This window comes from Streptomyces sp. NPDC040405, assembly GCF_055595765.1.
On record NZ_JBVIVI010000002.1, the window covers coordinates 203049 to 258037 of the forward strand.

Genomic DNA, 54989 nt, shown 5'->3' on the forward strand with positions numbered 1-54989 from the left:
CACCGGTGCGAGTCGCTCGTTCCCCCGCCCCCTCCCTGGCGCCTTCCTCGCCAGGGCCTCCCGGTTTCCGGCGATCGTGATTCACTTTTCCTTCCCCCCCCCCCCCCCCACGGCCGTACTGTTGAGCAGATACGTCACGGCACGACGACCGCGGCACCAGAGACTGACCCCGGAAGGCATCCCATGGTGGAGATCAAGACGGCCGAGCAGATCGCGAAGATGCGTGAGGCGGGGCTGGTCGTCGCCGCCATCCATGAGGCGACGCGTGCGGCCGCCGTGCCCGGCGCCTCCACCAAGGACCTGGACGACGTCGCCCGCAAGGTGATCGCTGACCACGGTGCCAAGTCGAACTTCCTGGGCTACGGCGGCTTCCCCGCGACCATCTGCACCTCGGTGAACGACATCGTCGTGCACGGCATCCCGGACCGGGAGACCGTGCTGAAGGACGGCGACCTCCTGTCCATCGACGCGGGCGCGATCATCGACGGCTGGCACGGCGACGCCGCCTTCACCGTCTTCGTCGGCGAGGGCCACGACCCGGAGCTGCACGAGCTGAGCCGGGTCACCGAGGAGTCGATGTGGGCCGGGATCGCCGCGGTCCGCAAGGGCAACCGGCTGATCGACATCTCCAAGGCGATCGAGGGCTACATCCGGCGCCAGCCGCGTCCGGCCTCCGGTAAGTACGGGATCGTCGAGGACTACGGCGGCCACGGCATCGGCAGCCAGATGCACATGGACCCGCATCTGCTGAACTATGTCTCCCGCAAGCGCGGCAAGGGCCCGAAGCTGGTGCCCGGCTTCTGCATCGCGATCGAGCCGATGGTGAGCCTCGGCACCGCGAAGACGCACGTCCTGGCCGACGACTGGACCGTCAAGACGGACGACGGCACCTGGTCCAGCCACTGGGAGCACTCGGTCGCGCTGACCGAGGAGGGCCCGCTGGTGCTGACCGCCGTGGACGGCGGCAAGGCGAAGCTGGCCGAGCTGGGCGTGGAAACCGCCCCCGACCCGCTGGCCTGAACCGGCCCGGCCCGGCCCCTGCGCGTGATCTTCTTTGGCATGAAAACCACGGAATCCGGGCATGCTGACCCGGATTCGTGTTTCGGGATGCCCTGACGTAGACTGACACGTCGGCTCACGCATGCCCTCCCGCATGTGGCGAGCCGATCAAGGTAGCCGATCCCGAAAGCAGGACATGGCCAAGAAGCAAGGCGCCATCGAAATCGAGGGCACCGTGATCGAGTCTCTGCCGAACGCGATGTTCAAGGTGGAGCTTCAGAACGGTCACAAGGTCCTCGCGCACATCAGCGGCAAGATGCGTATGCACTACATCCGCATCCTGCCCGATGACCGGGTGGTCGTGGAGCTCTCTCCGTACGACCTCACGCGCGGACGGATCGTCTACCGCTACAAGTAGATCTCACGACCCGGAGAACCTCACACCATGAAGGTCAAGCCGAGCGTCAAGAAGATCTGCGACAAGTGCAAGGTGATCCGCCGCCACGGCCGGGTCATGGTCATCTGCGACAACCTGCGCCACAAGCAGCGCCAGGGCTGACGCACGCCGGCCGTAGACCTGCACTTCTCGCAGCAATCTTCGCGCGACGCATAGCTGTACGTATCTACGCAGTCACCCGTTCCCGCTCCGTCGGGGACGACACCCCCGGTCGGAGGCCGGGGACCCGGGCCGTTCGGCCGGGAGTGGTGCTGCGGAAGACCTCCGACAACCAACTGGAGCCAGATTCATGGCACGCCTTGCAGGCGTTGATCTCCCGCGCGAAAAGCGCGTCGAGGTCGCCCTCACCTACGTCTTCGGCATCGGTCGCACCCTTGCCCAGCAGACGCTCGCCAACACGGGTGTGAACCCGGACACGCGCGTTCGCGACCTGGCCGAAGAGGACCTGGTCAAGATCCGCGACTACGTGGACAACAACATCAAGACCGAGGGTGACCTCCGTCGTGAGATTCAGGCCGACATCCGCCGCAAGGTGGAGATCGGCTGCTACCAGGGCCTGCGTCACCGCCGCGGCCTGCCGGTCCACGGCCAGCGCACCAGCACCAACGCCCGCACCCGCAAGGGCCCGCGTCGCGCGATCGCCGGTAAGAAGAAGCCGGGCAAGAAGTAGTCCGCACCGGACGCTGCCAAGCGGTCCGAGCTGTAGGACCGACCACCTCCACGGGAGAATTCAGGAATGCCTCCGAAGAGCAGGACGGCCGGCGCCAAGAAGGTGCGCCGCAAGGAAAAGAAGAACGTCGCCCACGGGCACGCTCACATCAAGAGCACGTTCAACAACACCATCGTCTCGATCACGGACCCGACCGGGAACGTGATTTCTTGGGCCTCGGCCGGCCACGTCGGCTTCAAGGGCTCGCGCAAGTCCACTCCGTTCGCCGCGCAGATGGCCGCCGAGTCGGCCGCCCGCCGCGCGCAGGAGCACGGCATGCGCAAGGTCGACGTGTTCGTCAAGGGTCCGGGCTCCGGCCGTGAGACCGCGATCCGCTCGCTCCAGGCCACCGGCCTGGAGGTGGGTTCGATCCAGGACGTCACTCCGACTCCGCACAACGGATGCCGCCCGCCCAAGCGCCGGCGCGTCTGATTCCGCTGCTGAAGTAGGAGACAACTAGAAAATGGCGCGTTACACCGGGGCCGACTGCAAGCGATGCCGTCGGGAAAAGCAGAAGCTCTTCCTCAAGGGGAGCAAGTGCGAGAGCGCAAAGTGCCCGATCGAGATCCGTCCTTACCCCCCGGGTGAGCACGGTCGCGGGCGCACCAAGGACAGCGAGTACCTCTTGCAGCTCCGAGAGAAGCAGAAGGCGACCCGCATTTACGGCGTCCTTGAGAAGCAGTTCCGTGGCTACTACGCGGAGGCGAACAAGAAGACCGGCAAGACCGGTGAGAACCTTCTTCGCATCCTCGAGACGCGGCTGGACAACGTGGTCTACCGGGCGGGCTTCGCCAAGTCCCGGGACCACGCCCGCCAGCTCGTCCGGCATGGCCACTTCACCGTGAACGGCGTCAAGACCGACATCCCGTCGGCCCGCGTCGCCGTGAACGACATCATCGAGGTTCGTCAGAAGTCCCGGACCATGACCCCCTTCCAGGTGGCCGTGGCCGAGGCCGGCGAGCGCACGGTGCCGGCGTGGCTGGAGGCCATTCCGTCCCAGCTGCGCATCCTCGTGCACTCCCTGCCCGAGCGCCCGGTGATCGACACCCAGGTGCAGGAGCAGCTGATCGTCGAGCTCTACTCGAAGTAGTAGCCGCGGACGATACGGGCGGTACGGAGCCGTTTGGCACGTACCGCCCGTACCATTGAAGGGTTCGGCGTCAAATAGCGGGCGCCGGAGACTGGAGGAAACCCCATGCTGATCGCTCAGCGTCCCTCGTTGACCGAAGAGGTCGTCGACGAATTCCGCTCCCGGTTCGTGATCGAGCCGCTGGAGCCGGGCTTCGGCTACACCCTCGGAAACTCCCTGCGTCGTACGCTCCTCTCCTCGATTCCCGGTGCGGCGGTCACGTCCATCCGGATCGACGGGGTCCTGCACGAGTTCACCACCGTGCCGGGCGTCAAGGAGGACGTCACCGACCTGATCCTCAACATCAAGCAGCTGGTCGTCTCCTCGGAGCACGACGAGCCGGTCGTGATGTACCTGCGCAAGCAGGGCCCGGGTCTGGTCACCGCCGCCGACATCGCCCCGCCGGCCGGTGTCGAGGTGCACAACCCGGACCTGGTCCTGGCCACGCTGAACGGCAAGGGCAAGCTGGAGATGGAGCTGACCGTCGAGCGCGGTCGCGGCTACGTCTCCGCCGTCCAGAACAAGCAGGTCGGCCAGGAGATCGGCCGGATCCCGGTCGACTCGATCTACTCGCCGGTCCTCAAGGTCACCTACAAGGTCGAGGCGACCCGTGTCGAGCAGCGCACCGACTTCGACAAGCTGATCGTCGACGTCGAGACCAAGCAGGCCATGCGCCCGCGCGACGCCATGGCGTCGGCCGGTAAGACCCTGGTCGAGCTGTTCGGCCTGGCCCGCGAGCTGAACGTCGACGCCGAGGGCATCGACATGGGCCCGTCCCCGACGGATGCCGCCCTGGCCGCCGATCTGGCCCTGCCGATCGAGGAGCTGGAGCTCACCGTCCGCTCGTACAACTGCCTCAAGCGCGAGGGCATCCACTCCGTGGGTGAGCTCGTGGCGCGGTCCGAGGCGGACCTGCTCGACATCCGCAACTTCGGCGCCAAGTCGATCGACGAGGTCAAGGCGAAGCTGGCCGGTATGGGCCTCGCGCTCAAGGACAGCCCGCCCGGATTCGACCCGACCGCCGCCGCGGACGCCTTCGGCGCGGACGACGATGCGGACGCCGGTTTCGTGGAGACCGAGCAGTACTGATACCTCCGGCGGGCACACGCTCGTCGGTAACTGACACCGGTACCTGATACGGCCGGTGCAGACATCTAGGAGATACACCATGCCGAAGCCCACCAAGGGCGCCCGTCTGGGCGGCAGCGCTGCGCACGAGCGGCTCCTGCTGGCGAACCTCGCCACCGCGCTGTTCGAGCACGGCCGGATCACCACCACCGAGGCGAAGGCCCGCCGCCTGCGCCCGGTCGCGGAGAAGCTGGTCACCAAGGCGAAGAAGGGCGACCTTCACAACCGCCGTCTGGTGCTCCAGTCCATCCGTGACAAGAGCGTCGTGCACACTCTCTTCACCGAGATCGCGCCGCGCTACGAGAACCGGCCGGGTGGCTACACCCGCATCACCAAGATCGGTAACCGCCGTGGCGACAACGCCCCGATGGCGGTCATCGAGCTGGTCGAGGCCCTGACCGTGCAGCAGGAGGCGGTCGGCGAGGCCGAGGCCGCCACCAAGCGCACCGCGAAGGACGCCGCCGGCGACCAGGCCGTCGCGGACCTCAAGAAGGACGAGGCCGCCGAGGCCCCGGCCGAGGCCGCCGAAGAGTCCAAGGACGCCTGAGGCGTTCGAAGGCTTGGCTGAACGGGCGGGCCCGCACCCAGAATCTGGGTGCGGGCCCGTTCCGTGTTGCGAGGGTTGAGCGGAGTTGAGAGGAACGGTTGCGTGAGTGACGAGGCGGCGCCCGGTTACGTACGGATCCGGCTGGATCTGAGCTACGACGGCAAGGACTTCTCGGGCTGGGCCAAGCAGCGCGAGCGGCGCACCGTCCAGGGCGAGCTGGAGAGCGCCCTGCGCACGGTGACCCGGTCGTCGGACACGTACGAGCTGACCGTGGCGGGCCGCACCGACGCCGGGGTGCACGCCCGCGGTCAGGTCGCGCACGTCGATCTGCCGGAGCCGGTGTGGGACGAGCACCGGGACAAGCTGCTGCGGCGCCTCGCGGGCCGGTTGCCGCACGATGTCCGGGTCCGGCGGATCGCCGAGGCGCCGCCCGGCTTCAACGCGCGCTTCTCGGCGATCTGGCGGCGGTACGCCTACCGGGTGGTGGACCAGCCGGGCGGGGTCGATCCGCTGCTGCGCGGCCATGTGCTGTGGCACGACTGGCCGCTGGACGTGGACGCCATGAACGCGGCCTCGGCGCTGCTGCTCGGCGAGCACGACTTCGCCGCGTACTGCAAGCGCCGGGAGGGCGCCACCACCATCCGCACCCTCCAGCGGCTGAGCTGGGAGCGCGGCGCGGACGGGGTGATCACGGCGACCGTGCGGGCCGACGCCTTCTGCCACAACATGGTCCGCTCGCTGGTCGGCGCGCTGCTGTTCACCGGCGACGGCCACCGCCCGGTGGACTGGCCGGGGAAGGTGCTGGCGGCGGGGGTGCGGGATTCGGCGGTCCACGTCGTACGCCCCCATGGGCTGACCCTCGAAGAGGTCGGCTACCCGGCCGACGAACTGCTCGCGGCCCGGAACAAGGAAGCCCGCAACAAGCGTTCGCTTCCGGCCGCGGGATGCTGCTGACCTGCGGCGGGTGTGTGATCGTGGCCATCGGGTACACGATTTCGCGCATCTGTGTCTGGAGCCGGAGCACAGGAGATCGATAACATTTGAGCCGCAGAGACCGGGTGGCCGACCGGGAAGGGACGTAGACCGCGTGAGTACCAGTGAGGCCGCCGTGCGTGAACGGCTGACGAGGGCTCTGCAGGAGCGTGACGCCGAGATCGCCGACCGCTGGGTCGCGCTCCAGCTGGAGCAGGCGCTGCTCGGCACCGACATCAGCGAGGCCGAACTCCGCGAGGAGGCCGACTCGTTGATCGACGCGCTGGTCGCGGGGCTGGAGAGCGACACCCCGGTGGACCGGGTCGTGACCTCCCACCCGGGGCTGCACCAGGCGGTCGTCGGACTGTCGCTGCGCCGCGCCCGGTCCGGGGCGACCCCGACCGCCACCTCGCTGGCCGTGCTGGCGCTCAAGGAGGCGCTGCTGAAGGCCGTACAGCGGGAGACCCGGGACGCCGAGGAGCTGTTCGCCACGGCGGTCGTCATCAACCGGCTGCTCGACGTGGCCGGGGCGCTCTCCTTCGAGACGTATGTGGAGGGCCGCGAGGAGATCATCCGGCGGCAGTCCCAGCAGCTGATGGAGCTGTCCACGCCGGTGGTGCGGCTGTGGAAGCAGGTGCTGGCGGTGCCGCTGATCGGCACACTGGACACCGCGCGGACCCAGATCGTCATGGAGAACCTGCTCCAGGCGATACAGGACCATGAGGCGCTGGTCGCGATCATCGACATCACGGGCGTCTCGACGGTGGACACCGCCGTCGCCCAGCACCTCATGCAGACCGTCAACGCGGTGCGGCTGATGGGCGCGGACTGTGTGATCAGCGGCATCCGGCCGTCCATCGCGCAGACCATCGCCCAGCTCGGCATCGACCTGTCCACCATCCTCACGCGGGCGACGCTGGCCGACGCGCTGGCCGCCGCGATCAAGCTGATCGACGGTCCCGGCCCGGGCGGCGCCGCGGGGGAGAGCCGGTGAACGGACACCGCCCGGTGGGCGTGCCGATCCTGCGGCTGGGCGACGTCCTGGTCACCGGACTGCTCAACGAGCTGGACGACCGGGCCGCCATCGCCTTCACCGAGGAGCTGACGACCCGTATCTCCGCCGAGGGGGCGCGGGGAGTGCTGATCGACATCTCCCGGCTGGAGATCATCGACTCCTTCGTGGCGCGCACCCTGATGGAGCTGACCACGGTGTCCCGGCTGCTGGGCGCCCGGGTGATCGTGGCGGGCATGCGGCCCCCGGTGGCGATCACCCTGGTCGAGCTGGGTATCGAACTGGTCGGTGTGGAGACCGCACTCAACCCGGAACAGGGCCTGGCCGCACTGGGGTGGCGCCAGGCCCAGGAACCCCTGGGAGGGTCCTGACGTGGCGCTGCCCGGTGAGTCCACCGTCGCTTCCCGGCCGTCCCCGGCGCCCTGCGCGGGCGACGGCGAGGCGGGCGCGCCCGTGACCCATCAGGCCATCCATCAGGCCACTCATCAGGTCCGTACCGAGGAGGACCTGCTGGCGGTGCGGCACGCGGTGCGCGCGGCCACCGTCGAGGTCGGATTCGGGATCGTCGACCAGACCCGGGTGGTCACGGCGGCGAGCGAACTGGCCCGTAACGCCTATGTCCACGGCGGGGGCGGCACCCTGACCATCGAGCAGGTGCGCGGCCCCGCCGGGCGCGGGCTGCGGCTGGTCGTCAGGGACGACGGGCCCGGCATCGCGGACCTGGACACGGCGCTCACCGACGGCTTCACCACCGGCTCGGGGCTCGGCCACGGGCTGGGCGGCGCCCGCCGGCTGATGGACGAGTTCACGGTGCACACCGGCGTCGGGCAGGGCACGACCGTGGTCGCCACCCGGTGGACGGTCCGGTGACCCGTACGACGCCGACCCCCACCGCCCAGGTACGGATCGACCACCACAGCGCGGTCCACCTGGCGGCCGAGACGGCACGGAGGGCGGCGCGGGCGTGCGGGCTGCCCGGCGCGCTGCCCGAGCAGGCGGCCGTCATCGCCTCGGAGCTGGCCACCAACCTCGATAAGCACGCCAGCGACGGCACCCTCTACATCCAGCCCGTACCGCTGGGCGAGGGCGTGGAGATCCTGGCCGCCGACCGCGGCCCCGGCATGGCCGAGCTGGAGCGCTGCCTCGCGGACGGCTACACCACCGCCGGAACCCTCGGTGTGGGGCTCGGCGCGGTGAGCAGGCTCGCCACCCACTTCCTCATCCGCACGGGTACGGATGCCCGCGCCGAGGTCGGGACCTGGGCCTGCGCCCGGCTCACCCCGCCCGGCGACCGCGGCGCCGCGCTCCAGGGCGTGGGTTCGGTGTGCCTGACCGTCGACGGGGAGGAGGACTGCGGCGACGCCTGCGCCGTCGCCGACACCGGCGAGAGCCGCACCGCCGCCGTCCTCGACGGGCTGGGGCACGGGACCCAGGCCGCGGAGGCGGCCGGTCTCGCGCTGCGCACCTTCCACGCCGACCCGGGGCGGCCGCTGGGCGAGCTGGTGAGCGGCATGCACCGCGCCCTGCGGCACACCCGCGGGGCGGCGGCCGGGCTGCTGCGCCTGCACGCGGACCACGCCGAGTACTGCGGCATCGGCAACGTCCGCGTGCTGACCCTGACTCACCAGGGCGTCGGGTCCCGGCTCACCGGGCAGCCCGGCGTCGTCGGCTGGTCCATGCCCGCCCCGCACGTCCACCGCCTCCCGCTGCCGCAGGGCGCCACCGCGGTGCTCCACAGCGACGGCATCGACGCCGGATGGGCGCGCGATCCGTCACCGTTCCTGCTCCGGCTCCCGCCACCCCTGCTGTCCGCCGCACTCGCTCATGGCCATCGGCGTATCCGCGACGATGCCACGGTTCTCACGGCCAGGCCCCCACAGAGGCACCCATGACCACGCGGACCATCGGCTGCGACACGGCGGACGGGCTCCGCCGGGCCGTGCGCCACATCGCCCGTGACCACGCCCTGGATCCGGCGCTGCGCGGACGGCTCGTGCTGTCCGTCGCGGCCGTCGCGGAACCGGCCCTGCGCGCGGCCGGACACACCTCGCTGAGCTGGACGTTCCAGAGCGATGACGACGGCAGGTCCGGGCTGCTCACCCTGGCGCTCGGTGTGGACGGTGCCACGGCCCTGCCGTCCGCCGAGGCAGCGGCCGGACTCCCGCTGCCCGCGGACGCGGTGACCGGCCGGGAGGTGGTGTGGCGGCTCCCGGCCGCACCGGCACCGGACGGTCCGGCAGCGGACATACCGGGGACGGCGGGGGGCGACGACGCGGCGCTGGTGGAGGAGGAGTTGCGCGCGGTGGTGGCCCGCACCGACGCGCTCACCGCCGATCACCGCCGTCTGAAGGACGAACTCGCCGAGACCAACAGCGGTGTGCTCGCCCTCTACGTCCAGCTGGACGAGCGCGACGAGCAGCTGCGCAAGGCGCACGGCCAGACGCTGCGCGAGCTGGAGGACGCGCTGCGTCCGGCGCCCCTGGAGGTCGACGGCCTCGAACTCGCCGTCCACTACGAGCCCGCGGGCACCGACGCGCCCACCGGCGGTGACCTGTACGACTGGTTCGTGCTGCCCGACGGCACGGTCCACATCACGGTCGTGGACGCCCTCGGGCACGGGGTGACCAGTACCCGCAGCGCGCTGAACGTCACGCACGCGGTGCGCACCCTGGCGCTGGAGGGCCACCCTCTGCAGTCGATCGTCGCCCGCACCGACGAGATCCTGCTGCCGTTCGACCGCAGTGTGATGGCCACGGTCCTGCTGGCCCGGATCGACCCGGTCACGGGCGAGCTGTGGGTGGCCAACGGCAGCCATCCGCCCGCGCTGCTGCTGCGCGGCGACGGAACGCCGCGCTATCTGGAGGCGCGGGGGCGGGGGATCGGCTTTCCGCTGCCCGGAAGCGACCGGCTGCTGGCCGAGAAGATGGCGCCGGGGGATCTCCTGCTCCTCTACACCGACGGGCTCACCGAGAGCCGGCGGGACCCCGTGGAGGGCGAGAAGCGGTTGATCGAGGCCGCGTACGAGCATCTGCATGCCCCGATCGAGGAGATCCCCGGCGCCATCGCGGACGATATGCACACCGTGATCCTTCACCCGGACGACACGCTCGCGCTGGCCGTCCGGGTCCGGTCCTGAGGGTCCGTACGGACCGTACGGACCTGGCGGGTCCGACGGTCCCTAGGAGGACCGCAGGACCGCGGGCCGGTGGTGCCGGTGCTGCCGCTGCCGCCTTCGCCGCAGCGCCCGGTCGTGCGGCTGTGCCCGGACCAGCTCTTCGAACAGCGGGTAGGCGCCGAGCAGCGCCTCCCGCAGCCGGTCCGTATCGGCCTGGCCCGCGCGGGCCCGCTCCGCCTCCGTGTGCAGCTTCCGGAAGCCGTCGACCGCCTGCGCGTGCCGGACGGACAGGGCCTCCATCAACTGCTCCGGGGACTCGGCCGGATAGCCGCGCTCGGCCGCCAGCGCGCCGAACAGCCGGTCCGCCTCCCGCACCGCGATCGCGGGCGACTCGACGAACCGCTCCTGCAGACCCGACCAGCGGGCCGCGTACTGCTCCCGGGACTCCGGGGTCAGCGCCCGTATCGACAGTTCGCCGTAGCGTCGCAGCCGCTCGCTGAGCTCCCACTGCGCCGCCTTGGCATCGCCGTCGTGCCGTGCGAGGGCCCGGTCGTACTCGGGGCCGAACCGGCTGATGAGGCCGTCGCGGCTGCTCTGCCGGACCGGCCGCGCGAACACCAGCGCCACGATGGCCACCAGCGCCGCTACCAGGATGATGAGCGTGACTGACATCGGACTGCCTTCCGCAGAGATTTCCTCGCTCGAGGCTTGACATCACTCAGTGTTACCGCCATGGCCAGAGCCAAACGCGGCGAATTGGCTGGCCTACACACTCAATTTTCGTGTGGTGCACAGGTAATGGCCAGGTCCCCGGCCTTGCTGAGATAGGGGCGCACACCGTGGGTGATCGGGTGGAGGTCGGTCTTGTGGCGGTCGAGGATGTCCCCGATGGCCCGGCCGATGCGGATCGCGGTGGTGGAGTCCGGCGTCTTGCGGAGGGTCAGATCCCAGCCCGCGGTGGTCTGCTGGCCGCCGCGCGCCGCGTGGATCCGCTCGTACGGCACGGTGAAGCGGAACCGGGTCGCGTCCACCGCGGTGACGCCCGCGGTGAACGGGAGGGCGGCGCCGCGCGGGGTGGCGAGCAGGCTCGGGGCGGCGTCGGCGGCGAAGCGGGCGCCGTGCAGGGTGCCCTCGACGGTGAGCCCGTCGGCCTCGGCGCGGATCACCCGGGCCTCGGCGTGGGCCGGGCGGCGCCAGGCGCGCAGCGCGAGATAGCCGTCGACGGTGGGGTACGGGATCCACCAGGAGAACGGGGAGCCGGGCAGCGGCTCCAGACCGACCAGCCCGCGCCCCTCGGCGAACCGGGAGATCACCCGGCGGCGCACCCCGTCCGAGGGGCGCACCACGTGCAGGTCCCAGCGGCCCTCGGCGAGGTCGATCGCGCCGCGGTCCAGCGTCGCGGTCCAGGGCGCGCCCGGGGCGACCGGCGGCCGCAGCGGCACCCGGACCGGGGCGCCCCTGCCGCGGCGGTGGGTGAGGGTCAGCGCCAGGCCGGTGCCGTGTACGTCCGCGGGCTCGACCAGCACGGCCAGGTTGCCGTCGGCGTCGACCCGGCACGAGGCGACCGGGTGCAGCGGCTTGCGGATCAGCTGCTTGACGGCGCTCTTGAAGGTCTTCCGGGGCCCTGCCGGACGACCGGCGAGGGAGCCGAGGGCGCGCGCCGCGACGGCGGGCCGGGTCCCGTTCCGGGGCGACTGGCCGCGGCGGGCGAAGAGTTCGGCGAAGAGTTCCTCGTACGCGGCGGCCATCCGCGGCGGTGCGTACCGCCGCGCCGCGACCTGCGCCGCCTCGCCCATGGAGCGGCGCAGCGGGGCGTCCTCGATCAGGGTGAGCAGCCCCTTGGCGATGGCGTCGGTGTCGCCGACGGGGACGAGCAGCCCGTCCCGGCCGTTGGTGATGATCTCGCCGGGCCCGTGCGGGCAGTCGGTGGCGACGACGGGCACGCCGCAGTGCATCGCCTCGACGATCGTCATGCCGAACGACTCCTCGCGGGAGGTGACGGCGGCGATCGCGCCCTTGGCCCATTCGGTCTCGATGGGGGAGTGGGCGCCCATCATCGTGATCTGTCCGGCGAGTCCGAGTTCGTCGATCTGGCGGCGGAGCGCGGGTGCCTGGGGGCCGCGGCCGTAGATCCGCAAGTGCCAGTCGGGGTGTTTGGCGGCGACCGTGGCCCACGCGCCGACCAGCAGGTCGTAGCGCTTGACCGGGATGAGCCGGCCGGCGGCCACGACCAGCTTGGCGTCGCCGTCGGAGGGCTCGATGCCGGTGGCGGGCACGCAGTTGGGCAGCCCGGTCAGCAGGGTGGAGACGCCGGGCAGCCGGTCGCGGTGGGTCTGCGCGTCGGCCTCGGAGACGGAGGTGTTGGCGTCGAGCCGGGCGAGGGCGGCGTCGCAGGGGTTACGGATCTCGGCGCGGTGGGTTTCGTACAGCCGGTGCTCCTGGCCGATCCGCAGATAGCGGCCCTCCTGCCCGAGGGCGGCGAGGCAGATCACCAGCCCGGGGCGGGTCGCGATGACGACATCGGCGTCGGTGGCGGCCAGATAGGCGGCGAGGCGCTGGTCGGTGAGCGCGTTGAAGTTGACGGTGCCTTTGGACTCCGCGTCCGGGACATGGGCGCTGGGCTGCCGCAGCAGCGGGTTGCCGAGGTCGCCGGACTCGCCCGGGATGCCGGGGCGTTGGTCGATCAGCGGTCTGAGGCGCACGGCTCTGGGGAGGGGCAGGCCCGGGGTGTCGATGGTGCGTATCAGGGAGACGATCTCCACCCGGTGGCGGGCGGCCAGCGCCCCGGCCAGATTGAAGGTCGACCGGATGGTGCCGCCGATCCCATAGGCGTTGTGCAGCAGGAATGCGATCTTCATGGTGATGTACGCGCGGCGTCCTCGACCGCCGCGACGTGCCCTCCCCTCCGGGGGTGTGCCGCCGGTGTGATGCCGATATGGAGTGAACTGAGGAACGATCGGTCGGTAAGACAGCCTGGAGGCGGAAAAGTTGCTTATGCATGTGGTGATATGGGATGCACCACATTCAGTGTGAGGTGTGCAACCTTCGGCCGCATGGCGAGTCCGCGCCCGCAGAGGTTGTCCGCGACCCCTTGGGTTCCTTCCGTCCCCGTTGTTGGATGGCCGGAAGGAACGCGGGGGCGTCAACCAAGGGCGGGCAGAGACGTGATGACATCCGGGGCACGGAGTGTGCTCGCCGCGGCGGCGGTCCTGGCGGCACTGGGGCTGGTGACCGGATGCGGTGGCCCGGACCGGAAGCCGGACCAGAAGGTCGCCCAGCGCGAGGGTGCGGCGGCGGAGCCGCTGTCCGCGTCCGCGCTGGAACGGGCCGCGCTGGTCAGGGCCGACCTCAAGGGCGCGGGCCTCAAGGAGTACGAGATCGGCAAGATGACGGCGCGGGAGTTCAACGGGGGCAAGGACGCCAGGGCGCTGAAGCCCGGATGCCAGCCGCTGGCCGCGCTGATGGGCACCGGCTTCGACCCGGCGCCCCGGGATTCGGTCTACCGGAGCTACGCCGCGGCCTCGGGGAAGGACGCGGGCGTCTCCGGCGTGCTCCGGCTCTCCTCGTACGGTTCCGGCGACGCCGAGCGGACGGTGGCGGACCTGCGGAAGGCGGTATCCGACTGCCGGGGCGGGTTCGCGGCCACCGACGGTTCGGGCAAGCGGGCGGACGTGGCCGGGGTGACCTCGCTCGACGCGCCCGCGGCGGGCGACGAGGCGCTCGCGTACAGCATGGTCGACGGCGGCAAGGAGAAGGCCGTCATCGCCTTCACGGTGGTGCGCACCGGACCCCAACTCACCGTGGCCTTCGGCGTGAACCTCACGAACCCCACCCAGTCCGCGGTCCCCGAAACGGTCGTGGAGCGTCAGGTTCGAAAGGTGGAGGCCGCGAACCGGTCATAGGGGGTGTGAAGCCTCCCGTATCCGCTTACTACGTGCGTACCATTCGACGTACACGGGTAAATCAGACGCGGTACGCCGAATGGCACGGGCGGGTTTCGGGGGGAGCGCGCGGGAGTGGACGAACCCATCCAGGACGCGGGGCGGGCCGGATGACCGGCTTCGGAGCGTTCGACCTCTACCAGGAGCTGGCCAGGGTCCTCGGCCGGCTGACGGACAGCACCGCCTGGCGGGACCGGCTGATCCATAACGTCGAGGAGCACTACGGGATCGCGCTGCCCGTGGAGCGCCACACCGTCAAGCACTGGGACCTGCGGTCCATCGCCGAGGTCTGCGACCGCTACCCGGACGGGCTGCGCGTCCTGCTGCGCGCGGTCGGCGAGGACTACGAGGGCACCGTGGTCCTGGTGGAGGCGTGGCAGCTGGTCGACCAGTGCTGTCCGGTGCCGTTGCTGACGGACGTCGAGCGGCGGGACTTATGCGCGCTGCTGCTCGACGGCGCCGCCCTGACGGAGCTGACCACCCTGTCCCGGTATGCCTTCGAGCTGCTCGGCCGGGCCGGTGAGGGCGACGACACCTGGAGCGGCCGGGTGGAGCGGCTGGTGCGCGACCTGGAGGACGCCGTCGAGGTGGAGGGCCGGGCGCCCGCGCTGATGACGTTCGTGGAGCGGGTGGCGGCGGGCGAGCGGCCCGCGCTGCGCCAGGGGCTGCGGCAGTGGAACAACCAGGCCGCCAAGCGGCTCGACTGGCCGCCCGGGCTGCTCGCCGCCACCCGTGAGCGGGAGGCGGCCGAGGCGGGGCTGCCGGTCGGGGAGCGGAGCCTGGTGGTGGAGATCTCGTCCCGCCGCGCGGCGGCCGCCCTGTTCAGCATCCGGGCGCGGCTCATGGACGACCGGTCGCGGGAGTTCCCGGTGCTCTGCGACGCCCGGGCCCGGGGGCGGGACGAGCTGGAGGCGCGGGTCGAGGCGGTCCACCGGGAGGCCATCGAGCGGCTGGGGCTGCTCGCCCCGGGGCTCCAGGTGGAGTTCGTCCTGCCGCTGCATCTGATCTGGCTGGACGTCGACCGGTTCGAGGTGCGCCCGACGGGGCTGTCGGCACGGCCGATCGGCGAGGACCACACGGTGGTGGTCCGCCCGTGGGAGCGGCTGCGGCTGCCGCATGTCAACCACCATCTGCGGGGCCGCTGGCGCTGGCTGCAGAGCCATGGCCGGGAGTACCAGGAGGCGGCCGTGGAGTGGGTCGACCCGGGGGTGGTGCTGGAGCCGCGAAGGCTGCGCCGACGGCTGCGACACGCCGAGACACCGGTCTGCTTCGTGCTGTTCGAGCCGCCGCGGCACACCGGGGACGAGGCCACGGACTATCTGTCCGTCCTGCTGGAGGCGGGTATTCCGGCCCTGGTCGGGGTACGCAGCGGGGGCGAAACGGTCGCAGGGCGCCAAGAAATACGAAACTTCCTCAGAACGTCTCTCGCCGATCTTCCCGAACGGGTAAGACTATTGAGGGGCGGACTGCGACCTGGAGGAAACGGCGAGATGCTGTCGGCGGACCTCGACGTGAACCTCGATGTGGACCTCAGCCTCGTATGGGACAGCCCGGACGGCCTGGAGGAGCTGCGGTCCGTACTGCTGCATCCGCCGATCAGGGGGGAACATGACCGATCGGCATGACATCGACGGCGTCCCGGACCGCGCGGGCGCCCCGCCCTGGTGGGTGTTCCACGACAGCGGTCTCGAACCGTCCGCGGAGCGCGAGGCGCCGCGGATCCCGCCCCCGCCGCCCTGGCGGGTCTTCGAGGACGCGGGCACCCCGCTGTCCCCGCCCGCCGCCGCCCCGGCCGGGCGGCGCCGCCTGGGCAGGCCCGGCGGCGGCACCCTGGACCGCTCCGTGGTCGAGATGGTCAACGTGGCCCTCCACGTCCGCCGCCCGCTGCTGGTCACCGGGCGGCCCGGCACCGGCAAGTCCAGCCTGGCGTACCGGATCGCCGCCGAGCTGGGCCTGGGGCCGGTGCTCTCCTGGCCCATCGTCAGCCGTACGGCGCTCAAGGACGGGCTGTACGACTACGACGCGATCGGCCGCGTCCAGGACACCCCGCCGCCGGTCGGCGGCGCGCCGGAGGACCGCGTCCTGCCGGACCTCGGCCGCTATCTGACCCTGGGCCCGCTGGGCACGGCCCTGCTGCCCTGGGCCCGGCCCCGGGTGCTGCTCGTCGACGAGCTGGACAAGAGCGACATCGACCTGCCGAACGATCTGCTCCACGTCTTCGAGGAAGGCGAGTTCCGCATCCGCGAGCTGGAGCGCCACCGGCAGCGCTCGGTCGTGAAGGTGATGACCGCGGACCACACCGACGCCGTTCCGGTCGAGAACGGTCATGTCCGCTGCCATGAGTTCCCGGTGGTCGTGATCACCAGCAACGGGGAGCGCGAGTTCCCGCCCGCGTTCCGGCGCCGCTGTCTGGAGATCCGGATGCCCGACCCCGACGAGGAGCGGCTGACCGCCATGGTCACCGCCCACTTCGGCGGTGACCGGGGCCAGGACGCCAGGGAGCTGATCCGCGAATTCCTCGACCACAGCAGGGAGCACGGCGGCCTGGCGACCGACCAGCTGCTCAACACCGTGCACATGCTGTCCAACGGGGCGGCGAAGTCCGACGAGACCTCCTGGGCGCGGCTCCGTAACGCCCTGTGGCACGCGCTGGGCACGGAATCACCGACATGACCGGGCACCGGTACGGCCGGGAGACCGACGGCCCCACGCCCCGGGAATGGGCGGAGGCCGTACTGCTGCAACAGCGCATCCGGCAGGCCGCCGCCACCCCCTCCGCTCCCGTCCCACCGGACCATCCCGCCGATCGCGCCGACCCCGCCGATCCCGTATCGGGCGCCCCGCCCGCCTCCGCCGACCCGCGCGCGCCGTCCGGGTCCGAGCGCGCCGAGGACGCACCACGGCCTCCCGGTCCGCCCGGCCGGGAGGCGCCGGCCGCCGCCGATACCGCGCGGCCCGGCAGCCCCGCGGGGACGGCCACCGCGGAGGCCCGCTGGCCCGGTTACGTCCTCGACCGGACGACGGGCGGCCCCGGCCCCGCCTCGGTCCCCGCCGCCTGGCCCTGGGGCACCGACGAGCCCCACGGCCAGGTCGAGCTGAGCGACCCGCTGGGGCTCGGCCGCGCCCTGCGCCCCTTCGGGCGCCGCCGCCCCTCCGCCCGCCGCTTCACCCTGGACGAGGAGGGCACCGCCGTCCGCGCCGCCGAACAGGGCTTCTGGGAGCCGGTGTTCCACGGCGCCGGGGAGCACTGGTTCGACGTCGTCCTGGTCGTCGAGGACAGCGTCTCCATGTCCGTCTGGGACGGCGCGGCCCGGGCGCTCGGAGAGGTCTTCCAGCGCCAGGGCGCGTTCAGCGACGTACGGACCTGGCGGCTGGACACCTGGCACCCCGGCGAGGTCGTCCTGCGCCCGGACGGCAGCGCCACGGACCGCGATCCGCAGGAGCTGCTGCACCCCCAGCGCCGTCGGCTGATCCTGCTGCTCAGCGACTGCGTGGGCGAGGCGTGGTCGCGCGGCACCGTGCCCCGGCTGCTCGACCTCTGGGCGCGGCACGGCCCCGTCGCCGTGCTCAACCCGCTGCCGCACCACATGTGGGACCGGTGCGACGCCATCCCCGTGGACGTCTCCCTGCGCGCCCGCGCGGGCGGGCTGCCCAACACCGAGCTGGGCCTGCGGCTGCCGGGCCCGGCCCCGGAGGACCCGGGCGCGGAGGGCTCGTTACCCGCGGACGATACGCGGGAAGCCGTGCCCGTGCCCGTGCTGGAGATCGAGCCCGAATGGCTCGCCACCTGGGCCCGGCTGGTGACCGGCACCGGCGGCGGCTGGCTGCCCGCCGCCGCCCTGCTCACCGACGCCGACGGGCTCGCCGCACGCTGCGCCGCCGCCCCGCGCGCCCCGGAGGACGACGCTCCGCTCGCCCCGGCCGAGCGCGTGCGCACCTTCCGCGCCGCCGCCTCCCCCGCCGCCCGGCTGCTCGCCTCCCATCTGGCGCTCGCGCCGCTGACCCTTGAGGTGATGCGGCACGTCAAGAAGGCGGTGCTGCCCCGGCTGGGCCCGCTGCCGCTGGCCGAAGTGCTGCTCAGCGGGCTGCTGGAGCGCCCCGTCCCGGCCGCGGCCGCCACCGGCTTCGCCGGTTTCGCCTTCCGCGACGGGGTGCGCAACCAACTCCTCGGCGGGCTCGGCCGCGGCGAGCTGTTCCGCGCCCTCCAAGGGGTGTCCGCGGTGGCGGCCAAGGTCATCGGCGCCCGCCCCGATCTGCTGCCGCGGTACCTCGCGGCGCCCGACGGGCCGGTCGACGACCGGCTGACCCCCGCCGAGCGGGAGCTGGCCGCGGCCGCCCATCCCGCGCTCCTCGCGCTCGGCCGTCCGTACAGCAGGCTCGCGCAGAGGGTGCGTGTCCTGGCGGATCCGCAGTCCCCGCCCGACGACCGCAGCGATCTTCCGGGCGTCCGCACCGAGGGAGAGACCATGTCAGGGAGCGCTCCGGACACGGATCGGCTCACATCGCCCACCCCCGCCCACCCCGCACCGCCCGACCCCCCGCAGGAGAACGGCGCCGCCCCGGACAGCCCCCCGGGCTCCGCCCCCGACCAGACCACCCCCGCCGGTGCGCCCCCCGGCGGGGCCGTGCGCGCCCCCGGCAGCGTCCCGCTGCCGAACGCCAACTTCACCGGCCGCGAGGAGCATCTGCGGATGCTGCGGTCCTATCTCACCGAGGGCCGCCGCGCCGCCGTGCTGCCCCAGGCGCTGTACGGGCTCGGCGGCGTCGGCAAGACCCAGCTGGCGATCGAGTACATCCGCCGGTACGCGGAGGAGTACGAACTCGTCTGGTGGGTGCGGGCCGAACAGCCCGCCGTCATCCGCACCTCGCTCTCCGCGCTCGGCACGACCCTCGGCATCGAGGGCCCCGACGTGGACGGCGTGGTCGACAAGGTCATCTCCGCCCTGGCGTCCGGCTTCCCGGTGAAGCGCTGGCTGCTCGTCCTCGACAACGCGCTCGGGCCGGAGGAGGTCCTGCCGTACATCCCCCACATGGTGGGGGTGCCCGGCGGCGCGGGCCACGTCATCATCACCTCCCGGGACGGTGGCTGGGCCGACCAGGTCAGCGCCCTGAAGGTGGACGTCTTCACCCGCGACGAGAGCATCGAGTTCCTCCGCCGCCGCGACACCACAATGACCGGCGAGGACGCGTCGCGGCTGGCCGACGCCCTCGGCGACCTGCCGCTCGCCATCGAGCAGGCCGCGGCCTGGCAGGTCAACAGCGGTGTGCAGGTCGAGGAGTACCTGGGCCTGCTGGCCAGCCGCCGTTCCGAGGTGTTCGCCGAGCCCATGACGGTCGGCGGCGCGGAATCCGTGGCGGCCGTGTGGCAGGTCTCCATGGACTCGCTGCGGACGCGCAACGCGGGAGCCCTCGAACTGCTGCGGCTGCTGGCCTTCTTCGGCCCCGAGCCGGTGCCGCTGTCCCTGCTGCACAACGCCCGGCTGCTCAGTCTGCCCGCCGCCCTCTCCCGCACCGTCAAGGAACCGCTCAACCGGGCCCGGGCCATCCGCGACATCGGCCGCTACTCGCTCCTCACCATCGACAACCGGGCCGGTACGGTGCAGCTGCACCGGCTGGTGCGCAGCGTCCTCCAGGACGGGCTGCCCGCCGCGACCGCCGAGGGCACGGCCCACCTGGCCCATCTGCTGCTGTCCGCGCACGACCCCGGCGACCCCGAAATGCTGCGCAACTGGGAGCAGTACACCGAGATCCTGCCGCACGTCGAGACCTCCGGCATGCTGGAGTGCCAGGACCCGGAGGTCTGCCACACCGTCCTCAACGTCGTCCGCTATCTGCTGGCCCGCGGCGACTTCCGCAGCGGTGTGGAGCTGGCCCGGCGCGCCCTGAAGGAGTGGCGCCGCCTGCTCGGCCCCGACGATCTGCGGACCATCAACCTGACCCGGCTGCTGGGCGCCGCCCAGCGCTCCCTGGGGCGGCTGGACGAGGCCCGCGAGATGAACGCGGACGCGCTGCGGCGGCTGCGCGCCACCGTCGGCGAGGAGCACGAGGACACGCTGAACCTGGCGGGCGGAGTCGCCGCCGACCTGCGGGCCACCGGCCGCTTCCGGGAGGCCCTGGAGCTGGACGAGGACACCTACGGCAAGAGCGTGCGCGTCTTCGGCACCGACGATCCCAACACCCTGATGGCGGGCCACAACTACGCCGTGAGCCTGCGGCTGTCCGGCCGGTTCGCCGAGGCCCGCGAGCTGGACCGGAAGGTCTGGCAGGTCCGGGCCATGGTGCTGGGCGCGACGGCCCGCTCCACCCTGTTCACCGTCAACAACCTCGCGCGCGACATGCGCGAATGCGGGGAGTACGCGGAGGCGCGCACGCTGCAGGAGCAGACCGTCGCCACCTACCGGCAGTACTACGGCGAGACCCATCCGCACACCCTGCGGGCCATCAAGAACCTGTCCGTGAGCTGCCGCAAGGCCGGGGACTTCGCACGCGGACTGGAGCTGGCGGTGCTGGTCCTCGACCACTACCGCCGCACCGTCGGCGACCGCCACCCCGACGCCCTCGCGGCCCTCACCAACCTCGGCAACGACCTGCGCGCCACCGGCGACCTCCAGGCCGCGGGCCAGCGCGGCGCCGAGGCCCACCAGGGGTACCGGGAAGTCCTCGGCGAGCACCATCCGTACACCTACCTGGCCGCCCTCAACCACGCCGTGACGCTCCGGGCGCTCGGCGAGCACCCGCGCGCCCACCGGCTGGACCAGGACACCGCCCCCGGCATCGCGGGCGCCCTCTGGGCGGACCACCCCTGGGTACTGCTCTCCCGGGCCAACCTCGCCACCGACCTCGCCCGGCTGGGCAATCACGAGGAGTCCCGGGCGCTCAACACCGAGATCTCCGCCCGGCTGGAGACCCTGCTCGGGGACAGCCACCCCAGCACCCTCGCCGTCCTGCGCAACCTCGCGCTCGACCTGGAGACCGCCGGGCAGCCGGACCGGTCGCGGGAGCTGCGGGAGACCGTGCTGGGCCGCTACCGGGAGACCGTCGGCGACGATCACCCGGAGGCCCGTGCCGCCGCCGAGGGGCTCCGGGCCGAATGGGACATCGAGCCCCCGCCGTCCTGACCGCCGTCCCTCTCCCCGGCCTCGGCCCGCAGCGCCGCGCAGCGCTCGACCACCGGGCGCAGCCAGTCGGCCAGGCCGGGGGCCGGGGCGGGGCCCGCGGCCTCGCGCACGGCGTGCAGCAGTTCCGGCATCGCGGCGGCGGGGTCGGGCTCGGCGTCCGGGGTGAGGGCGGGGGAGCGGTGCAGCAGCCGGGCCGCCTCACGGGGTACGGGCAGCCCCGCCCCGTACGCGTCCGCGAGCGCCTCCACCAGCGCGCGGGGCGGCGCGGGGGCGTGCCGCAGCCGCCACCGGACCCGGTGCCGGACCGTCGCCGACCGGGCTGCGGCGGCGGCCGGGGGCGCGATCCTGGCGGTCGCCCAGTCGGCGAGCGTGCGCCGCATCGCGTCCAGCAGCAGGCGGCCCTCGGCGGTCGGCCACGGGGAGCGGGCCAGGGCCGTCACGGTGTCGGCGGTGGGCCGCAGCCAGCGGGCGAAGTGGGTCTGGGCGACCTCCGTGGCGGAGTCCGCTCCGGTGCGCAGGGCCTCGTCGCGCCAGAAGCCGGTGACCGCGAGAAAGGCGTACGCGCCCTGGAGCAGCCCGGCGGGCGGCCGCGGGTCGTCCCGCCAGGGGGCGTAGGCCCGTACGTGCGCCGGGGCGTCCAGCAGGTCCACCACCGTCAGCAGGGCGGACAGCTTCGAATGCTGGGCCTCGTGCACCAGCGCCGCCGCCAGCGACCGCGCGTCCGGGTGCGGGGAGAGCCCCACCGCGCCGATCGCGTCGCCGTAACTCGCGCTGGTCCAGGGCGCGGGGCCGGTCAGCGGCACGAGCGAGGCCACGGTCGCCGCCACGTCCCGCGCCCGCGCCGGGTGATGCTCCGCCAGCAGCGCCCACGCCGCCGCCGTATCGGTCTGCCAGGCGCGCCGCTCCGCCGCGCCGAGGGGGCGCGGCGGCAAGGGGGCGCCGCCCTGCCGGAAGGGGTGCAGCGAGTCCAGCCGCACGTCCAGCGTGCGGCCCGCGGCGGTGACGCGGATCCGGGGTTCGGGGTGCCAGCCGGGCGCCCCGGCCCCGGGCGCCCGGGGGATGCGTACGGTACGGCCGCCGCCGCACAGCGCCGAATGCCCGCCCGCGCCGCGGAGTTCGGCGTGCGCGGTGCCGGGCGGCAGGGCGGCGAGGCCGAGGCCCGGCAGGTGCACCGCGCCGTCCCGGGCGCGGACGGTGATCCGGTACGGCATCCCGGCCCGGTGCGCGGCCGCGCCCGCGAGCGCCGCCAGGTCGGCGGCCTCCGGCGGCAGCGGCGCCCCGGGGCCCGCCGCGGTCGCGGCGCGGACGCAGTACGCGGCCCACGCGCCGGTCGCCGGGAAGTCCAGCGCCCCGGCGAAGGCCGCGGGGGAGTGGCGCTGGACGGCGGCCAGCAGCGCCAGCCCCGCCGCCAGGCCGCGGCTCCCGGGCCCTTCGCGCCCCGTGGCCAGGTCCCTCAGCGCCCGGAGCAGCAGCAGGGTCCTGCTGCGCACCGACTCCCGGAGCAGCTCCGGCCGGGCCGGGCCGTCGCCGCGGCCCAGGGACTCCAGATCGGCCGGGGTGGGGGCGAGGAAGCGGCTCACCGGACGGTTCCGGCGCCGGACAGCCGGGCCAGGTCGGCCCTTACGGCGTCCGCGACATGGCGGATGAACGCCTTGAGGTCGGGGCTGTAGACCGACGGATTACGGAAGCCCGCCCCCGGCCGGTAGCGATGCGGGTACAGCCCGCCGCCGCACACCGCCTCCACCGGGCAGGCCCGGCATTCGGCGGCGAGCGCGTCCCGCCCCAGCTGGCGGGCCACGATCCCGGGGTGGTCGAGCAGGGCGTCCAGCCCGTGCCGGAACACGTCGCGCCCGGTGTCCGGCGCCCCCGCGTACGCCGTCTTGAGCAGGTCGGACTGGGTGAGCCGGCCGTCCGTCTCGACCACCACCAGCCGGGACGCGCCGCCGCCCACCGACTCGACGCGGCTCGTGCCGCCCAGCAGCAGATCGAGGACGCTTTCGAAGAACGGCAGCCGGACGGTCTGCTCGGGAGCCCCGTACCAGAGGTCGAAGACCGTGCTCAGCCAGCGCGCGTACGGGACGTGGCGCGGATCGGCCGTGCGGCCGGGCGGCGGGCTGCCCCAGTGCCCGAGCGGCAGCAGCAAGTCGATCGCCGGGGGCGCGAACGACATCAGATGGCGGTACGTCGCGGCCGGGTCGGCGGTGACGTCCACGGTGCACAGCACCCCGGCCCACAGCGGCCGGTGCTCCGGGCGGCCCAGCAGGGCCAGGGTGTCGGCGACGGCCCGGTGGCTGCCGCCGCCGTCCGCGCGGCCGCGGTGCCGGTCGTGGACGGCCCGGTCGCCGTCCAGGCTGACGCCGAGCAGGATGCCGTGGTCGTGGCACAGCCGCAGCACCGCGTCGTCGACGAGGGTGCCGTTGGTCTGGGCGAGGACGTCGAGCCGGGTGTGGTCCGGCAGCAGTTCGCGCAGCCGCCGCACCAGCCGGCCGAGGAACTCCGCCCCGGCGAGGAGCGGTTCTCCGCCGTGCAGCAGCACCCGTACGGAGGGCAGCCGGTGCGCGGCGGCGTGCTCGGCGATGCGGCGGCAGGTGCGCTCGGCGGTCGGCCAGGCCATGGCGCGGGGCTGGTCGCGCCAGCTCTGGTCGGCGCCCTGGTACACGTAGCAGTGGTCGCAGGCGAGGTTGCACCGGCTGTGCACCTTCAGCAGGAACTCGCGGAACGGCAGCCGGGGCACCCCCGCGGCCCGCAGGCCCGGTACGTCCAGGGCGTCGTCGGGCCAGAAGCGTGCGTCCGGTAAGTCGTGGGTCACGGACGGTCGGACGGTCCGGCGGGGAGGAGCTGGGCGCCCGAGTCGTAGGCGGATATGGCGGGTTCGGCCGCCGCCACCTCGTCCACGACCCGGTGCAGGGCGTTGACCAGCGCACTGCTGGAACCGGTCAGTATCTCGTCCAGGGGGAGGCCGGTCAGATCCGGCATCAGAGGCTCCCGCTCACCGGTAATCCCGTGCATCGTCTCCCCCTCGAATCAGTGTGTGAATCAACGTCAGGAACGTTGTGGGGATGCCAATATGGACCGCGAAAAGAGAAGATGGTGCATACCGGCCCGAGGGAGCTCCAGTGCCAAGCCTACGTGACGGCGGGTCCCGGTGGAAGAAATGGCTACCGGGTGACGAACCCGGCGGGGACACCCTGGCCCGGTGGGCGCTGCTCGCGACCGGCATCGGCGCGGTCGCGGGGTTAGGTGCCGCGGGCCTGTTCGGCCTGCTGAAGCTCGGCACGCACTGGGTGCTCGGCGAACTCGGCGGCTACCACCCGTACCGGACGACGATCGAGGGCGGGTTCGAGGTCGCGTCCTCTTTCGAGCGACCCTGGGCGGTGCCGCTGGTGGTCGCCGGGGGCGCCCTCGCCGCCGCGGCCCTGGTGCGCTGGCTGGCCCCCGAGGCGGGCGGGCACGGCACCGACGCGGCCATCGACGCCGCGCACCACGCGCCGCTGAGCATGCGCGGCAGGGTGACGATCGTGAAGATGATCGCCTCCGCGCTGACCATCGGCTCCGGCGGTTCGGCCGGTACGGAGGGACCGGCCGCCCAGATCTCCGCCGCCTTCGGCTCGGTCTTCGCCCGCCGCGCCCGGCTGACCCCCGCCCAGGCCCGTACCGCCGTGGTGATCGGCCTGGCGGCCGGGGTCGGGGCGGTGTTCCGGGCGCCGCTGGGCGGGGCGCTGCTCGGCGCGGAGCTGCTGTACCGCAAGGACGCCGATGTCAGCATCGTCCCCAAGGCGCTGCTCGCCTCCGCCGCCGGATACGCGGCGTTCGGCGCCTGCTTCGGCTTCGGCCCGGTCTTCGGCGAGCACGCGGTGAGCGGTGCCATCGGGTTAGGTGACCTGCCGCTGCTGGTGGTGGTCGGATTGCTGGCCGGGGGTGCCGGGCGGCTGTACGCGGCGGCCTTCTACTGGGTCCACGACCGGGTGGAGCCGCGCTCCCGTACGACCGTCCGCAAGCTGCTGTTCCCCGTCGCCGGGGGCCTCGCGGTCGGCTGCCTCGGCCTGCTCGTCCCGGGCGTTCTGGGGACGGGGTACGGGCTGATGGAGGGCGAGATGGAGCGGGACGTGCTGCTCGGCCTCTCCCTCTGGGCCGTCCTGCTGGTGCCCCTCGCGAAGATCGTCGGCACCGCGCTCACCGTCGGCTCGGGCGCCTCGGGCGGCATCTTCGGCCCCGGGTTCGTGGTCGGCGCGGGCGTGGGGGCCGCGGTGTGGCGGCTGGTGGAACCGCTCGGGCTGGCGCCGCAGAGCCCGGCGATGTTCGTGATCGTGGGCATGGCCGCCTGCCTCGGGCCGGTGGTGCGGGCCCCGGTGGCGGTCCTGGTGATGGCCGTGGAGACCGGCGGGGACTCGGGGCTGCTGGGGCCGGGCGTCATCGGGGTGCTGAGCGCGGCGCTGGTGATGGGGGGCGTGACGATCTACCGGAGCCAGCTGGACCGCCGGGACGAGAAGGAGCCGGTGACGGAGCTGACGGCGGTGATCCCGCCGGAGGACGCGCCCCCGCCGGGTTCCCGCCCGGCCCCCGCCGACGCGGTGCCGCTCGCCGACGCGGTGCCGCTCGCCGACGCGGTGCCCGGTGATGCGCCGCTCGATGCCGCGCCCCTCGCCGATACGGCCCTCAGCGACGCGGCCCCCGGGGAGGCGCGGGAGACGCGGGAGGCGCCCGTCACTCGTCCTCGTCCGCGCCCTCATCCTCCGCGGCGGGCCGGTCGGGATCGCGCTCCCAAATCATTTTGATCTTGAGGTGACCGTCCACCCCGGTCCTGGCGATCACCGCCCCGGCCTGTGCGCTCAGCTTCACGCCGAACTCCAGCTCCACCGTCGACGGCGGCGATGGCAGCGTGCTGAGCTGGGCCAGCGCCCGTGCGGCCGCTTCCCGGACCCGGGCGAATCCGGCGTCGAAGGTCGCGCTCGCGTCGGGGATCCCGTTCCGTCCCCCGGCGGCCAGCCGCACCCCCGGCTCGTCGTCGTCCACCTCGACGATCACGCTCGCCGTGCCGTCGCCGAGCCGGAAACCCACCAGATCCGACATGCGAAACCCCCTCCGGGCGCCCCGCGGGCGCCGCGTCAGCCGTTGGAGCCGGCGGCCGCCGACGCCTGCGCGTTGCCGCGGGCCAGGATGCGGCGGAAGGTGTAGTCGGCCAGGTCGCGCCCGGTCTGCAGGGCATTGGTGTCCGACTCCGTCACCGCCTTCCCCGAGGTGTAACCGGCGATCGTGAAGTACGCGTACCGCCCGATCGCGTTCGCCGAGGAGCGGCACGCGGTCCGGCGGCAGAACGCCGGAACCCCGTCGCCCGACAGCGACGCCACATTCGGCTTGTATCCGTCCTTCGCCTTCTCCGCGTCCGCCCGCCCGTCGAAGACGGCGACGCCGATGGTGACCGCCACGCCGTCCCGGGAGAAGGTGGCGCGCAGCAGCTTGCGGCACCCGTTGCCGTTGAGCACCGACCCCAGGGCGCCCTGCGTGCCCGCGGCGCAGCTCGACGTGGAGGCGGTCGCGCCCTTCGCGTAACTGCGGCCCTCCTTGGCGGCCTCCTCGTCGGGGAAGAGCGTCCTGGCGCTCAGCGGCGCCTTGTCCCGCTTCGCGTCGGAGAGGATGTCCAGCGGCTTGGGCGGCGCGGGCGGCGCGACATTGGAGAACGACGGCTCGGGCGACTCCGACTCGCGCGGCAGCGTCGGCTGCGTGGGCAGATGGTGCGACGAGTCGTCCGTGGAGCTGTCCTTGCTGTTGCTGCTGACCACCGCCACGGCCACCATCGTCCCGACGGCCGCCGTCGCGAGCACCGCGCCCCCGATGAAGAGCCATCGGCGGCGACGGCCGCGCGCGGCGCTGTCATCCGCCATGGCGGCCCAGTCCGGCGTCGACGGCCGAGACGACCGAGGCTGCTGAGATCCCCCGGGCCCGTACGGCCCCCCTTGCCCAAAGCTCATGGCGCGCATCCTAATCCCGGCAGGTGACACCGTGGACCCGTCAACCGTCAGGGAGGCGTTTTGACCCCCATGGGTGCGGGCCGGTATTCTGCCAGTTCGTTATGCGTATTGGCTTGCTCGTTCTCACGTGAGGGGCCCTTACGCCGGTTCACCGGGCCGATGACCAGCGGCATGCACTCGGAATGCGTCACCGAGGTGCGGCCAGGGCTGTCGTGATCGTCCGGGTGGCCTTGTCAGGACCACACTCACTGAAGAAGCGAAGGCTACGACCGTGCGTACGTACAGCCCCAAGCCCGGCGACGTGCAGCGTCAGTGGCACGTCATCGACGCCACCGACGTTGTCCTCGGCCGTCTGGCTACCCAGGCCGCCACCCTTCTGCGGGGTAAGCACAAGCCGGTGTACGCGCCGCATGTCGACGCGGGTGACTTCGTCATCATCATCAACGCCGACAAGGTGCACCTCTCCGGCAACAAGCGGACCCAGAAGATGGCGTACCGCCACTCGGGCTACCCGGGTGGTCTGCGCTCCGTCCGTTACGACGAGCTCCTCGAGAAGAACCCGGAGAAGGCCGTCGAGAAGGCCATCAAGGGCATGATCCCCAAGAACACCCTGGGCCGTCAGATGCTCTCCAAGCTGAAGGTGTACTCGGGGGACCAGCACCCGCACGCTGCTCAGCAGCCGGTCCCGTTCGAGATCACCCAGGTCGCGCAGTAAGTCCGGCCACCCCCTAAGACGAAGAGAATCTGAGGAGCATCGTGGCCGAGACCACCGCCGAGACCCCCCTCGATGTCGAGGAGTACACCACCGAGAGCGTGGAGACGATCGAGTCGGAGTACACCTCCGAGTCGATGGCCTCCCGTTTCGGTGACCCGCAGCCGGCCGCCGGCACCGGGCGCCGCAAGAACGCGATCGCCCGCGTCCGCATCGTGCCGGGCAGCGGCCAGTGGAAGATCAACGGTCGCACCCTTGAGGAGTACTTCCCCAACAAGGTGCACCAGCAGGAAGTCAACGAGCCCTTCAAGGTGCTCGAGCTGGACGACCGCTACGACGTCATCGCCCGCATCTCGGGTGGTGGCGTCTCCGGCCAGGCCGGTGCGCTGCGCCTGGGCGTCGCCCGTGCGCTGAACGAGGCGGACGTGGACAACAACCGCGCCGCGCTCAAGAAGGCCGGCTTCCTGACCCGTGACGACCGCGCCACCGAGCGTAAGAAGGCCGGTCTGAAGAAGGCCCGTAAGGCGCCGCAGTACAGCAAGCGTTAATCCGCTTCATCTCGCGGTTCGGCGGCTTCCGCCGCTCGCTCGAACGCCCCGGCGGCACCACCCGTGCCTCCGGGGCGTTCGGCTATCGCCACCAGGGGGCGTATACCTACAGGCAAGCGTCTATCAATCTCCACGCAAGCTTTAAGCCCCCTCAGCTCGTAATCTCGGAGGACACCAGTGGGACGACTCTTCGGTACGGATGGTGTGCGCGGCGTCGCGAACGCCGATCTGACGGCTGAGATGGCGCTCGGCCTGTCGGTCGCGGCGGCACACGTGCTCGCCGAGGTGGGAACCTTCGAGGGCCATCGGCCGGTGGCGGTGGTCGGGCGGGATCCGCGCGCGTCCGGGGAGTTCCTGGAGGCCGCCATGGTGGCGGGGCTCGCCAGCGCGGGCGTGGACGTGCTGCGGGTGGGTGTGCTGCCGACGCCGGCGGTCGCCCATCTGACCGGCTCGCTCGACGCGGACCTCGGCGTGATGCTCTCCGCCAGCCACAACCCGATGCCTGACAACGGCATCAAATTCTTCGCCCGCGGCGGCAACAAGCTCGCCGACGAGCTGGAGGACCGCATCGAGACCACCTACCGCGCGCACGCCTCCGGCGAGCCGTGGGACCGGCCCACCGGGTCCGGGGTGGGGCGGGTGCGCGACTACGCGGAGGGCTTCGACAACTACGTCGCCCACCTCGTCGGCGTCCTCCCCAACCGCCTCGAAGGCATCAAGGTCGTCATCGACGGCGCGCACGGCGCCGCCTCCCGGGTCTCCCCGGAGGCGTTCGCCCGCGCCGGGGCCGACGTCGTGACGATCGGCGCCGAGCCGGACGGCCTCAACATCAACGACGGGTGCGGCTCCACCCACCTGGAGCAGCTCCAGGCCGCCGTCGTCGAGCACGGCGCCGACCTCGGCGTCGCCCACGACGGCGACGCGGACCGCTGCCTGGCCGTGGACGCCGAGGGCCGCGAGGTCGACGGCGACCAGATCCTCGCCGTCCTCGCCCTCGCGATGCGCGAGGCGGGCACGCTGCGCGGCAATACGGTCGTCGGCACCGTGATGTCCAACCTCGGCTTCAAGCTCGCCATGCAGCGGGAAGGCGTCGAGCTGGTCCAGACGGCGGTCGGCGACCGCTATGTGCTGGAGGAGATGAAGCGGCACGGCTACGCCCTCGGCGGCGAGCAGTCCGGCCACGTCATCGCCCTCGACCACGCCACCACCGGCGACGGCACCCTCACCGGCCTCTTCCTCGCCGCCCGCGTCGCCGCCACCGGCCGCACCCTGGCCGACCTCGCCGGGGCCATGGAGCGCCTGCCGCAGGTGCTCATCAACGTCCCCGACGTGGACAAGTCCCGCGTCTCCAGCAGCGCCGACCTGGCCGCCGCCGTGGCCGAGGCCGAACGCGAGCTGGGCGAGACGGGCCGGGTCCTCCTCCGCTCCTCGGGCACCGAGCCCCTGGTCCGCGTGATGGTGGAAGCCGCCGACATCGACCAGGCCCGCTCGGTGGCAGGCCGCCTGGCCGACGCCGTCAAGTCAGCCCTGGGCTAACCCCCACCCCACACCCCCACCGGCCCGGTCCGCCCCGGACCGGCCGCAGGAATGCGACCCCACCCCGGCGCGTCCGCCACCCCGCCCGCCCCGGACCAGCCGCACCTCACCCCAGCCCCTCCAGTCGGGAAAATCCAGCCCCTCCGGCGTTTGAGGAGCGGGGGGCCGGGGGCGGAGCCCCCGAGCGGGGGCCGGGGGCTGGCCCCCGGTTCGGGAAGGGGCGGGGTGGGGAGGAGCTACCCCCGGCGCGACCACAGCCACCGCTGCACCAGCAGCGTCAGCGTCCCCGCCACCACGATCCCCACCAAATTCAGCAGCAGCTGCTCACTCGACCCCACCATCTGCTGGACGTCCCCATACCCCAGCGCCACCGCCGCATTGGCCGCCGCCGGAACCGTCGTCACCGAGATCGCCACCCCCACCAGCGCCCCCGACTTCGCCGACGTCAGCGACAGCGTCCCCGCGATGCCCGCCAGCACGGCGACCACGAACGAGAACATGTCCGGCTGCCAGATGAAGTCCGTGTTCGGACGGTCCGCGTCCAGCTGAGCCCTCGTGAACAGCCCGAAGGCGTCCATCAGCACGCTGAAGCCCGTCGTCAGCACCATCGCCACCGCGAACCCGACGACAAGGGCGAGCGCCGAGCGGGCGGCCAGCCGCGGCGCGCGCCGGACCAGGGCGGTGCACAGCCCGGCCAGCGGGCCGAACTCCGGGCCGACGGCCATCGCGCCGACGATCAGGACCGCGTTGTCCAGCACCACACCACATGCCGCGATCATCGTCGCGAGGGCGAGGAAGGCGAGGAAGGTCACCGACAGGGTGGACTCCTCATGGGTGGCGTCCGCCAGGCCCTCCCACAGCACCGCGTCCGCGCCCTCCCCCGGAGCGTCCGCCTCCGCCCGGTCGGCCCGCTTCGACAGCGACAGGCCGATGTCGTCGACGGCGATCGAACCGTGCTCGTCGAGACCGAGCGCCCGCAGCTCGCCCAGCAGCCCGTCACCGGCCTCGCGCGCCACGTCGCACAGCACCACGTCCCCGGCCGGATCGCGGGCGGCACCGGGCAGGACGATCAGGTGGGCGGTGCCCACGGTGTCCTCCAGGAGGCGTACCGCCGCGTCCGTCCGGTCGGCCGGGACGATCAGCCGCAGATGCAGCACAGGGAGACTCCTTAGAGCTTGCGCAGGGAGAGCCGCTGCACCTTGTGGTCCGGGCCCTTGCGGAGCACGAGCGTCGCCCGCCCCCGCGTCGGCTGCACATTCTGCTGGAGGTTCGGCTTGTTGATGGTCCGCCAGATCATGCGGCCGTAGTCCAGCGCCTCTTCCTCGGAGACCTGGGTGTACTTGCGGAAGTACGAGGAGGGGTCCTGGAACGCCGTCTGGCGCAGCTTCCGGAAGCGGTCGAGGTACCAGCGCTCGTTGTCCGCGGTACGGGCGTCCACGTACACGCTGAAGTCGAAGAAGTCCGCGAGCCCGACCCGGGTCAGCCCGTCCTTGCCGGGCAGGGCGGGCTGGAGCACGTTCAGCCCCTCGACGATGAGGATGTCGGGCCGGTGCACGGTCTGCCGTTCGCCCGGCACGATGTCGTAGATCAGGTGCGAGTAGACCGGAGCCGAGACCTCCGCCTTGCCCGCCTTCACATCGGCGACGAACCGGGTCAGGGCGCGCCGGTCGTACGACTCGGGGAACCCCTTGCGGGACATCAGCCCGCGCCGCTGCAGCTCGGCGTTGGGGTAGAGGAAGCCGTCGGTGGTGATCAGCTCCACCCGCGGATGCTCCGGCCAGCGGGCCAGCAGCGCCTGGAGCAGCCGGGCCGTGGTCGACTTGCCGACCGCGACGCTGCCCGCCACGCCGATGACGAACGGGGTGCCGGTCTGGGGGCCCTGGCCGTTCTTGGCGTCGCCGAGGAAGGTGTTCAGCGCGCCGCGCAGGCTGCCGGTGGCGGCCACGTACAAGTTGAGCAGCCGGGACAGCGGCAGGTAGACGTCCCGTACCTCGTCCAGGTCGATGACGTCGCCGAGCCCGCGCAGCCGCTCGACCTCCTCGGCGCTCAGCGGCAGCGGGGTCTTGTCCCGCAGCGCACTCCACTCGGCGCGGGACAGGTCCACATACGGAGTCGCCTCGCCGCCCCGCCGCTGCGAACCGCGCACGGAGCCGGTGCGCGCCTCGCGCGCGGTAGACGTGATCATCCCTTCATTGTCGTGGCTGGGCCCGCCGGAGGGACGAGCCGGGGGCGTGGGCTCGGTCACCCCGGGCCGGGCGGCGCCCGGGGCGACCAGCCCGTTATGTACGTAAATGCGAGGGTCGACGCGCGGGCGGTGGTCGGCCCCCGGACCGGTGGGTCGTACGCTGCAGTGCATGTGCGGAATCGTTGGTTACGTGGGAGGGCAGTCCGCCCTCGATGTCGTCCTCGCCGGGCTCAAGCGGCTGGAGTACCGCGGCTATGACTCGGCCGGGGTGGCCGTTCTGGCCGACGGCGGGCTCGCCGCCGCCAAGAAGGCGGGCAAGCTCGCCAACCTGGAGAAGGAGCTGTCCGACCGGCCGCTGCCCAGCGGGAACACCGGCATCGGCCACACCCGGTGGGCCACCCACGGCGGGCCGACCGACGCCAACGCCCATCCGCATCTGGACAACGCGGGCCGGGTGTCCGTCGTCCACAACGGCATCATCGAGAACTTCGCCGCCCTGCGCGCCGAGCTGGCCGACCGCGGCCATGAGCTGGCCTCCGAGACAGACACCGAGGTCGTCGCGCATCTGCTCGCCGAGTCGTTCTCGTCCTGCGGCGACCTCGCCGAGGCCATGCGCCAGGTGTGCCGTCGGCTGGAGGGCGCCTTCACCCTCGTCGCCGTGCACGCCGACGCGCCCGACGTGGTGGTCGGCGCGCGCCGCAACTCCCCGCTGGTCGTCGGCGTCGGCGAGGACGAGTCCTTCCTCGCCTCCGACGTGGCCGCGTTCATCGCCCACACCCGCGAGGCCATCGAGCTGGGCCAGGACCAGGTCGTCGAGGCCCGCCGCGACGGCGTCGTCGTCACCGACTTCGACGGCGCTCCCGCCGAGGTCCGCCCGTACCACGTGGACTGGGACGCCTCCGCCGCCGAGAAGGGCGGCTACGACTACTTCATGCTCAAGGAGATCGCCGAGCAGCCGAAGGCGGTCGCCGACACCCTCCTCGGCCGCATCGACCTGGCCGGAAACCTCTGTCTGGACGAGGTCCGCATCCCCGCCTCCGTGCTGCGCGAGGTCAGCAAGGTCGTCATCGTGGCGTGCGGTACGGCGTACCACGCCGGGATGATCGCCAAGTACGCCATCGAGCACTGGACCCGCATCCCCTGCGAAACGGAGCTGGCCAGCGAGTTCCGCTACCGGGACCCGATCCTCGACCAGCGCACCCTCGTCATCGCCATCTCGCAGTCCGGCGAGACCATGGACACCCTCATGGCGCTGCGGCACGCCCGCGAGCAGGGCGCCAAGGTGCTCGCCATCTGCAACACCAACGGCTCCACGATTCCGCGCGAATCCGACGCCGTCCTCTACACCCACGCCGGGCCCGAGGTCGCCGTCGCCTCCACCAAGGCGTTCCTCACCCAGCTCGTCGCGTGCTACCTGGTGGCGCTGTACCTGGGTCAGGTGCGCGGCACCAAGTGGGGCGACGAGATCCTCTCCGTGATCCGCGAACTCTCCGAGATCGCCACCCAGGTGGAAGAGGTCCTGGAGACCATGGAGCCCGTGCGGGAGCTGGCCCGGAGCCTGGCGGAGAAGAACACCGTCCTCTTCCTCGGCCGCCACGTCGGCTTCCCCGTCGCCCTCGAAGGCGCCCTCAAGCTGAAGGAACTGGCGTACATGCACGCCGAGGGCTTCGCCGCCGGTGAGCTGAAGCACGGCCCCATCGCGCTGATCGAGCAGGACGTGCCGGTCGTGGTCGTGGTGCCCTCCCCGCGTGGCCGCTCCGTCCTCCACGGCAAGATCGTCTCCAACATCCAGGAGATCCGGGCCCGTGGCGCCCGCACCATCGTGATCGCCGAGCGGGGCGACGAGGCGGTCGCCCCGTACGCCGACCACCTCATCGAGATCCCCGTCACCCCGACCCTGCTCCAGCCGCTGGTGGCCACCGTGCCGCTCCAGGTCTTCGCCTGCGAACTGGCCACGGCCCGCGGCAACGAGGTCGACCAGCCGCGCAACCTGGCCAAGTCGGTCACGGTCGAGTGATCGTCGGCGTAGGGATCGACGTCGCGGAGATCGACCGCTTCGCGGCGTCGCTGGACCGTACGCCGGGGCTGGCGTCCCGCCTGTTCGTCCCGGCGGAGCTGCTGTTGCCGTCCGGCGAACGCCGCGGCCCGGCCTCCCTTGCCGCCCGCTTCGCCGCCAAGGAGGCCCTGGCCAAGGCCCTGGGCGCCCCGGGCGGCCTGCGCTGGACGGACGCCGAGATCTGGACCGAGCCCAGCGGCCGCCCCCGCCTGTCCGTCCACGGCACGGTCGCGGCCCGCGCCGCCGAGCTGGGCGTACGGACGTGGCACGTCTCGCTGAGCCACGACGCGGGGGTCGCCTCCGCGGTGGTGATCGCGGAAGCCTAAGGGCGAGGGCTCCGCCCCCACCCCCCGTCGGGGCTCCGCCCCGGCCCCCGCCTGACCGCTCCGGTGGTGCGGCGGGTGCGCCGGGGTGTGGTCGAGGGGCCTGGCCGGGCGATGGCGTAGGCCCTGCGTGGGCGTCACCGTCTCAGTTCACCCAGCGGGGCGTGTACGTCACGTGGAGGTCTTCCCTCTCGGGCGGGTGCAGGCCAACGCTTCGGCAGGTGTGGTAGTTGCAGCCCGGGCCCGGGAGGTACAGCTCGGTCGCGGCGGTGGGTGGGCCCTCCTTCGTTACGGCGAAGACCTGGCGGGCTGATGTCCGGAACGCCCCCGTCGTGCCCGTCAGGAACAGCGTCTCGGCGTGGACGTGCTGGCGGAGGAGGTCTCCTTCGACGGACCGCAGGTCGCTTTCCGGCACGCTCGCGGTCCGTAGCTCGCGGGGAGCGTTGCCCGCGGTGACGCGCTCGCGCAGCCGCTTCCAGCGGGACGGACGGAACTGCAGCGACCGGTGGGCCAGGATGAGATCGAGCGGCTTCTCGTCGCGCCAGCCGATTCCGGGTGCGGTCGGGGTGGCGCGCAGGGGCAGGTGGATCAGCGATCGGGGGGAACGGGCCGCCAGTAGCCACAGCGTGCCGAGGCGGCGACCGTCCGTCCGGTCCACATACATCTCGTATCGACGGCCGGTCGCGTAAAGGGCCGCGTTGTTCAGCGGGGTGGCCGGGCGGATCACCCGGAATTCCTCGCCGCCCAGCCGCACGCGCTGCACGGCGATCTTCACCCGCAGGCCGTCCCGCCCGAGGGGAGCCCTCGACGCCGTCATCCGAGGAGCGCCTCGGTGATCTGGCGGGTGGTCTGCGCGGCGACCCGGGGGCTGGTGGCGGCGTAGGAGGTGTAGGCGTTCAGGCCGGTGGTCAGGGCCCAGCCGCGGCCCCGGGTCCAGGTGGCGTCGTCCACGCCGAGCGCGGCCCGGAAAGCGGCCCGGCTTCCGGCTGACATCAGGGTGAAGGCGATCGTCAGGTCGCGGGCCGGATCGCCGATGCCGAGCCCGCCGAAGTCGAGAACCGCGCTGAGGCGGCCGTCGACGGTCAGCAGGTTGCCCGTGTGGAAGTCGCCGTGGAACCAGACCGGAGGGCGATCCCAGCCCGGGGCGCTCAGCGCTGCATCCCACAGCTCGGTCATGGCCGCGATGTCGAACGTGCCGTCGACCTCCGCCATGGCGGCCCGTGTCGCGCGGTCGCGGCCGGCCAGCGATCCGGCGGCCGGGAGGCGACCGGGGGCGAGCCGTTGCAGGGCGGTCAGGAACTCGGCCAGTTGGAGGGCGGCCCGGGGCGAGTCGGCCAATGCCTCGGCGGTGGCCACCTCTCCGTCCAGCCAGCGGGACACCGCCCATGGCCATGGGTAGCCGAAACCCGGCTCGCCCACCGCCACCGGCTCCGGGATGGCCAGTGGCAGGTGCGGGGCCAGCCGGGGGAGCCACTCGGACTCCTTCTCGGCCTGTCCGAGGGCCCCGGCGTGGCGGGGCAGCCGTACGGACAGCTCTTCGCCCAGGCGGTAGATCACATGGTCCGAACCGGCCGGGTCGAGCCGCCTGAGAGGCAGCGCGGCCCACTGCGGGAACTGCGTATCGACCAGGCGCCTGGCCAGCGCGGCATCGATCACGGACAGCTCCTGCGGCCGGCCCGCTCCGGGCGGCGGGCAGTCGGGGCCATCTCAGTGCGTCGCGGGCGTATCTGTCGATGGGTTTTCCCGGCGGCCGGGACCGGCCGCCGGGAAAACCCGGGGCTGCTACTTCGTCGCCGGGTCGGACAGTTCCTGGCCGAAGGCGGCGTCGGCCGCCGGGGAGCCGAGGTCGCCCGGCCCGATGAGGGCGGAGCCCTTGGCGGTCAGGCCGTCGGTGCCCGCGTACAGCAGGGCTACCGCGCCCGCGCCGTCGGTCCGGTTCGGGACCCCGATGGCGAGGTCGGGCTTGCCATCGCCGTTGTAGTCGGCCGGGGAGACGGACTCGCCGAACTTGTCGTTGCCCGTCATCTCGCCGGGGACGCCCTCGGTGTCGAGGGAGAAGGTCTGCGCACCCGCGTCGGTGAGCCAGTCCTTGGTGCCCTTGAGCACGGTGATGGCGCCCGCGTCGTTGTAGCCATCGGGGGTCTCGGCGGCGGTGTCGCCGACGACGAGGTCGTCGTGGCCGTCGCCGTTGATGTCGGCGAGCCGGGAGGCGGTGCCGCTCTGCGGCTTGCCCTTCCAGATCACCGAGTTGGCGGCGTCGAGCCCCGAGGCCGTGCCCGGGTACGTGCGCAGGCGCGCGTTGTCCGGACCGTCCGTGAAGCCGGTGTCCGTGACGACGTCGTCCTTGCCGTCGCCGTTGATGTCACCCACCACGGCCTGGTACGAGGCGAACGGCAGCGGTACGTCCTCGCCCAGCGGCGTCTTCTTCAGCCCCGCGGACGAACCGGGCAGCACGCCGAGCGTGCCCTCGTCGGCGGGGTCGTCCTGGTAGGCGACGGTGACCAGGTCGGCGAAGCCGTCTCCGTTGATGTCGCCGGTGGACAGATGCTCGATGCCCGCTCCGCCCCCGGGCGGGGTGACGCTGGACATCTTCGGGGTGGCCGTCTCGCGCAGGTTCGCCGCACCGTTGACGAGCCGCACCTCGGTGCCGTCGGAGATGGCGATGTCGTCGCGGCCGTCGTGGTTGTAGTCGCCCACGGCCAGCCTGTCGCCGAACAGCGCGTAGGCGGTGGCCTTCGGCGCGTGGAAGGCGATGGCGTCCCCGGAGAGACCGCCCTTGGCGCCGAAGGCGACCGTCACCGAACCGGCCCGCTTGGCGGTGCCGATGGCCTCGTAGTTCGCCGCCACGATCAGGTCGGTGAAGCCGTCCCCGTCCACATCGCCGCGCACCACGGCCGAGCCGAAGTGGTCCGCGGCCTCGGGCGTGCCGGGCACGCCCGCGCTGGCCTGCGACAGCGTGCTGTGCCGACCGGCGTCGACCCCGGCCCGGGCACCGTAGGTCACGCCCACGTAGCCCGCCTTGGACTTCCCGGAGACGGTGCCATCGGGCGCGCCCACGCCGAGGTCGGCGTAGCCGTCGCCGTCGAGGTCGCCCGGCGTGGTCTTGCCCGCCGCGGCGGCCGCGGGGGAGGGCTGCTTCTGGTCGGGCCCGTCGCCGTTCGACACCGCGGCACCGGCCCCGGCGGCTACGGCGGCGGTCATGGCGGCGCCTACTGCCGCGCCCACCACCGCTCTGGTTCTGTTCCGCACTCATCCTCCGTCAGATAACGCGTTCGATCGCCCTTTGGCCCCAACTGCCGCATGTTCAACCGCAGTCGGAAGGGAAACGGTCACCCAAGGAGAGGGATCTCGACGGTGAACGGTTGCACAACCCACGGAATTGCCCGCTCCGGTGTCCGTTCCCGGTCCGAGTCGACCCGGCGTCACCGCAGCCAGAATCCCGACCGCTTCAGCCACAGGTCGAGCAGCGCCGTGTCGCCCGTGATCTCCACGCCGGGGGCGGGCCGCCGGTAGGCGAGCAGGAGCAGGTCCGTCAGGGGGCCGCGGGCCTCTGCGGTGGCCTGTTCGGCGGTGGGGCGCAGGGTGGGGGCGTCGGTGGTGAGGTCGATGAGCCAGTCGAAGTCGGTGTCGGTGGCCCGCAAGGAAACGGTGCGGCCGGGGCCGAGGAGGGCGGGGGTGCCCTCGTATGCCTCGGGGAGGGTGCTGTACGTCAGCCACTCGTCGAGGGCGTCGCGGGCCACGTCCTCGTCCACTTCGAACGAGGCGCCGACCGTCAGGGCCGCGTCGGCGCGGTGGATCAGCGTCTCGTGGGTCATCCGGCGCGCCCAGAACATCGCGGTTCCGCCGGGGCCCGGGGTCCACACCGGCGTGTCGGGGCCGGTGTCGCGCAGGGCGTCGGCCAGGCGTACGGCGCCGTCGCCGAGCCGGGTGTCCAGGGTGGCGGGGTCCTCGTCGGTGTGGCGGGGGACGTCGTTGACCGGGTCGTCCGGGACGGGTTCGGCCGCCCGGGTCCGTACGACGGCCTCGGCCCAGCCGTGGGCGCCGCCGAGGTGACGTACGAGCTGGCCGAGGTTCCAGGCCGGGCAGGACGGCACCGGGGTCGTGGGGTCGGCGTCCGCCAGATATGACCTCAGCAGGTCGGTCTGCCGCACGATTTCGGCGTGATAGCGGTCGAAGCCCAGGGGAGTCATGGCGCCAGAGTAGGGGCCGACCGGGTGAGGAAGGGGCGCAGCGGCTGCCGGGCGGCTGCCGCTGCCAGTCGGGGGAGTCGGCGTCCGGGGGCGAGGCGGGCCGTCAGCCAGCCCCAGAGGGCGAGGGTGACGGGGGCGAAGCGTTCGGGGGCGCAGTGGGCGGCGTTCCCGATCAGCCGTACGTCGGTTCCGGGGCGGCCCGCCAGGCCCGTGGTGTCGCCCACGGGGACGTACGGGTCACCGGCGCCGTTGACGGCCAGCAGCGGGGCGCCGCCGGGCCGGTCCAGCAGCCCTTGGCCGCGCGGGGAGAACCGGGCGAGCAGGTCGTCGATGACGGACGGGCCGGGCATGGCGTCCAGGTGGAGGGCGTTGCCGATGATCCCGGCCATCCCGTGGGGCAGGGCGGGGACGTCGATGCGCTTGCCCGAGGCGCCGGTCCGCCCGCCGAGGTCGATCGCCGCGTCGACGTGGCCGCCGAAGCTGATCCCGTAGAAACCGATGGGCCCGGGGCGGTAGCGCGATCCTCGAAACACCGCCGGGCCGCACCACCGCCGACTGCGTCGAGGCCGCGATCGGCCTGTGCCTGGGGGCGCTGGGCGTCCGCTCCGGCTGACCGGCCCGGCCGACCCGGCCAGTCAGCCCGGTACGCCCCGTCAGCCCAGTACGTCCCGCCACGCCTCCGGGACCGCCGCCGCCACGTCGTACGCCGCGATCGGCGCGCCCGCCGGGGCCGTGCTGCGGCGGGCGGCCAGGCCGTGGAGGTAGGCGCCCGCGGAGGCCGCGTCGCGGGCGGGGAGGCCGGTGGCGAGGAGAGAGCCGGTGAGGCCGGAGAGGACATCGCCGCTGCCCGCGGTGGCGAGCCAGCCGGTGCCGGTGGGGTTGACGCGCACCGGGGTGCCGGGGGAGGGGGAGGCGATCAGGGTGGTGGAGCCCTTGAGCAACACGGTGGCGCCGTACTTCTCGGCCAGGGCCCGTACGGCGGCCAGTCGGCCGGACTCGACCTCCTCGCGGCTCGCCCCGAGCAGCGCCGCCGCCTCGCCCGCGTGCGGGGTGAGGACGGTGGCGGCGGTGCGGCCGTGGAGGCCGCCGGAGGGGAGGAGGTGGAGCCCGTCGGCGTCGACGAGGACGGGGATGTCGGAGCCGAGGACGTCGTCCAGGGAGTGCCGCGCGGCGGCGCCGTCGCCGAGGCCGGGGCCGACGACCCAGGACTGGACGCGGCCCGCCTTGGCCGGGGGCCCGGTGTGGACGAGGGTTTCGGGGAAGCGGGCGATCACGGTGTCGGCGCCGGGGCCCACGTACCGTACGGCGCCCGCACCGCCGCGCAGGGCGCCCGCGACGGCGAGGACGGCGGCGCCCGGGTAGCGGGCGGAGCCCGCGACGACGCCGACGACGCCGCGCCGGTACTTGTCGCTCTCGGCGGTGGGGCGGGGGAGGAGCGCGGCGACGTCCTCGTGCTGGAGGGCCTCGGCGTCGGGCACGGGCGGCAGATGCGGGGCGAGGCCGATGTCGACGAGGCGGAGGGCGCCCGCCTGCTCGCGGGCGGGGTCGATGAGCAGCCCGGGCTTGTACGTACCGAAGGTGACGGTGGCGTCGGCGCGCACCGCCGAGCCCCGCACCTCGCCGGTGTCGGCGTCGATGCCGCTGGGCAGGTCGACGGCGACGACGGTGCCGCGCACCAGCCCGATCAGCCGCTCGGCCTCCTCCCGCAGGCCGCCCTTGCCGCCGATGCCGACGATGCCGTCGAGGACGAGGTCGGCGTCCATGAGGGCGCGTTCGCCCTCGTCGGCGGTCACCACGCGGCCGCCCGCCGCCCGCAGGGCGCGCAGGCCCCCGGCATGGGCGCGGTCGGGGGCGAGCAGTACGGCGGTGACTCCGGCGCCGCGCCGGGCGAGCCGGGCCCCGGCGTAGAGCGCGTCGCCGCCGTTGTCGCCGCTGCCGGTCAGCAGGGCGACGCGGGCCCCGTAGACCCGGTGGAGCAGGTCGGCGCAGGCGGCGGCGAGTCCGGCCGCCGCGCGCCGCATCAGTGTTCCTTCGGGCAGCCGCGCCATCAGGTCCTGTTCAGCGGCTCGTACGGTCTCGACGCTGTAGGCGATCCTCATGGCCATAGTCTCCCGAACGGAGGGCACTCCTCGCTTGGAAGCGCGCACTCCGGTCCCCACCGGAGATGCACATTCCGGTACATCCTCCGGTCCATGGACCGGCCTGAGAGACTGACGGTGATGGACGAGACACCGATGCGCGCCCGTGCCGTGGTCGATCTGACCGCCCTGCGGGACAACGTTCGGGCGCTGCGAGACGCGGCGCCCACCGCCGAGCTGATGGCCGTGGTCAAGTCGGACGGCTATGGCCACGGCGCGGTCCCGTGTGCGCGCGCTGCCCGCGCGGCGGGCGCGGGCTGGCTGGGAACGGCCACGCCCGAGGAGGCGCTCGCGCTGCGCGCGGCGGGCGATCAGGGCCGGCTGATGTGCTGGCTGTGGACGCCGGGCGGGCCGTGGCGGCAGGCGATCGAGGCCGACATCGACGTGTCGGCCAGCGGGGCGTGGGCGCTGCGCGAGGCCGTCGCGGCGGCCCGCGCGTGCGGGCGCACCGCGCGCGTCCAGCTCAAGGCCGACACCGGGCTCGGCCGCAACGGCTGCCCGCCCGCCGACTGGCCCGGCCTGGTCGCCGAGGCCCTGGCGGCGGAGGCGGAGGGCGCGATCCGGGTGACCGGGCTGTGGTCGCACTTCGCGTGCGCGGACGAGCCGGGCCACCCGTCGATCGACGCCCAGCTGACCGTCTTCCGCGAGCTGGTGGACCAGGCGGAGCGGGCGGGGCTGCGGCCGGAGGTACGGCATCTGGCCAACTCCCCGGCGACCCTGACCGTGCCCGAGTCGCACTTCGACCTGGTACGCACCGGCATCGCCCTGTACGGCATCTCGCCCAGCCCGGAGCTGGGCGTGCCCGCCGACTTCGGGCTGCGCCCGGTGATGACGCTGAAGGCCGCGCTGGCCGGGGTGAAGCGGGTGCCGGGCGGACACGGCGTCTCGTACGGGCACCGCTACGTCACCCCCGGCGAGACCACCCTCGCCCTGGTGCCGCTCGGCTACGGTGACGGGATTCCGCGGCACGCCTCGGGCACCGGACCGGTGCTGGTCGCGGGGAAGTGGCGGACCATCGCGGGCACCGTGGCCATGGACCAGTTCGTGGTCGACCTCGGCGGCGACAGCGCGTCGCCGGGGGACGAGGCGGTGCTGTTCGGCCCCGGCGACCGCGGGGAGCCGACCGCGGAGGACTGGGCACGGGCCGTGGGGTCGATCGCGTATGAGATCGTCACCCGGATCAGTGCGCGGGTCCCCCGCGTTTATGTAGGTGACCTCGGGGGCACAGGGATCTGACCATGGGCGAGGACAGCACGGTGGAGACGGCGACGAAGGTCGCGGCGGGGGCCACGGCCGTGGGCTGGCGCCGGGGCGCCGGATTCGCGGGAGCCGCGATCGGCGTGGTCGCGGCGGGCGCGGCGATGGGCGTCGCGCTGGAGCGGCTGACGGTCGGCCGCGGAGTACGGCGCAAGGCGCGCCTCGCGCTGGACGCGGAGGGCCCGTACGGCACCCTGCGCGGCACCCCGGGGCGGGCGGTCGCCGATGACGGCACGGAGCTGTACTACGAGGTCGAGGAGATACGCGAACCGGTCGCGCCCACCCGTCGCAAGCGCCGGTTCGCCCGCCGGGCGCCCGCCGCCCCGGTGACCGTGATCTTCAGCCATGGCTACTGCCTCGGCCAGGACTCCTGGCACTTCCAGCGGGCCGCGCTGCGCGATGTGGTCCGCACCGTCTACTGGGACCAGCGCTGCCACGGCCGCTCCCAGCGCGGCTGCTCCCAGACAGACGGCACCCAGGTCACGATCGACCAGCTGGGCCGCGATCTGAAGGCCGTGATCGACGCGGCGGCGCCCGAGGGGCCGCTGGTGCTGATCGGCCACTCCATGGGCGGCATGACGATGATGGCGCTGGCCGCCCAGTACCCGGAGCTGATCCGCGAGCGGGTGGTCGGCGCGGCCTTCGTCGGCACCTCGGCGGGGCGGCTCGGCGAGGTCAGCTTCGGGCTCCCGGTGGTCGGCATGAACGCGGTGCGGCGGGTGCTGCCCGGGCTGCTCAAGGCGCTCGGCTGGCAGGTGGAGCTGGTGGAGCGGGGCCGCCGGGCGACCGCGGACCTCTTCGCGGGGCTGATCAAGCGCTATTCGTTCGGGACGAAGGACGTGGACCCGGGGGTGGCCCGGTTCGCGGAGCGGCTGATCGAGGCGACGCCGATCGATGTGGTCGCCGAGTTCTATCCGGCGTTCATCGCCCACGACAAGGCCGCGGCGCTGCCGTCCTTCGACGGGGTGCCGGTGCTGGTGCTGGCCGGGGACAAGGACCTGATCACCCCGATGGAACACAGCGAGGCCATCGCGGAACTGCTGCCCGGCGCGGAGCTGGTCATCGTGGAGGACGGCGGCCACCTGGTGATCCTGGAGCACCCCGAGGTGGTCAACGGACATCTGGCCGAGCTGCTGACCCAGGTGGTGGGCGCCGCCGGGGACGCGGCGGGCCGCCGTTCGGCGCGCGGCTAGCCGTCCCGCGGGGAGTCCGGCCGCCGTTCGTCTCCGTACCCGGCGGGCGGCCGTTCGGCCGGGGGCCGGGGCGCACGCGGGGCCCGGCCCCGGCCCGTACCATCGGCGGGTATGGACGTAGGCACCACGCGCATGACCGTCACCTCGCCCGAGCAGATGCGGGACCTGGGCCGTCGGCTGGCCAAACTGCTGCGCCCCGGCGACCTGGTGCTCCTCACCGGGGAACTGGGCGCGGGCAAGACCACGCTGACCCGGGGCCTGGGCGAGGGCCTGGGCGTCCGGGGCGCGGTCACCTCTCCCACGTTCGTGATCGCCCGCGTCCACCCCTCCCTGTCCGACGGCCCGCCGCTGGTCCATGTCGACGCCTACCGGCTGGGCGGGGGCCTGGACGAGATGGAGGACCTGGACCTCGACGTCTCGCTGCCGGATTCGGTGATCGCGGTGGAGTGGGGCGAGGGCAAGGTCGAGGAGCTGTCCGAGGACCGGCTGCATGTGGTGATCGAGCGGACGACCGGGGCGGACGCGGCGGAGAGCGACGTCCGCGGCGTCGCCGTGACCGGGGTGGGGCCGCGCTGGGCGGACGAGGACCTGGCGTCGCTGGCGGGCTGAGCCCCTGCGGAGATTCGGCTGGGGAGATTCGGGAAGAGTTTCCGACAGGCCGTCGGCATGATGTTGCGCTCTGGGCATCGGGCGTGGTCACATGGTAGGGGAAACGCGGTTAGGCGTACCTAACCTCCTGCCCCCCAGGACCCTCAGGAGGCATCCATGTCGGCCCATGAACCCACCGCCCTGGACGACCCCCGGCGCGATGATGGCCGGTCACCGTCGATGAGGGACCTGCTGGCGGCCTGTGCGGCGGCGAACGCCGTCTCCACCCCACCGTCGGAGACCCCCGCCGAGGCGGCCCCTTCCGTGACGGCCTCTTCCGTGGCGGAGGCGCGTCAGCGCCCCGCGGACGAGCCGGAGCGCGACGCGGCGTAACTCCGCCCGCCGGGAAACAGGGGTCTTACGCGAGCACGACGACCTTCGTGCCCGGCTGCGCGAACTCCCACAGCGCCGTGCCGTCCGCCCGGGACTCCCGCACCGCGCCCGTCTTCTTCTTCGCCCGCGGGTCCGGCATCGCCCCGTCCATGGCCGCACTGAAACCGAACGTCACTCCCCCGTCCTGGTGAAACACCACGACGTGCTCCACCTGCACCCCGTCCGAGCCGACACCGCTCGGGTTGCGGGAGGTGACCTGGTACGTGCCCGGGTCGGGGCTCGCGGAGCTGGCGCCCACCGGGAACGTGCGGGTGGCCTTGCCGTCGGCGCCGACCAGCCACACCCGGCTGTCGCCCAGGGCGTAGACGACGCGTACGCCCGTGCCGGAGCCCCCGGGCAGCGCGGTGGACTTCTTCTCCGTCTTGTCCTTCGCCTTGCCCTTTTCGTCGGACGCGTGCGAGCTGCGCCGCTCCTGGGTGCGGTGGTCGGGCGCGGTGGCCTTGGCCTGGTAGCCGAGAAAGCCGACGGCCCCCAGCGCGGCCGCGGTCAGAACGGCCACGGCGGGCCCGGTGCTGCTCCTTGGCACGGTGGCCACCCTCTCCTGTGGTCAGTACGTGCTTACCGCCCGTACGCGCGTATCACGACCGTAGCACCGGCGGACGGCCGCAACCGGCCCACCGCGACGGCCTCCCGCGGCGCCGTAGGCTGTCCTCGTGCTGTTGCTCGCGCTTGATACCGCCACCCCCGCCGTCACCGTCGCTCTGCACGACGGCGCCGAAGTCCTCGCCGAGACCGCCGAGGTCGACGCCCGGCGCCACGGCGAGCTGCTGCTGCCCGCCGTGCACCGGACGCTCACGGCGGCGGGCGTGGAGCTGGGGGCCGTGACGGAGATCGTCGTCGGCGTCGGCCCGGGCCCGTACACCGGGCTGCGGGTCGGGCTGGTGACGGCGGCCACCTTCGGGGCCGCGCTGGACGTGCCCGTGCACGGGCTGTGCACGCTGGACGGGATCGCGTACGCCGCCGGGCGGGCCGGGCTCACCGGCCCCTTCGTGGTGGCCACCGACGCCCGCCGCAAAGAGGTCTACTGGGCGCGGTACGACGACCCGCGCACCCGCGTCACCGACCCCGCCGTCGACCACCCCGCCGACCTCACCGAGCGGGCGGGCGTCGCCGGGCTCCCGGCCGTCGGCGCGGGCGCGCTGCTCTACCCCGCCGCCTTCGCGGACGTACCCCCGGGCATGCCCGAGCACCAGTCGGCGGGCGCGCTGGCCTCCCTCGCCGCCGAGAAGCTGGCCCGCGGCGAGGAGCTGCTGCCCGACCGGCCGCTCTATCTGCGCCGCCCCGACGCCCAGGTGCCCGCCAACTACAAGGTGGTCACCCCCAAGTGACGGACACGGCCCACGAAGACGTCGCGCTGCGCGAGATGCGCTGGTGGGACATCGATCCGGTGCTGGCGCTCGAAGAGGAGCTGTTCCCCGAGGACGCCTGGTCGCAGGGGATGTTCTGGTCCGAGCTGGCGCACGCCCGCGGCGGCGCCGCGACCCGCCACTACACGGTCGCCGAGGGCGGCGGGGGAATAGTCGGCTACGCCGGGCTGGCCGTCTTCGACCGCACCGGCGACGTCCAGACCATCGCCACCGCCCGCGATCACTGGGGCACCGGCCTCGGCGCCCGCCTCCTCACGGACCTGCTGAGCGCCGCCACCGCCTTCGAATGCCGCGAAGTGCTCCTCGAAGTGCGCGTCGACAACACCCGCGCCCAGCGCCTCTACGAGCGGTTCGGCTTCGAGCCCATCGGCATCCGCAAGGGCTACTACCAGCCCGGCAACGTCGACGCGCTGGTCATGCGCCTGACCGGCCCGGCGGCGACCGTCACGACCCCCTCATCCGTACCAGGAACATCCGTACAAGGAACGAAGAGCCATGGCTGACGAACCGCTCGTCCTCGGCATCGAGACCTCCTGCGACGAGACCGGCGTCGGGATCGTCCGCGGCCACACCCTGCTCGCCGATGCGATCGCCTCCAGCGTCGACGAACACGCCCGCTTCGGCGGCGTCGTCCCCGAGGTCGCCAGCCGCGCCCATCTGGAGGCGATGGTCCCGACGATCCGGCGGGCCCTGAAGGACGCCGGAGTCGCCGCCTCCGACCTCGACGGCATCGCCGTCACCGCCGGTCCCGGCCTCGCGGGCGCCCTGCTCGTCGGCGTCTCGGCCGCCAAGGCGTACGCGTACGCCCTCGGCAAGCCGCTGTACGGCGTCAACCACCTCGCCTCCCACATCTGCGTCGACCAGCTCGAACACGGCGCGCTGCCCGAGCCGACCATGGCGCTGCTGGTCAGCGGCGGCCACTCGTCGCTGCTGCTGGCGCCCGACATCACCGCCGACGTACGGCCGCTGGGCTCGACCATCGACGACGCGGCGGGCGAGGCGTTCGACAAGATCGCCCGGGTGCTCCACCTCGGCTTCCCCGGCGGCCCCGTCATCGACCGCATCGCCCGCGACGGCGACCCGGACGCGATCGCCTTCCCGCGCGGGCTGACCGGGCCGCGCGACGCCGCGTACGACTTCTCCTTCTCCGGCCTCAAGACGGCCGTCGCCCGCTGGATCGAGGCCAAGCGGGCGGCGGGCGAGGAGGTCCCGGTCGCCGACGTCTCGGCCTCCTTCCAGGAGGCGGTGGCCGACGTCCTGACCCGCAAGGCCGTCCGCGCCTGCAAGGACGAGGGCGTCGACCATCTGATGATCGGCGGCGGCGTGGCCGCCAACTCCCGGCTGCGGGCCATGGCCGAGCGCCGCTGCGAGGACGCGGGCATCACGCTGCGCGTGCCGCGGCCCAAGCTGTGCACGGACAACGGCGCGATGGTCGCCGCCCTCGGCGCGGAGATGGTCGCGCGCGGCCGGTCCGCGTCCGCCTGGGACCTGTCGGCGGACTCGTCCCTGCCGGTGACGGACCCCCACGTTCCGGCGCCCGCGCCGCACTCGCACTCACACGATCACGACCACGTCCACGAGTTGAGCCGGAAGAACCTGTACGCATGACCGTCGCCCTGATGTGGGAAGCCCGGGCCGTCGAGGGCCGGGGCGAGGCCCTGCTCGCCTGGGCCGCCGCCCAGCCCCTCGACCCGCCGCCGCTGCGCCGCGAGACCTTCCGCGCCCCCGAGGACCGGGTGCTCGTGATCACGTGGTGGGACGGCACGTACGACACCCCGGGCCTCCCCGAACTCCCCGAGCCGGAACCGGACCTGGCCCGCCGCGCCGTCCACCGATGGCGCTTCGAGTCGGTCGGATAGTCGAACCAGCAGTCGCCTCAGAGATATGACACTCACCTTCACCCGCGCCCCCGGCTCCAAGCGCTACACGCTGTGCCCCCGAGGCTCCGACCCGCTCCATGTGCGCCGCGGCACGCCCGATGGCTTCTCCCTTCCCGAGGGGTGCAAGCCGCGCTTCACCATCGCCGCCGACGCCGTCGGGGCCGCGCCGCTCGCCGTGGTCGTCCGGAAGGGCGACCGTCGTCTCGCCGTGCTCGGCCCCGACCACGAACCCCTGGCCGAACTGCGGCTGCCGCCGCGGAAGAAGCGGTGGCGACCCCGGTACGAGATCCATCTCCCCGACGGGACGGTGCTGCACGGGCGGGAGGGGACGGTGCCGTCGCTGCTCCTGTGCGCGGTGCTGCTGCCGTTGGTCCTGCTGTACCTGGTCGCCCTGGCGCTGTCCGACATGCCCGCCCCTGACATGTGGGCCCCGCTGCGGACGGCCTGGAAACGGCAGGGTGCGCGGCTGGGCCGGGCCGCCATGACCGAGTCCGCGCGTGGCCGGTTCCGGGTCCGGGACGGGGGGCTCGACCACCGGGTGGCGTACGCGCAGGCCGTGGCGAAGCACGGGTGACCCGGCGGCAGGACCGGTGGCCGGGTTCCTGCGCGCCGTGGGGGAATGAAGTTCATGGCTCCGGCAGAACTGAGAGACTGCGTTCCATGACCCCGCCCGACGCCCTGCCGCCGCCCCCGCCCGCTCCGGATCTGCGGCCGTGGCCCGACCGTGCCGGGCTGCTCGCCGACCGGGCGCGCGCGATGGGGACGCTGGCGCGGTGGTACATGGCGCCGCATCGGGCGTTGCTGCTGTGGCTGCTGACGCTGGTGTTCGCGCTGGGGTGGACGCTGGCGGTGTCGGGGTTCCAGTTCCTGGTGACCGGCCAGATCGTCGAGCACATCCTCGGCGTGATCTTCCTCGGGCTGGCGCTGGGCGCCACCGTTCCGTCCAGCCTGGGCCTTGCCTCGGGCATCCGGCGGGACGTGTTCGTCGGCGCGCGGCTGCGGGACTGGGCGGAGCTGGGGCGGGATCCGCAGACGCTGCCGCACTGGCGGGTGTCGGGCAGCGCGCTGCTGTGGCTGCTGCCGTCGCTGCTGCTGTGCTGCCTCGGGCTGGTGCTGGGGGCGTCCACGGCGATGTCCGACCTCGGCGCGGAGACGTTCGGGGTGGCGATGGGGATCGCCGTGGTCTTCGCGGTGGCGGGCGGTCTCGGCCTGCTCAAGGCGATCGGCTACTACCGCCTCGTCAACCGCGAACTCAGCCCCGACGACGCCGAGGACTGAGGGGCGCCGAAGGGTCAGCCGGACGCGTCGGACGACCGCTGGAGCGACTGGAAGCGGTGCAGCAGCTCCAGATAGCGCTCGCCCAGGCTCTCGCCGCGCCGCTTCGTCGCGTCCTCGACGTGCAGCAGCATCTGCCGGACGCGCACCGCGTCCCGGTAGGCGTCCCGCTGGAGCTTCTTGTGCGCGGTCGCCGCGGGGCCCTTGAAGTCGTCGGCGATCGTCTTCGCCAACTGGTCGAGCCCTTGGACCGTTTCCTCCAGATAACGCAGCATCTCCTCCAGATCCTGAAGGAGATCGGACAGCTCCCGATCCGATACTGGCCGCTTCTCGTCACTCATGTTCCATGCACCTGCCACCCTCCGGTCCGGCCCATCAGCGGGATGATCGTGCCATGACCCGGGCCGGTCCGGAGGACTACCCCGCAAGGTGGTCGAACTCGCCCGCCTTGATGGCGTGGAGGAGGGGCCGCAGCTTCGCCGGGGTGGTGGTCATCACGATGCCGGGATCGTCGCTTTCGCGCAGCGCTATGGCGTCGGGGCCCACGGTGGCCAGCTCTATGCAGGAGTTGCCGTCCCCTTGCGTGGAGTAGGAGGACTTCTGCCAGTTGATCTCAGACATTTCCTTGCCTTCAGAGATGTTGGGCCATGCCGTGGATCATGTCACGTGACTCCTTCGGGGGGAGGGTCACTTTCATCGTCCGCGCCAGCACCGCCCGGTGGTTGGTCAGCTGGGTCCCGGCGTCCAGGAACATGGGGCCGTGCGCGGCGTCGAGCTGCACCGTGTCCAGCTGTGGCACCGGGCCCGAGGCATAGGTCATCGATACGCCGGAGACCGGGAACCCGCCCGCCTCGAACGGGATGACCCGCACGGTGACGTTCTCCCGGGTCGAGCCCTCCAGCAGGCTGTCCAGCTGTCTGCGCATGAGCTGCGGCCCGCCGAACCGCAGGCGCAGACATGCCTCGTGGATGATGAAGGTGCACGGCGGAGGATCGTCCCGGTCGAGGATGTCCCGGCGCTTCATGCGATGGGACAGCCGGCGCCTCAGCTCGGGCGGCGACCACGCCGGAACGGCCTCGCCGAGCACGGCCCGTGCGTACTCCTCGGTCTGCAGCAGGCCCGGTAGAAACATCAGCTCGACCACGCGCAGGCTGGTGGCGTAGTACTCCAACTCGGCGAGGTCGAGTCCGCCGGTGGCGATATGGCCCCGGTACTCCTCCCACCAGCCGCCCTTGCGCTCGCGGGTCATGGAGACGAGCGCGTCGACGTAACCGTGGTCGGGGCAGGTGTAGATGGCGGCGAGGGCCCGTACCCGCTCCTCACTCACCCCGAAGCGGGCCAGCTCCAGGTTGGTGATGTGGGTGCGATTGATGCCCAGCCGGTCGGCGGCCTCCTGGATGCTGAGGCCCGCGTCCTCGCGCATCCTTCTCAACTCTGTGCCGAGCCGCACTTGACGCGCGGTCGGGACGCTTCTGGGTGGCATGGCCCTCCGTAACCCTCACGAGGTAATTGTCGGGGAAATTCAACGGGGCCGTAGCAGTTGTTTGCATCGCTGCCCTACCTTGGGTGTCGTTGCCGCTACTGCGCGTTGATCGCTGTAACGGTACGCGCGATATCAGCCCTTTCGCAGGGAGTTGACCCATGGATTCCGACTATGAGTCCGACGACCGTCCACCACGGCGCCCGCCCGCTCCCTCCGAGGACCCGTACGTCTACACGCTCCAGAGCAGCCGGAGCGCGACCTCCGCCAAGGTCTGCCGGGACTTCGTCGCCGTCGTACTGGGCTCCGTGGGGCAGGAGGACCTGGTCGAGGTGGCCACCCTGTGCACGTCCGAGCTGGCCACCAACGCCTTCCTGCACGCCGAGGGCGACTCCCTGACGCTGCGCGTGGCGATCGAGCCTCCCCGCTTCCGCGTGCTCGTCTACGACGCCTCCGCCCAACTCCCCGCCGCCGCCCGCCTCGCCGCCCCCGACCATCTGCGCGGCCGCGGCCTCGGCCTGGTCGCGGCCCTCGCCGACGCCTGGGGCACGGCGGACGCGGACCCGGCGGGGGCGTACGCGAAGGCGGTGTGGTTCGAACTCCGCGAGGGCTAGGCGGCCGGGGCCGGGTGGCCCAGCAGCATCGTGGGGGCGCCCGCCGAGCGGGTGAGGAGGATCGTGCAGGCGTTTCCCCCTTCGAGCCGCAGCTTCTTGCGCAGATGCTCCGGTTCGACGGCGGAGCCGCGCTTCTTGATGGTCGCGATGCCGACCTCGCGCTCCCGCAGCAGCGCCCTGAGCTTCTTCAGGTTGAACGGCAGCACATCGGTGATCTCGTACGCGGTGGCGTACGGCGTCGGGCGCAGCTCGTCCGCCGTGATGTAGGCGATCGTCGGGTCGATGAGGCGGCCGCCGATCCGGGCCGCGACGTCCGCCACGAGGTGGCCGCGGATGACGGCGCCGTCCGGTTCGTACAGCCAGCGGCCGACCGGGCCGGTCTCGGGGTCCGGGAGCTGCCGGGTGCCCAGCAGGGAGTGGCCGGAGGGCAGCAGCGTGGCGCGGCGCATGCTCGGGCGCGCGGTGCCGAACCACAGCACCGCCTCCTTCACGTTCCCGTGGTCCGAGATCCACTCGGCCTCCGCGTCCTCCGGCACCGCCTCGTGCGGAATCCCGGGCGCGATCTTGAGGGCGGCGCGCGGGGTCGTACGGGCGGCCTCGATGGCCCAGGACAGCGGCGGGGAGTACGCCTCGGGGTCGAAGACCCGGCCCCGGCCGCCGCGCCGGGCGGGGTCCACGAACACCGCGTCGTACGACGAGGTGTCGATCCCGGTGACATCGGCGCAGCGCACCTCGATGAGCTGCGACAGGCCCAGCGCGCCGGCGTTGGCCCGGGCGACCGCACAGGTCAGCGGATCGCGGTCGACGGCCAGGACGGTGAGCCCGGCCCGCGCCATCGCGATCGCGTCGCCGCCGATGCCGCAGCACAGATCGGCCACGCGGCGCACCCCGAACCCGGCCAGCCGGTCGGCGCGGTAGGCGGCGACGGAGGTACGGGTGGACTGCTCGACGCCGTTCGGCGTGAAGTACATGCGATGGGCGTCCTCGGCCCCGAACTTGGGCACAGCCCGCTGCCGCAGCTGTGCCTGCGTCAGGGCCGCCGAGACCAGGGCGGCCGGATGGTCACGGCGCAGCCGGGTCGCGATGGCCAGCTCCTGCGCCGGGTCGTAGTTCCGCAACGCGGAGAGCAGCGCCTGCCCCTCGTCGCCGAGCAGTGAGTCGAAGGCGTCAACGTCCACATGGCCCATTCTCCCCGCTCCGGGGAGCGCATCCGTACCCGCGTGTCGCGCGTCCGCGCCCCGTAGAGATGAAGATCGGTTGTGTGATGATGATCAACGCTGGTCTCTCCAGGTGTCTGGTTCTCGCCGCCGCGGCGGCCGTACTCGTCGGCTGCGGTGGCCCCGGGCCGCACGCCAGGACGGGGAAGGCGGCCGGTCACACGCGGTCGGCCTCCCCCTCGTCGCACGCCCTGTCCCGGGCCTCCGGCTCGCCGCCCCCGGACGGCTACCGCCGCTGGGGGCTCGACCGCCCGCTGGACCCGCCGCCCCCGCCCCCGGTCAAGCCCGCGCTCGCGCCGGTGTGGCCGCCGGTGCAGGGGCTGGCGACCGTCATCCGGCAAGTGGCCACCACCGATCGGGTGGTTTTCCTGACGCTCGACGACGGGATCGAGAAGGACCCGGCCTTCATCGACCAGGCCCGGGACCTCGGTCTGCCGTTCACCCAGTTCCTGGAGGACGAGGTGATCGGCGACCACTACGACTACTTCCGCGCGCTGCGCGAACTCGGCAACCGGGTCGGCAACCACACGCTCACCCACCCCAGCCTGGCGGGCAAGGACTACGAGACCCAGCTGCACGAGATCTGCGGCCAGCAGGACGTTCTCCACGAACGCCTCGGGCTGGAGCCCCACCTCTTCCGCCCGCCGTACGGGGACTACGACCGGAACACGCTGGCGGCGGCGGCGGAGTGCGGGCTGAACAAGGCGGTGCTGTGGCGCGCCGAGATGGAGCCCAAGGGGCTCGTGTACCGCTCCGGGAGCGGGCTGCGGCCGGGGGACATCGTGCTCGCGCACTTCCGCGGCCCGGCAGAGCTGGACGGGCACACCATGACCGACATGATCACCGAGCTGCTGCGGGAGGTGCAGGCGCAGGGCTTCACCGTGGCGCGGCTGGAGGACTACATCTGAGCGGCCGGACACCGGACGCCCGTGCGGTCCGCCGCCGCCTCGCTTGGCACTCTGGTTGACGGAGTGCTAACCGCGTCATAATGTCAGGGCTGGCACTCGGCACTGCGGAGTGCCAGCTACACAGCGACGGGCAGGTCCGGCACCCGCGACGACGGATCCACCTGGTCGCCACCTCAGACAGTTAACCCCGTGAGATCTCCGAAGGGGGAGGTCGGATCGTGACGACCGCCAGCTCCAAGGTTGCCATCAAGCCGCTTGAGGACCGCATCGTGGTCCAGGCCGTCGAGGCCGAGCAGACCACGGCCTCTGGCCTGGTCATCCCGGACACCGCCAAGGAGAAGCCCCAGGAGGGCGTCGTCCTGGCCGTCGGCCCGGGCCGTTTCGAGGACGGCAAGCGGCTTCCGCTCGACGTCTCCGTCGGCGACGTCGTGCTCTACAGCAAGTACGGCGGCACCGAGGTGAAGTACAGCGGCGAGGAGTACCTCGTCCTCTCGGCTCGCGACGTCCTCGCGATCGTCGAGAAGTAATCACCGAAGTTTTGCCTTGAGCCGCGCCCCGGTGCCCGTGTCACAGATACCCGGGGTCGGGGCGCGGTTCGTTTTTTTTGACGCGACGGCGGCTGCCTGACGTACGGCGGCCGAGGATCGCAATGAGAGGACATACGCAACCATGGCGAAGATCCTGAAGTTCGACGAGGACGCCCGTCGCGCCCTTGAGCGCGGCGTGAACAAGCTTGCGGACACCGTCAAGGTGACGATCGGCCCCCGCGGCCGCAACGTCGTCATCGACAAGAAGTTCGGTGCTCCGACCATCACCAACGACGGTGTCACGATCGCCCGCGAGGTCGAGGTCGAGGACCCGTACGAGAACCTTGGCGCCCAGCTCGTCAAGGAGGTGGCGACCAAGACCAACGACATCGCGGGTGACGGCACCACCACCGCCACCGTGCTGGCCCAGGCGCTGGTCCGCGAGGGCCTGCGCAACGTGGCCGCCGGTGCCTCCCCGGCCGCCCTGAAGAAGGGCATCGACGCCGCGGTCAAGGCCGTGTCCGAGGACCTCCTCGCGACCGCCAGCCCGATCGACTCCAAGTCCGACATCGCCGCCGTCGCCGGGCTGTCCGCCCAGGACAAGCAGGTCGGCGAGCTGATCGCCGAGGCGATGGACAAGGTCGGCAAGGACGGTGTCATCACCGTCGAGGAGTCCAACACCTTCGGTCTCGAGCTGGACTTCACCGAGGGCATGTCCTTCGACAAGGGCTACCTCTCGCCGTACATGGTGACCGACCAGGAGCGTATGGAGGCCGTCCTCGACGACCCGTACATCCTGATCCACCAGGGCAAGATCGGCTCGATCCAGGACCTGCTGCCGCTGCTGGAGAAGGTCATCCAGGCCGGCGCCAGCAAGCCGCTGCTGATCATCGCCGAGGACGTCGAGGGCGAGGCCCTCTCCACCCTCGTCGTCAACAAGATCCGCGGCACCTTCAACGCCGTCGCCGTGAAGGCCCCCGGCTTCGGTGACCGCCGCAAGGCCATGCTCGGCGACATCGCCACCCTCACCGGTGCCACCGTCATCGCCGAGGAGGTCGGCCTCAAGCTCGACCAGGCCGGTCTGGACGTGCTGGGCACCGCCCGTCGCGTGACCGTCACCAAGGACGACACCACCATCGTCGACGGCGGCGGCAACTCCGACGACGTGGCCGGTCGCATCGCCCAGATCAAGGCCGAGATCGAGTCCACGGACTCCGACTGGGACCGCGAGAAGCTCCAGGAGCGCCTCGCGAAGCTGGCCGGTGGCGTGTGCGTGATCCGCGTGGGCGCGGCCACCGAGGTCGAGCTCAAGGAGAAGAAGCACCGTCTGGAGGACGCCATCTCCGCGACCCGCGCCGCGGTCGAGGAGGGCATCGTCTCCGGTGGTGGCTCCGCGCTCGTCCACGCCGCCAAGGTGCTGGAAGGCGGCCTGGGCAAGGAGGGCGA

At 72.7% G+C, this 54989-nt stretch carries 58 protein-coding genes (1 of these 58 only partly in view); 38 read left to right on the forward strand and 20 right to left on the reverse strand.

All coding sequences use genetic code 11. The features are described 5' to 3' along the window. The first annotated feature begins 183 nt into the window (after window positions 1–183). From map to ACZ59A_RS08275, 14 genes are all read left to right on the forward strand, one after another. Window positions 184–1020 (forward strand): type I methionyl aminopeptidase, encoded by an 837-nt coding sequence (gene map / locus ACZ59A_RS08210; RefSeq protein ID WP_468049102.1) that lies wholly within the window; start codon window positions 184–186, stop codon window positions 1018–1020. A gap of 175 nt (window positions 1021–1195) precedes the next feature. Beyond that, on the forward strand, window positions 1196–1417 hold the full coding sequence (gene infA, locus ACZ59A_RS08215; protein WP_003956442.1) for a translation initiation factor IF-1: 222 nt from the start codon (window positions 1196–1198) through the stop codon (window positions 1415–1417). 27 nt (window positions 1418–1444) lie between these two features. Further along, a complete protein-coding gene (rpmJ, locus tag ACZ59A_RS08220) occupies window positions 1445–1558 on the forward strand; it encodes a 50S ribosomal protein L36 (RefSeq protein WP_003956441.1) in 114 nt (37 codons plus the stop codon). Window positions 1559–1745: 187 nt separating this feature from the next. Beyond that, window positions 1746–2126 carry a 30S ribosomal protein S13 gene (gene rpsM / locus ACZ59A_RS08225; RefSeq protein WP_470955130.1) on the forward strand — a complete coding sequence of 127 codons (381 nt, stop codon included), beginning with the start codon at window positions 1746–1748 and terminating at the stop codon, window positions 2124–2126. 66 nt (window positions 2127–2192) lie between these two features. Beyond that, on the forward strand, window positions 2193–2597 hold the full coding sequence (rpsK, locus tag ACZ59A_RS08230) for a 30S ribosomal protein S11 (RefSeq protein ID WP_009715860.1): 405 nt from the start codon (window positions 2193–2195) through the stop codon (window positions 2595–2597). A gap of 31 nt (window positions 2598–2628) precedes the next feature. Then, the gene (rpsD, locus tag ACZ59A_RS08235; RefSeq protein ID WP_468049098.1) at window positions 2629–3255 is read left to right on the forward strand and encodes a 30S ribosomal protein S4; all 627 of its coding nucleotides are present in this window, start codon (window positions 2629–2631) and stop codon (window positions 3253–3255) included. A gap of 105 nt (window positions 3256–3360) precedes the next feature. Further along, the gene (locus tag ACZ59A_RS08240) at window positions 3361–4383 is read left to right on the forward strand and encodes a DNA-directed RNA polymerase subunit alpha (protein ID WP_009715858.1); all 1023 of its coding nucleotides are present in this window, start codon (window positions 3361–3363) and stop codon (window positions 4381–4383) included. A 79-nt stretch (window positions 4384–4462) separates the two neighbouring features. Further along, window positions 4463–4969 (forward strand): 50S ribosomal protein L17, encoded by a 507-nt coding sequence (gene rplQ / locus ACZ59A_RS08245; RefSeq protein ID WP_470955134.1) that lies wholly within the window; start codon window positions 4463–4465, stop codon window positions 4967–4969. 102 nt (window positions 4970–5071) lie between these two features. Continuing rightward, window positions 5072–5923, forward strand: a complete 852-nt coding sequence (truA, locus tag ACZ59A_RS08250; RefSeq protein WP_470955135.1) for a tRNA pseudouridine(38-40) synthase TruA — start codon at window positions 5072–5074, stop codon at window positions 5921–5923. A 133-nt stretch (window positions 5924–6056) separates the two neighbouring features. Continuing rightward, window positions 6057–6935 (forward strand): STAS domain-containing protein, encoded by an 879-nt coding sequence (locus ACZ59A_RS08255; RefSeq protein WP_470955138.1) that lies wholly within the window; start codon window positions 6057–6059, stop codon window positions 6933–6935. Then, on the forward strand, window positions 6932–7324 hold the full coding sequence (locus tag ACZ59A_RS08260; protein ID WP_470955141.1) for an STAS domain-containing protein: 393 nt from the start codon (window positions 6932–6934) through the stop codon (window positions 7322–7324). The genes ACZ59A_RS08255 and ACZ59A_RS08260 overlap by 4 nt, the downstream gene beginning before the upstream one ends. 1 nt (window position 7325) lies before the next feature. Continuing rightward, window positions 7326–7823: an ATP-binding protein gene (locus tag ACZ59A_RS08265; RefSeq protein ID WP_470955144.1), complete on the forward strand. Its 498-nt coding sequence runs from the start codon at window positions 7326–7328 to the stop codon at window positions 7821–7823. Beyond that, window positions 7820–8845, forward strand: coding sequence for a SpoIIE family protein phosphatase (locus ACZ59A_RS08270; RefSeq protein WP_470955147.1), 1026 nt, complete (start codon window positions 7820–7822; stop codon window positions 8843–8845). Before ACZ59A_RS08265 ends, ACZ59A_RS08270 begins: the two co-directional genes overlap by 4 nt. Continuing rightward, the gene (locus tag ACZ59A_RS08275; protein WP_470955150.1) at window positions 8842–10089 is read left to right on the forward strand and encodes a PP2C family protein-serine/threonine phosphatase; all 1248 of its coding nucleotides are present in this window, start codon (window positions 8842–8844) and stop codon (window positions 10087–10089) included. Before ACZ59A_RS08270 ends, ACZ59A_RS08275 begins: the two co-directional genes overlap by 4 nt. 42 nt (window positions 10090–10131) lie before the next feature. Here ACZ59A_RS08275 and ACZ59A_RS08280 read toward each other — a convergent pair whose 3' ends face one another. Both ACZ59A_RS08280 and ACZ59A_RS08285 read right to left on the reverse strand, forming a co-directional pair. Further along, on the reverse strand, window positions 10132–10740 hold the full coding sequence (locus tag ACZ59A_RS08280; protein ID WP_470955153.1) for a hypothetical protein: 609 nt from the start codon (window positions 10738–10740) through the stop codon (window positions 10132–10134). A 101-nt stretch (window positions 10741–10841) separates the two neighbouring features. Continuing rightward, complete coding sequence (locus ACZ59A_RS08285; RefSeq protein WP_470955156.1) at window positions 10842–12926, reverse strand: glycosyltransferase family 4 protein; 2085 nt, start codon at window positions 12924–12926, stop codon at window positions 10842–10844. 309 nt (window positions 12927–13235) lie between these two features. Between ACZ59A_RS08285 and ACZ59A_RS08290 the strand changes: the two genes are divergently transcribed. The 4 genes from ACZ59A_RS08290 (at window position 13236) to fxsT (ending at window position 21127) form a co-directional block, all read left to right on the forward strand. Next, entirely contained in the window at window positions 13236–13970 is a 735-nt protein-coding gene (locus ACZ59A_RS08290; protein ID WP_470955158.1) for a hypothetical protein, read from the forward strand. A gap of 149 nt (window positions 13971–14119) precedes the next feature. Continuing rightward, complete coding sequence (locus ACZ59A_RS08295) at window positions 14120–15634, forward strand: VMAP-C domain-containing protein (protein ID WP_470955160.1); 1515 nt, start codon at window positions 14120–14122, stop codon at window positions 15632–15634. Further along, a complete protein-coding gene (locus tag ACZ59A_RS08300; protein ID WP_470955162.1) occupies window positions 15618–16682 on the forward strand; it encodes an AAA family ATPase in 1065 nt (354 codons plus the stop codon). The genes ACZ59A_RS08295 and ACZ59A_RS08300 overlap by 17 nt, the downstream gene beginning before the upstream one ends. Next, the gene (gene fxsT, locus ACZ59A_RS08305; protein ID WP_470955165.1) at window positions 16679–21127 is read left to right on the forward strand and encodes an FxSxx-COOH system tetratricopeptide repeat protein; all 4449 of its coding nucleotides are present in this window, start codon (window positions 16679–16681) and stop codon (window positions 21125–21127) included. The genes ACZ59A_RS08300 and fxsT overlap by 4 nt, the downstream gene beginning before the upstream one ends. Here fxsT and ACZ59A_RS08310 read toward each other — a convergent pair. Genes ACZ59A_RS08310 through fxsA form a run of 3 tightly spaced genes read right to left on the reverse strand, consistent with a single transcriptional unit; the run spans window position 21058 to window position 24103 of the window. Continuing rightward, complete coding sequence (locus tag ACZ59A_RS08310) at window positions 21058–22707, reverse strand: aKG-HExxH-type peptide beta-hydroxylase (RefSeq protein ID WP_470955167.1); 1650 nt, start codon at window positions 22705–22707, stop codon at window positions 21058–21060. The genes fxsT and ACZ59A_RS08310 overlap by 70 nt on opposite strands. Further along, window positions 22704–23936, reverse strand: coding sequence for an FxsB family cyclophane-forming radical SAM/SPASM peptide maturase (locus tag ACZ59A_RS08315; RefSeq protein ID WP_470955170.1), 1233 nt, complete (start codon window positions 23934–23936; stop codon window positions 22704–22706). The genes ACZ59A_RS08310 and ACZ59A_RS08315 overlap by 4 nt, the downstream gene beginning before the upstream one ends. Then, a complete protein-coding gene (gene fxsA / locus ACZ59A_RS08320; protein ID WP_468049076.1) occupies window positions 23933–24103 on the reverse strand; it encodes an FxSxx-COOH cyclophane-containing RiPP peptide in 171 nt (56 codons plus the stop codon). The genes ACZ59A_RS08315 and fxsA overlap by 4 nt, the downstream gene beginning before the upstream one ends. 140 nt (window positions 24104–24243) lie before the next feature. On the opposite strand from fxsA, the gene ACZ59A_RS08325 reads away from it, so the two are divergent. Next, window positions 24244–25902, forward strand: coding sequence for a chloride channel protein (locus tag ACZ59A_RS08325; RefSeq protein WP_470955173.1), 1659 nt, complete (start codon window positions 24244–24246; stop codon window positions 25900–25902). On the opposite strand, the gene ACZ59A_RS08330 is transcribed toward ACZ59A_RS08325, so the two are convergent. Together ACZ59A_RS08330 and ACZ59A_RS08335 are read right to left on the reverse strand one after the other, a co-directional pair. Further along, entirely contained in the window at window positions 25832–26197 is a 366-nt protein-coding gene (locus ACZ59A_RS08330; RefSeq protein ID WP_470955176.1) for a CU044_2847 family protein, read from the reverse strand. The two genes, ACZ59A_RS08325 and ACZ59A_RS08330, sit on opposite strands and share 71 nt — an antisense overlap. 35 nt (window positions 26198–26232) lie before the next feature. Continuing rightward, entirely contained in the window at window positions 26233–27096 is an 864-nt protein-coding gene (locus ACZ59A_RS08335; protein ID WP_470955179.1) for a hypothetical protein, read from the reverse strand. 271 nt (window positions 27097–27367) lie between these two features. Here ACZ59A_RS08335 and rplM point away from each other — a divergent pair, with 271 nt between their 5' ends. From rplM to glmM, 3 genes are all read left to right on the forward strand, one after another. Beyond that, a complete protein-coding gene (gene rplM / locus ACZ59A_RS08340; RefSeq protein ID WP_009715840.1) occupies window positions 27368–27811 on the forward strand; it encodes a 50S ribosomal protein L13 in 444 nt (147 codons plus the stop codon). 41 nt (window positions 27812–27852) lie between these two features. Beyond that, window positions 27853–28356 (forward strand): 30S ribosomal protein S9, encoded by a 504-nt coding sequence (gene rpsI / locus ACZ59A_RS08345; RefSeq protein ID WP_470955181.1) that lies wholly within the window; start codon window positions 27853–27855, stop codon window positions 28354–28356. A gap of 177 nt (window positions 28357–28533) precedes the next feature. Then, window positions 28534–29892, forward strand: a complete 1359-nt coding sequence (gene glmM, locus ACZ59A_RS08350) for a phosphoglucosamine mutase (RefSeq protein WP_470955183.1) — start codon at window positions 28534–28536, stop codon at window positions 29890–29892. Window positions 29893–30128: 236 nt separating this feature from the next. Here the strand turns inward: glmM and ACZ59A_RS08355 are convergent, their stop codons facing one another. Next, entirely contained in the window at window positions 30129–31049 is a 921-nt protein-coding gene (locus tag ACZ59A_RS08355; protein WP_470955186.1) for a DUF389 domain-containing protein, read from the reverse strand. Between the two features lie 11 nt (window positions 31050–31060). Continuing rightward, a complete protein-coding gene (coaA, locus tag ACZ59A_RS08360) occupies window positions 31061–32077 on the reverse strand; it encodes a type I pantothenate kinase (protein WP_470955188.1) in 1017 nt (338 codons plus the stop codon). A gap of 169 nt (window positions 32078–32246) precedes the next feature. Between coaA and glmS the strand changes: the two genes are divergently transcribed. Continuing rightward, a complete protein-coding gene (gene glmS, locus ACZ59A_RS08365; protein WP_470955191.1) occupies window positions 32247–34094 on the forward strand; it encodes a glutamine--fructose-6-phosphate transaminase (isomerizing) in 1848 nt (615 codons plus the stop codon). After that, on the forward strand, window positions 34091–34459 hold the full coding sequence (locus tag ACZ59A_RS08370) for a holo-ACP synthase (protein ID WP_468049063.1): 369 nt from the start codon (window positions 34091–34093) through the stop codon (window positions 34457–34459). Before glmS ends, ACZ59A_RS08370 begins: the two co-directional genes overlap by 4 nt. Window positions 34460–34601: 142 nt before the next feature. Here the strand turns inward: ACZ59A_RS08370 and ACZ59A_RS08375 are convergent, their stop codons facing one another. From ACZ59A_RS08375 to ACZ59A_RS08400, 6 genes are all read right to left on the reverse strand, one after another. Further along, entirely contained in the window at window positions 34602–35273 is a 672-nt protein-coding gene (locus tag ACZ59A_RS08375; RefSeq protein ID WP_470955194.1) for a hypothetical protein, read from the reverse strand. Further along, window positions 35270–36112, reverse strand: coding sequence for an aminoglycoside phosphotransferase family protein (locus ACZ59A_RS08380; protein ID WP_470955197.1), 843 nt, complete (start codon window positions 36110–36112; stop codon window positions 35270–35272). Before ACZ59A_RS08380 ends, ACZ59A_RS08375 begins: the two co-directional genes overlap by 4 nt. A gap of 126 nt (window positions 36113–36238) precedes the next feature. Then, window positions 36239–37657 carry an FG-GAP-like repeat-containing protein gene (locus tag ACZ59A_RS08385; protein WP_470955200.1) on the reverse strand — a complete coding sequence of 473 codons (1419 nt, stop codon included), beginning with the start codon at window positions 37655–37657 and terminating at the stop codon, window positions 36239–36241. A 221-nt stretch (window positions 37658–37878) separates the two neighbouring features. Beyond that, complete coding sequence (locus ACZ59A_RS08390) at window positions 37879–38646, reverse strand: maleylpyruvate isomerase family mycothiol-dependent enzyme (RefSeq protein WP_470955203.1); 768 nt, start codon at window positions 38644–38646, stop codon at window positions 37879–37881. Continuing rightward, complete coding sequence (locus ACZ59A_RS08395; protein ID WP_470955206.1) at window positions 38643–39179, reverse strand: hypothetical protein; 537 nt, start codon at window positions 39177–39179, stop codon at window positions 38643–38645. Before ACZ59A_RS08395 ends, ACZ59A_RS08390 begins: the two co-directional genes overlap by 4 nt. 120 nt (window positions 39180–39299) lie before the next feature. Next, entirely contained in the window at window positions 39300–40745 is a 1446-nt protein-coding gene (locus ACZ59A_RS08400; RefSeq protein ID WP_470955209.1) for an NAD(P)H-hydrate dehydratase, read from the reverse strand. 120 nt (window positions 40746–40865) lie between these two features. On the opposite strand from ACZ59A_RS08400, the gene alr reads away from it, so the two are divergent. The 4 genes from alr (at window position 40866) to ACZ59A_RS08420 (ending at window position 44215) form a co-directional block, all read left to right on the forward strand. Next, complete coding sequence (alr, locus tag ACZ59A_RS08405; RefSeq protein WP_470955212.1) at window positions 40866–42020, forward strand: alanine racemase; 1155 nt, start codon at window positions 40866–40868, stop codon at window positions 42018–42020. A gap of 2 nt (window positions 42021–42022) precedes the next feature. Then, window positions 42023–43234, forward strand: coding sequence for an alpha/beta fold hydrolase (locus ACZ59A_RS08410; RefSeq protein WP_470955215.1), 1212 nt, complete (start codon window positions 42023–42025; stop codon window positions 43232–43234). 111 nt (window positions 43235–43345) lie between these two features. After that, window positions 43346–43843 (forward strand): tRNA (adenosine(37)-N6)-threonylcarbamoyltransferase complex ATPase subunit type 1 TsaE, encoded by a 498-nt coding sequence (tsaE, locus tag ACZ59A_RS08415; RefSeq protein ID WP_468049042.1) that lies wholly within the window; start codon window positions 43346–43348, stop codon window positions 43841–43843. A gap of 156 nt (window positions 43844–43999) precedes the next feature. Continuing rightward, window positions 44000–44215, forward strand: coding sequence for a hypothetical protein (locus ACZ59A_RS08420; protein WP_470955218.1), 216 nt, complete (start codon window positions 44000–44002; stop codon window positions 44213–44215). Window positions 44216–44240: 25 nt separating this feature from the next. Here ACZ59A_RS08420 and ACZ59A_RS08425 read toward each other — a convergent pair whose 3' ends face one another. Continuing rightward, window positions 44241–44801, reverse strand: a complete 561-nt coding sequence (locus ACZ59A_RS08425; protein WP_470955221.1) for a hypothetical protein — start codon at window positions 44799–44801, stop codon at window positions 44241–44243. A 127-nt stretch (window positions 44802–44928) separates the two neighbouring features. Here ACZ59A_RS08425 and tsaB point away from each other — a divergent pair, with 127 nt between their 5' ends. The 6 genes from tsaB to ACZ59A_RS08455 all read left to right on the forward strand — a co-directional run bounded on the left by tsaB (window position 44929) and on the right by ACZ59A_RS08455 (window position 48800). Further along, on the forward strand, window positions 44929–45603 hold the full coding sequence (tsaB, locus tag ACZ59A_RS08430; protein WP_470955224.1) for a tRNA (adenosine(37)-N6)-threonylcarbamoyltransferase complex dimerization subunit type 1 TsaB: 675 nt from the start codon (window positions 44929–44931) through the stop codon (window positions 45601–45603). A gap of 35 nt (window positions 45604–45638) precedes the next feature. Continuing rightward, window positions 45639–46145 (forward strand): ribosomal protein S18-alanine N-acetyltransferase, encoded by a 507-nt coding sequence (rimI, locus tag ACZ59A_RS08435; protein WP_470957808.1) that lies wholly within the window; start codon window positions 45639–45641, stop codon window positions 46143–46145. Then, window positions 46138–47250 carry a tRNA (adenosine(37)-N6)-threonylcarbamoyltransferase complex transferase subunit TsaD gene (gene tsaD, locus ACZ59A_RS08440; RefSeq protein WP_470955227.1) on the forward strand — a complete coding sequence of 371 codons (1113 nt, stop codon included), beginning with the start codon at window positions 46138–46140 and terminating at the stop codon, window positions 47248–47250. The genes rimI and tsaD overlap by 8 nt, the downstream gene beginning before the upstream one ends. After that, complete coding sequence (locus ACZ59A_RS08445; RefSeq protein WP_470955230.1) at window positions 47247–47501, forward strand: hypothetical protein; 255 nt, start codon at window positions 47247–47249, stop codon at window positions 47499–47501. The genes tsaD and ACZ59A_RS08445 overlap by 4 nt, the downstream gene beginning before the upstream one ends. 25 nt (window positions 47502–47526) lie before the next feature. Then, window positions 47527–48096: a hypothetical protein gene (locus tag ACZ59A_RS08450; protein WP_470955233.1), complete on the forward strand. Its 570-nt coding sequence runs from the start codon at window positions 47527–47529 to the stop codon at window positions 48094–48096. A gap of 86 nt (window positions 48097–48182) precedes the next feature. Continuing rightward, window positions 48183–48800 (forward strand): hypothetical protein, encoded by a 618-nt coding sequence (locus ACZ59A_RS08455; protein WP_468049030.1) that lies wholly within the window; start codon window positions 48183–48185, stop codon window positions 48798–48800. A 14-nt stretch (window positions 48801–48814) separates the two neighbouring features. On the opposite strand, the gene ACZ59A_RS08460 is transcribed toward ACZ59A_RS08455, so the two are convergent. From ACZ59A_RS08460 to ACZ59A_RS08470, 3 genes are all read right to left on the reverse strand, one after another. After that, window positions 48815–49138: a hypothetical protein gene (locus tag ACZ59A_RS08460; RefSeq protein ID WP_470955235.1), complete on the reverse strand. Its 324-nt coding sequence runs from the start codon at window positions 49136–49138 to the stop codon at window positions 48815–48817. Between the two features lie 76 nt (window positions 49139–49214). Further along, the gene (locus tag ACZ59A_RS08465; protein WP_470955237.1) at window positions 49215–49418 is read right to left on the reverse strand and encodes a DUF397 domain-containing protein; all 204 of its coding nucleotides are present in this window, start codon (window positions 49416–49418) and stop codon (window positions 49215–49217) included. Window positions 49419–49428: 10 nt separating this feature from the next. Further along, window positions 49429–50280, reverse strand: coding sequence for a helix-turn-helix domain-containing protein (locus tag ACZ59A_RS08470; protein ID WP_470955240.1), 852 nt, complete (start codon window positions 50278–50280; stop codon window positions 49429–49431). Window positions 50281–50438: 158 nt separating this feature from the next. Between ACZ59A_RS08470 and ACZ59A_RS08475 the strand changes: the two genes are divergently transcribed. Continuing rightward, complete coding sequence (locus ACZ59A_RS08475) at window positions 50439–50891, forward strand: ATP-binding protein (protein ID WP_470955243.1); 453 nt, start codon at window positions 50439–50441, stop codon at window positions 50889–50891. Here ACZ59A_RS08475 and ACZ59A_RS08480 read toward each other — a convergent pair. Continuing rightward, window positions 50888–52078 (reverse strand): THUMP-like domain-containing protein, encoded by a 1191-nt coding sequence (locus ACZ59A_RS08480; protein ID WP_470955246.1) that lies wholly within the window; start codon window positions 52076–52078, stop codon window positions 50888–50890. The two genes, ACZ59A_RS08475 and ACZ59A_RS08480, sit on opposite strands and share 4 nt — an antisense overlap. Window positions 52079–52155: 77 nt before the next feature. Between ACZ59A_RS08480 and ACZ59A_RS08485 the strand changes: the two genes are divergently transcribed. The 3 genes from ACZ59A_RS08485 to groL all read left to right on the forward strand — a co-directional run. Further along, window positions 52156–53016, forward strand: a complete 861-nt coding sequence (locus ACZ59A_RS08485; RefSeq protein WP_470957810.1) for a polysaccharide deacetylase family protein — start codon at window positions 52156–52158, stop codon at window positions 53014–53016. 218 nt (window positions 53017–53234) lie between these two features. Beyond that, window positions 53235–53543: a co-chaperone GroES gene (gene groES / locus ACZ59A_RS08490; RefSeq protein WP_009715799.1), complete on the forward strand. Its 309-nt coding sequence runs from the start codon at window positions 53235–53237 to the stop codon at window positions 53541–53543. A 142-nt stretch (window positions 53544–53685) separates the two neighbouring features. Continuing rightward, window positions 53686–54989 carry the 5' portion of a chaperonin GroEL gene (gene groL / locus ACZ59A_RS08495; protein WP_468049018.1) on the forward strand. The gene runs 322 nt beyond the window's last position, so the window shows 1304 of its 1626 coding nt (coding positions 1–1304); it begins with the start codon at window positions 53686–53688; the stop codon falls past the right edge of the window.

Bases quoted from the DNA above. Each gene is read 5' to 3' on its own strand.
- map (WP_468049102.1), top strand. From the start codon at position 184: ATGGTGGAGATCAAGACGGCCGAGCAGATCGCGAAGATGCGTGAGGCG.
- infA (WP_003956442.1), top strand. From the start codon at position 1,196: ATGGCCAAGAAGCAAGGCGCCATCGAAATCGAGGGCACCGTGATCGAG.
- rpmJ (WP_003956441.1), top strand. From the start codon at position 1,445: ATGAAGGTCAAGCCGAGCGTCAAGAAGATCTGCGACAAGTGCAAGGTG.
- rpsM (WP_470955130.1), top strand. From the start codon at position 1,746: ATGGCACGCCTTGCAGGCGTTGATCTCCCGCGCGAAAAGCGCGTCGAG.
- rpsK (WP_009715860.1), top strand. From the start codon at position 2,193: ATGCCTCCGAAGAGCAGGACGGCCGGCGCCAAGAAGGTGCGCCGCAAG.
- rpsD (WP_468049098.1), top strand. From the start codon at position 2,629: ATGGCGCGTTACACCGGGGCCGACTGCAAGCGATGCCGTCGGGAAAAG.
- ACZ59A_RS08240 (WP_009715858.1), top strand. From the start codon at position 3,361: ATGCTGATCGCTCAGCGTCCCTCGTTGACCGAAGAGGTCGTCGACGAA.
- rplQ (WP_470955134.1), top strand. From the start codon at position 4,463: ATGCCGAAGCCCACCAAGGGCGCCCGTCTGGGCGGCAGCGCTGCGCAC.
- ACZ59A_RS08275 (WP_470955150.1), top strand. From the start codon at position 8,842: ATGACCACGCGGACCATCGGCTGCGACACGGCGGACGGGCTCCGCCGG.
- ACZ59A_RS08280 (WP_470955153.1), bottom strand. From the start codon at position 10,740: ATGTCAGTCACGCTCATCATCCTGGTAGCGGCGCTGGTGGCCATCGTG.
- ACZ59A_RS08285 (WP_470955156.1), bottom strand. From the start codon at position 12,926: ATGAAGATCGCATTCCTGCTGCACAACGCCTATGGGATCGGCGGCACC.
- ACZ59A_RS08290 (WP_470955158.1), top strand. From the start codon at position 13,236: ATGACATCCGGGGCACGGAGTGTGCTCGCCGCGGCGGCGGTCCTGGCG.
- ACZ59A_RS08295 (WP_470955160.1), top strand. From the start codon at position 14,120: ATGACCGGCTTCGGAGCGTTCGACCTCTACCAGGAGCTGGCCAGGGTC.
- ACZ59A_RS08300 (WP_470955162.1), top strand. From the start codon at position 15,618: ATGACCGATCGGCATGACATCGACGGCGTCCCGGACCGCGCGGGCGCC.
- fxsT (WP_470955165.1), top strand. From the start codon at position 16,679: ATGACCGGGCACCGGTACGGCCGGGAGACCGACGGCCCCACGCCCCGG.
- fxsA (WP_468049076.1), bottom strand. From the start codon at position 24,103: ATGCCGGATCTGACCGGCCTCCCCCTGGACGAGATACTGACCGGTTCC.
- ACZ59A_RS08330 (WP_470955176.1), bottom strand. From the start codon at position 26,197: ATGTCGGATCTGGTGGGTTTCCGGCTCGGCGACGGCACGGCGAGCGTG.
- ACZ59A_RS08335 (WP_470955179.1), bottom strand. From the start codon at position 27,096: ATGAGCTTTGGGCAAGGGGGGCCGTACGGGCCCGGGGGATCTCAGCAG.
- coaA (WP_470955188.1), bottom strand. From the start codon at position 32,077: ATGATCACGTCTACCGCGCGCGAGGCGCGCACCGGCTCCGTGCGCGGT.
- glmS (WP_470955191.1), top strand. From the start codon at position 32,247: ATGTGCGGAATCGTTGGTTACGTGGGAGGGCAGTCCGCCCTCGATGTC.
- ACZ59A_RS08375 (WP_470955194.1), bottom strand. From the start codon at position 35,273: ATGACGGCGTCGAGGGCTCCCCTCGGGCGGGACGGCCTGCGGGTGAAG.
- ACZ59A_RS08385 (WP_470955200.1), bottom strand. From the start codon at position 37,657: ATGACCGCCGCCGTAGCCGCCGGGGCCGGTGCCGCGGTGTCGAACGGC.
- ACZ59A_RS08390 (WP_470955203.1), bottom strand. From the start codon at position 38,646: ATGACTCCCCTGGGCTTCGACCGCTATCACGCCGAAATCGTGCGGCAG.
- ACZ59A_RS08400 (WP_470955209.1), bottom strand. From the start codon at position 40,745: ATGAGGATCGCCTACAGCGTCGAGACCGTACGAGCCGCTGAACAGGAC.
- alr (WP_470955212.1), top strand. From the start codon at position 40,866: ATGGACGAGACACCGATGCGCGCCCGTGCCGTGGTCGATCTGACCGCC.
- ACZ59A_RS08410 (WP_470955215.1), top strand. From the start codon at position 42,023: ATGGGCGAGGACAGCACGGTGGAGACGGCGACGAAGGTCGCGGCGGGG.
- tsaE (WP_468049042.1), top strand. From the start codon at position 43,346: ATGGACGTAGGCACCACGCGCATGACCGTCACCTCGCCCGAGCAGATG.
- ACZ59A_RS08420 (WP_470955218.1), top strand. From the start codon at position 44,000: ATGTCGGCCCATGAACCCACCGCCCTGGACGACCCCCGGCGCGATGAT.
- rimI (WP_470957808.1), top strand. From the start codon at position 45,639: ATGCGCTGGTGGGACATCGATCCGGTGCTGGCGCTCGAAGAGGAGCTG.
- tsaD (WP_470955227.1), top strand. From the start codon at position 46,138: ATGGCTGACGAACCGCTCGTCCTCGGCATCGAGACCTCCTGCGACGAG.
- ACZ59A_RS08445 (WP_470955230.1), top strand. From the start codon at position 47,247: ATGACCGTCGCCCTGATGTGGGAAGCCCGGGCCGTCGAGGGCCGGGGC.
- ACZ59A_RS08450 (WP_470955233.1), top strand. From the start codon at position 47,527: ATGACACTCACCTTCACCCGCGCCCCCGGCTCCAAGCGCTACACGCTG.
- ACZ59A_RS08455 (WP_468049030.1), top strand. From the start codon at position 48,183: ATGACCCCGCCCGACGCCCTGCCGCCGCCCCCGCCCGCTCCGGATCTG.
- ACZ59A_RS08460 (WP_470955235.1), bottom strand. From the start codon at position 49,138: ATGAGTGACGAGAAGCGGCCAGTATCGGATCGGGAGCTGTCCGATCTC.
- ACZ59A_RS08465 (WP_470955237.1), bottom strand. From the start codon at position 49,418: ATGTCTGAGATCAACTGGCAGAAGTCCTCCTACTCCACGCAAGGGGAC.
- ACZ59A_RS08470 (WP_470955240.1), bottom strand. From the start codon at position 50,280: ATGCCACCCAGAAGCGTCCCGACCGCGCGTCAAGTGCGGCTCGGCACA.
- ACZ59A_RS08475 (WP_470955243.1), top strand. From the start codon at position 50,439: ATGGATTCCGACTATGAGTCCGACGACCGTCCACCACGGCGCCCGCCC.
- ACZ59A_RS08480 (WP_470955246.1), bottom strand. From the start codon at position 52,078: ATGGGCCATGTGGACGTTGACGCCTTCGACTCACTGCTCGGCGACGAG.
- ACZ59A_RS08485 (WP_470957810.1), top strand. From the start codon at position 52,156: ATGATGATCAACGCTGGTCTCTCCAGGTGTCTGGTTCTCGCCGCCGCG.